The sequence below is a fragment of the Roseovarius sp. genome (assembly GCF_040223625.1).
Taxonomy (GTDB): Bacteria; Pseudomonadota; Alphaproteobacteria; order Rhodobacterales; family Rhodobacteraceae; genus Roseovarius.
In genome coordinates this window covers 1-57551 of sequence record NZ_JAVKFX010000065.1, presented here as the reverse complement: position 1 = coordinate 57551, position 57551 = coordinate 1, and the positions used below count along the sequence as shown (strand labels likewise).

Below are 57551 nucleotides of genomic sequence, written 5' to 3'. Positions count from 1 at the left end.
CCTCGTCACCGGGGCAGGGCTGGTGACCATGGTGATCGGCGCCATCGTGGCGCTCTTCAAGAACGACCTGAAGGCGCTGCTAGCCTTCTCGACCGTCTCCCATCTCGGGCTCATCACCATGCTGCTGGGCACCGGCACGCCCTTCGGCGCGATGGCGGCGGTGTTCCACATCCTCAACCACGCCACCTTCAAGGCGGCGCTCTTCATGTCCGCCGGCATCATCGACCACGAGGCCGGCACCCGCGACATCACCCTGCTGGGCGGCCTGCGCAAGCTGATGCCGGTCACCTTCGTGATCGCCACCATCGCCTCGCTCTCGATGGCGGGCATCCCCTTCCTCAACGGTTTCCTGTCCAAGGAAATGATGCTCGAGGAAACCACCCACACCACGCTCTTCGGCTATCCGATGCTGGTGCCCGTGCTGGCCACGATCGGCGCGCTCTTCTCGGCGGCCTATTCGTTCCGCTACATCGTGCACACCTTCCTCGGGCCGGAGCGCGACGACTACCCCGGCCACCCGCACGACCCCGGCGTCGGCATGTGGGGGCCGCCCGCGCTGCTGGTGATCCTCGTCATCGCCATCGGCGTCGCGCCCTTCCTCGCCGAACCGCTGGTCAAGACCGTCACCGCCGCCGTCCTCGGCGGCACGGCCGAACTGCCCGATGCCCACCTGAAAATCTGGCACGGGGTCACCCCGGCGCTTTGGATGTCGGTCATCGCGGTCGCGGGGGGCATCATCCTCCTGCTGATGTTCAAGCCGCTCGCCCGCGCATGGGCCGCCGCCGGGCCGCCCTTCGCCAAGGCGATCTTCGACGCGTTCATCGCCATGCTGGTCGCCATCGCACAGGCCGTCACCGGCCGCCTGCACGACGGCTCGCTCACCCGCTACGCGGCGATCTTCGCCGTCACCGTGGTCGCCGTCACCGCCCACGCGTTCTTCTCCGGCGGGGTCGCCCTGCCCAGCCGCGAGGCGCTGCCGATAGAACCGGTGCCGATGACCGCGTGGATCCTGCTGGTCACCGCCATCGCCGTGCTGCTGCGCTACCACCGCAACCGCTTCCTGGCGCTGGTCCTGATGGGCGTGGTGGGCCTCGTAGTCTCGATGGCCTTCGCCTATCTCAGCGCGCCCGACCTCGCCCTCACCCAGCTTTCGGTCGAGGTGGTCACCATCATCCTGCTGCTGCTCGCGCTCAACTTCCTGCCCCGTTACACGCCGGTCGAAAGCTCCGCCGGGCGGCGCCTGCGCGACGGGGTGATCTCGGTCGGGGCGGGCGTCGGCGCGGCGGCGCTGATCTATACCATGATGCTGCGCGACTTCGTCGAGCCGTCGATCTCCGCCTACCACCTCGAGAATTCCTACAAGGGCGGCGGCGGCACCAACGTGGTCAACGTGATCCTCGTCGACTTCCGCGGCTTCGACACGTTCGGCGAGATCATCGTGCTCGGCATCGCCGCGCTGATTATCTACGCCATCACCGAGTCGTTGCTGTCCGGGCCGGTGCGCGCCCGCCTGCTCAACCGACCGACCGAGGACGTGGCCGGCGACGCGCACCCGATGATGATGGTCGTCGTCACCCGCGTGATGATGCCCGTGGTGCTGATGGTCGGCGTCTACATCTTCCTGCGCGGCCACAACGAACCGGGTGGCGGCTTCATCGCCGGGCTGGTCGTGGCCATCGCCGTGGTGATGCAGTACATGGCCTCGGGCTATTCCTGGGCCTCCGCCCGCCAGCGCTACCCGTTCCACGGCATCATCGGCGCGGGCGTGCTGGTGGCGGGGCTGACCGGCATCGGCGCGTGGTTCTTCGGGGCCGAGTTCCTGACCTCCTCCTTCGGCTATTTCCGCATCCCGCCCTTCCAGGAATTCGAGCTAGCCACTGCCATGGGCTTCGACCTCGGCGTATTCCTCTGCGTGGTGGGCGCGGTGATGCTGTCGCTGGAAAGCTTCTCGCGCCTCGCCCGCCGCAGCGATACCGAGGTCAACGAACACGCCATGGATATCGACCCGTCGCGCGACGACGCCCCGCAAACCACCGGAAAGGAGGGCTGAGATGGAGCTTCTGCTTGCAAGCGCCGTCGGCGTTCTCACCGCAGCGGGGGTCTACCTCGTGCTGCGCCAGCGCACCTTCCCGGTGATCGTCGGCACCGCCATCCTGTCCTACGCGGTCAACGTCTTCCTCTTCGCCTCCGGGCGCCTGGCGGTCCACCAGCCGCCGGTGCTGAACGACGCGGCCACAGCCTATACCGACCCGCTGCCACAGGCGCTGGTGCTGACGGCGATCGTGATCTCCTTCGGGATGACGGCGGTCGTGGTGATGGTGGCGCTCGGCGCCTATCTCAGCTCCGAGGACGACCATATCGACGACCAGCCCGAAACCGGTGACGAGGGGGCGCAATCATGAGCCACTGGACCGTCCTTCCCGTCGTCCTGCCCGCCATGATGGCGGCCTTCATCGTGCTCGTCGTCCGCCATCACGTGACGTTGCAGCGGGTCTTCTCGCTGGCCGGCACCCTGGCGCTTCTGGGCATCGCAACCGGGCTCGTCATCGCCACATGGGACGGCTCGATCCTCCTCTACCAGCTCGGCAACTGGGCCGCGCCCTTCGGCATCGTGCTGGTGGCCGACCGGCTGTCGTCGCTGTTCGTCTTCCTCACCTCCCTGCTGGCGATCTTCGTCCAGCTCTACGCCATCGGCTCGAAATGGGACACGCGCGGCCGGCATTTCTACGCGCTCTTCCAGTTCCAGCTCATGGGAATCATCGGCGCCTTCCTGACCGGCGACGCCTTCAACCTCTTCGTCTTCTTCGAGGTGCTGCTCATCGCCTCCTACGGGCTGATGATCCACTCGGGCGGGCCCGAGCGCTTCCGCGTGGGCGTGCAATACGTGGTCTTCAACCTGCTGGGCTCGACCCTCTTCCTTTTCGCCCTCGGCACCATCTACGCCGAGACCGGCACGCTCAACATGGCCGACCTCGCCCAGCGCATCGCCGCCGCGCCGGCCGAGCACACCTCCGGCATCCGCGCGGCCTCGGTCATGCTGCTGATGGTCTTCGCAGTGAAGGCCGCGATCCTGCCGCTGCATTTCTGGCTGCCCTCGGCCTATGCCAGCGCGCCCGCGCCCGTGGCCGCGCTCTTCGCGATCATGACCAAGGTCGGCGCCTATGCCATCATCCGCTTTTACACGCTGATCTTCCCGCCCGACCTCGAAGCCACGCAGGGGCTCTTCGACACCTGGCTCCTGCCCGCCGCACTGCTGACCCTGATCCTGGGGATGCTGGGCGTGCTCGGCGCGCGCCGGCTCGACAGGCTGGTGGCCTTCGCGGTGATCGGTTCGATGGGGATGCTGATGGCGGCGGTCTCGGTCTTCACGCCGCTGGGCATCGCCGCGGCGCTCTTCTACGCCATCCACTCCACGCTGGCGACGGCGGCGCTCTTCCTGCTGGTCGATGTCGTCCGCGACCGGCGCGAGCGCAACCTGCTGACCTTCGACCTCGCCCCGCCCATCGCCGGCGGCGCGCTGGTGGCCGGCATGTTCTTCGCCGCGGCCATCGCCATGGCCGGCCTGCCGCCGCTCTCGGGCTTCATCGGCAAGCTGCTCATCCTCGACGCCGCGATGGCAGACGCGCGCATGGCATGGGTCTGGGCCGTGATCCTCGGCATGAGCCTCATCGCCGTCATCGGCTTCGCCCGCGCCGGCAGTACGATCTTCTGGCGCGCCCATGCCTCGGAAGCGGCCTATGATCAGGGAACTCCGCCCGAGGACGAGGCCGCGCTGGCACCGATGCCCGCCCTGCCGATGGTCGCCATCGGCGGCATTCTCGCCACGCTCGTCGCCGTCACCGTCTTCGCCGGCCCCCTGCAACGCCACCTCGCGGCCACCGCCGACCAGCTCTTCGAGCCCGAACCCTATATTTCGACTGTGCTGGAAACGCCCGGCAAGGAAATCACCTACAAGGGCCACGGCGACGACAGCCACGAGACCGAATCCGGCCTCGGCACCGGCACCGGCGACGGTGCCACGCCCGCAGAAGAGGAGGCGCACTGACATGGCACGCCGCCTGACCCGACGCATCTTCCCGCACCCGCTTCTGACCCTGCTGCTGACCCTCGTCTGGTGCTTGCTGATCAACACACCCAGCAGCGGCGCGGTCGCCTTCGGCCTGATCCTCGGCATCCTGATCCCGATCCTGACGGCGGCCTACTGGCCCCAGCGCCCGCTCATGCGGCGGCCGTACCGGATGGTCTCCTACATCCTCATAGTCGTCTGGGACATAGTCATCGCCAACGTGCAGGTCGCCCTGATCGTCCTGTTCAAGAGCAACGCCCGGATGAAGCCCAACTGGGTCTGCATCCCGCTCGACCTGCGCACGCCCGAGGCCATCGCCATCCTCGCCGGCACCATCACCCTGACCCCCGGTACCGTCTCCGCCGACCTCTCGGACGAAGGCCACTCCCTGCTGGTCCACGCGCTCGACGCGCCCGATCCGGATGCCGTGCGCGACGACATCAAGCACCGCTACGAACGCCGCCTGAAGGAGATTTTCGAATGATCACCTACGCTCTCTACTTCGCCTTCGCCGCGGTCGGCCTGTCGCAGGTCCTCGCCCTCTGGCGCCTGCTGATAGGCCCGGGCTCGGGCGACCGCGTACTGGCGCTCGACACCATCTCCGTCAACGCCGTGGCGCTCATCGTGCTCTACGGCATCCTCACCCGCACCCAGGTCTATTTCGAAGCCGCCCTGCTCATCGCCATGCTGGGCTTCGTGTCGACCGTGGCCTATGCGCGCTTCATCCTGCGCCGGGACGTGATCGAATGATGGACGCCGTCGAAATCCTCGTCAGCGCGCTGATCATGATCGGCGCCGTCTTCATCCTCGTGGGCTCCTACGGGCTGCTCAAGCTCGACACCCCCATGGCCCGCCTGCACGCCCCCACCAAGGCCGGCACGCTGGGCGTCGGCAGCACGCTCGCGGCCTCCATGGTCTATGCCTATATCTGGGGCCACGGCTCGCTGCACGAGCTGCTGATCATGGCCTTCCTCTTCGTGACCGCGCCGGTCTCGGCCATGTTCATCGCCAAGGTCGCCATCCACCGCCGCCGCGTCGCGGTCGAGCCGCCCTCGCCGCCGGAAGACAGCACATGGGCCACCAAAGCCACCCCCGTGGCCGAGGAAAAGGCCTGAACCCCCGGGCTCAGATGCTGGTCTGCATCCGGTAGCCGGGCCGGAAATACTGCCTGACGGAGGTGATCGAACGGTCGTTGTCCCACGTGATGCGGTCGATCACGAAGATCGCCGCGCCCATCTCGCAACCGAGGGTCTCCGCCACCTCGTCGCTCGCACTTGCGGCGAAAAAGGCGATGTCGCCCTCGGTAAAGGGCGCATGGGTCAGCAGCCATTCATTGGCGCTCGTATCCGCGAATCCCTCCTCCGCCGCGCCGGGCACGGTGGTCAGGTTGACCCAGCGGTCCTCGAACACGAACGGTGTGCCATCGGCCGTCTGCACCGATTTCACCCTGACGAAATGGTCGCTCTCCCGCGCCTTCAACTGCCGCAACAGCGCCTCGGGCGGCGTGCCGCGCCGGTAGAGAAGCCGTTCGTAGCCATAGCTCTGACCCCGGTCCTCGATCTCCTTCCGGATCATCGGGATGCTCAGCGTCGCCTTCCGCACCGGGTGCAGCGCCACCCGCGTCCCCGCCTTCCGCCGCCGCTCCAGCAGCCCGGCGTCCGACAGGTTGCGCAGCGCCCGGTTCACCGTCGCCCGGGCACAGCCGAACTCCTCCGCAAGGTCCTGCTCGTTCGGGATCATCTCGCCCGGCGCCCAGATCCGTGCGTGGATGCGGCGGCGCACTTCGTCCTGCACCGCCTGCCAGTTCTTGAATTCACCGACCGTCACAGCGCCGCGCTCAACGTCGCCATCGTCGCGGCATACCGGTCGCGGATCTCGGCGTGCTTCACATGCCGTCCGCCTTCGACCACGGGCCGCCCGGCCGCCCACACGCGCGACACCATCCGGTCATCGCCCGCGAAGATATAGGCGTCGAGCACCGCATCCCCCTCGCGCCGCTGCAGGTCGACCGCACGGCCATCCAGCGCCATCAGATCGCCCCAGCTTCCCTCGGCGATCCCGCCCGCGCCCCGGCCTGCCGCCTGCGCACCGCCGGCGACCATCGCCTCGAAAATCCGCCGGCCCGTCGACTGCGCGCCCGAGGCCAGCGCCGCCCGCGACCGGTCCCGCAGCCGCTGGGAATATTCCAGCGTCCGAAGCTCCTCGGTCAGCGAAATCCGCACGTTGCTGTCCGACCCGATGGCGATCTTCCCGCCCGCATCGAACCACCGCACCCCGTCGAAGATCCCGTCGCCAAGGCTGCTTTCGGTGATCGGGCACAGCCCCGCAACCGCACCCGTCGCAGCCAGTCCCTCGGTCTCGTGCGGCTGCATCTGCGTGCAGTGGATCATGCACCAACGCTCGTCCACCTGACCTGTCTCAAGCACCCACTCCACCGGCCGCTTGCCCCAGGCCGCCTCGACCTCCTCGACCTCGGCCACCTGCTCGGCAAGATGCATGTGCACCGGCCCATTGCCCGCCAAGGCCGCCGTCGCGGCAAGGTCGTCCTTGCCCACGGCCCGCAAACTATGCGGCGCCACGCCCAGCACGGTATCACCGGGCAACCCCTTCAACGCCTCCCCGGCCCCCTCGTGCAGCCGCGCAAACCGCTCCGGATCGTTCCCGAACCGGATCTGCCCCGGCCCCAGCTCCCGCTGGTCACAACCGCCATACTGGTAATGCACGGGCAACAGCGTCAGCCCGATCCCCGTCTCCGCTGCCGCCGCGGCAATCCTCGCGCTGGTCTCGGCGAGATTGTCGTAAGGCACTCCGCCCGGCTGGTGATGCAGGTAATGGAACTCCACGTTCGTGGCATAGCCGGCTTCCAGCATCTCCATCTGGACGAAGGCCGCGATCGCCTCGATATGCTCGGGCGTCAACTGGTCCAGGAACCGGAACATCAGCTGCCGCCACGTCCAGAAACTGTCGCTCCCGCTCGGCCCCCGCCGCTCGGTCAGCCCGGCCATCGCCCGCTGGAAGGCGTGGCTGTGCACGTTCACCGGCGCCGGGAGCAATATCTCCACCCGCTCTCCGCTCTCCGGCTGGCCTGCCCGGACACTGGCGATCCGCCCCGCGTCGTCAAGCTCCACCGCCACGTCCTGCTGCCAGCCCTCGGCCGTCAGCGCCTGTTTCGACCAGATTGTCGGCATGTCTCGCCCGTCCCGTTCCAGATAATATGTGCAGACATATTACCAGACAGGGCGCAGAAGACAAGGGCCCGCTCCAATCATCCCGCCGGGTCTTCCTTGACCCCCTCGCCCTGCTGCACGATGCGCATCTTCCCGGCCGGATAGGGCCGCATCAGCTCCGCCGCCGCCTCCGGCGTGCCGGTCAGCCAAGTCTCGTAATCCTCCGGCTCAAGGATCACCGGCATCCGGTCCGGATGCACCGGCTTCACAAGCTCGTTCGGCGTCGAGGTCACCATCGTATGCGTCTCGATCTCCACCAGCTCACCCCGGTACTCGCCCCGAAAGCCCCGCCACATCCCGGCAAAGGCGAAAGGCGGGCGCGCGTCCGGGTCCTCGCTCGCCATCCCGAACCAATAATACGTTGCCGGGTTCCGCCCCTTCGCCTCGCAAAACGACGTGGCCGGGATAAGACAGCGCCGCGCCTCGAAACTCGCCCGCCAGAAGCCGGAATGCCGCACCTTGTCATCCCGCGCGTTGTTCACCGCCTTGGGCATGATCGGCTTGCCCGTTTTCTTCGAGACCTGCGGCATCAGGAACCCCCAGTGCATCGACACAAGCTCCCGCTCGCCACCCGCCCCGATCCGCACGACGGGCGCGCTGTACCGCGGAAAGATCGCCGGCAGCGGCGCGAAGTTGCCCAGCCCGTCGAACCCGGCGGCGACATCGAACAACTGGCGCATCGCCTGTTGCGTGGTCATGTTGGAATGCAGGTTGCACATGGGCCGGATGCTAGCACCGGCACCCGCACGGGCAAGCCCCGATGACGCCAACCCGCGACAGGCCTGACCGGTAAGAATTTTTGAACTTACCGGCCACGACCGTTAATTATTACCGCGGCAAGAACAGCAAGGGCAGGCGCAATGACGAAAGACGGCTCACGGATCACGCTGCGCCAGCTCGAGATCTTCCTCGCCGCCGTGGAAAACCGCAGCTTCGCCGCCGCGGCCGAAACCCTGTCGCTCTCCGCCCCGGCGGTCTCGATGCAGATGAGCAAGCTGGGCGAGGAACTGGGCGCCGTCCTGTTCGAAAAGGACGGCCGCTCGATTCAACCGACCGAGATCGCCAATGCCCTCGTGCCCTACGCCCGCCAGATGACCACCACCCTGACCGACGCGGTCGAGATGGTGAAATCCATGCAGGGCGAGCTCGACAACCGGGTCCGCGTCGCCATGGTCTCGACCGCCCGCAACTTCGGCCCGCAGCTCTTCCAAGAGTTCCAGAAACACCACCCCCGGATAGACTTGCAGATCACCATCGCCAACCGCCGCGGCGTGATCGAGGCGCTGGAAACCGGCCAGATCGACCTTGCCCTGATGGGCCGTCCACCCCGCCGGATCGAGGTCACGGCGCACCAGTTCGCCCGCCACCCCTACGTGCTGATCAGTTACCCCGACCACCCGCTCGCCCGGTTCCGCCGCATCCGCCGCGCCGACCTCGCCGCGCACCGCTTCCTCGTGCGTGAGCCCGGCTCCGGCACCCGCATGGTCCACGAGCACTACTTCCAGAGCGACGGCCTCTCCCTCCCGCAATCACAGGAGATGGACAGCAACGCCAACATCAAGCAGGCCGTGATGGCCAACATGGGCCTCGCCTTCATCTCGGCCCACACCATCGCACTGGAATACGAGGCCGGCAAGCTGACCATCCTCGACGCCGAGGGCATGCCCGAGCTGCGCGACTGGTTCGTGCTCTACCCGAAAGAGGCCGTGCTCGGCGCCGCCGCCCGACAGTTCCGCGATTTCATCAAGGCGACGGGCCCACGCTTCATGCGCGACTTTTTCGGCCCCACGCTCGCACCGGGCTAATCGTAGGCCGCCACCGCCGGCGCCACGCCGAAAGCGCCCGCCCCGTACAGGTGTGCACCGGGCCGGCGCATGTCGATATCGTCGCGCAGCTTCGCCGCGATGCGGGTGATGTTCGCACGCGCCGGAAACACCCGGTCGAACCCCTTGGCAAGAAACAGCGCCTCGGTCTCGTCCCAGCTTCCCTTGGCGGCAAGAAACCGGCCGCCTAGGTACAGCAGCACGTCGCTCACCCCGCTTTCCGCGCAGGTCTCGCGCAGCGACTTGCACTCCGATTCGGCCAGCCCGTCGGCACAGGAGACAAGGATGGCATCCGCCCCCGTCTCGACCGCCGCCCGGACCAGCTCGGCCCGGCTGCCACAGCAGCCGACATTCTCAACTTCGAACCCGTGATCGGTCAAAACCTGCGCCATCACGCAATTGCCGACCGTCTGCTGCTCTGCCCCGATGACCCCGAGGACGATTTTGTAAGTCGATGGCATTCTTTGCCTGTCCATGTTGCCTGCAACCTGGTCCGACCCGTAGAAAACTCCCCCGTTATGGTCAACATGGCTTATTTCACTTTTTGATTACTTCAGGAATTCTTATCATTCATTGGGCAATATCCGGCTCATTTTTGCCCTGTCCGAAGGCCACCGCCACCCGCCGGGCCGCCATCGCGGTGTTGTTCTCCTGCATGTTGGCCACCGCTTTCATGTCGCCCTGCTCCAGCCAGAATACCATCTCGCGAATCTCCCGCAAAAGCAGCGTGAACTCCCGTTCCGGCGCCTCGGCGTAAAGCGCGAACCAGAATGGCGCGACCTTGAAATAGTATAGGTCGTGCAGCCCCCTGAGCTCGCGATTCGCGATCAGCGCATTGACGATCTCGTGCCGGTCCTCGTTGACCTGCCAGAACGCCCGCGCCCCCGGCGGGTTCGGCAGCGCCTCGGCCCGCGCCTGCACCGCCCGCATCGCGTCGGCCGATTCGCTCGGGCAGGGCCCCGTCGCCAGCTCGCCGATCAGCCCGGCCAGCCGGATCCGCAACTCGTAGATATCGGCCAGCGTCTCCGGGTCGCCCGCCGTCACCAGCGTGCCCACCCCGTTGCGCGTCTCCACCAGCCCGAACGCCGCAAGCTGGTGCAGCGCCTGCCGCACCGGTGTCCGGCTCACCCCGAACTCCCGCGCCAGCTCCACCTCGCGCAGCACCGCCCCGAACGGCAGCTCCAGCGTACAGATCCGCTCGCACACCGCCCGGAAGATCGCGGCGGCGCCGGTGGTCTCGGCCCCGTCGCTCAATGCTCGCGCAGCAACCGGCCCAGCCCCTCCAGCCGGTCCGGCACCCCGGCCAGCCGAAGCACGTCCCACAACATCGCCTGGTTGGAACAGATCGCCGTCTTGCCCAGCGCCTGCTCGATCCGGTCGATGACCTCCATGCTCCGCAGCGCGCCACAGCTCAGCAGCACCGTATCCGCCTCCGGATGGTCGATCGCACGGGCGTAATCCATCAGGTACTCGGGCGAGACCCGGATCATCTCGGTGTCGTAACTCAGCCCCATGCCATGCGCGCGCAGCACCTCGAAACCGGCCTCCTCGAGGTAGCGCACCATCCGGTCATTCAGCTCCGGCACGTAAGGCGAGCCCAGCACGATCTTCGCCGCGCCCACCGCCGCCAGCGCTTTGCGCACCGCTCCCGCCAGGGTCGAGGCCACGGCCCCCTTGGCCCCCTTCTCCAACTCGGCACAGGCCGCAGCCTCGCCCACCGCCACGGTTCCCGAGGTACAGCCCAGCGTCACCACGTCCAGCCCGTCATCCGGCAATATCCGCCCCGCCGCGGCGGCCAGAGACTGCTTCAACTGCGCAAGGCTCTCCGAGGTGATATCCCGCGGCATCGGCGCCCGGCTGAAATACGCGCCCACCCCCGGCGGCATGTAGCGCAGCATCTCCTCCTCGATCGTCTGCTCGTTGGGGATCAGCACGAAGCCGATCTTCGCCCGCGCATTCCGCCCCTCGTCGAAACCCACCGCGTTCAGGATCGCCGCCCGCGCGGCCTCGGTCATCGGATCATTGGCGTTCATCTGGGCAACTCCCTCCCGGATCGGTCGCATATGAATACACCAGCCGTCGATTCCGCACAAACGCGTTGCCGCAATCGCCGATACCCTCCAACCTGTATACAGCTCAACCCGATTCCCATCAGGACCCCGCCATGCACTCCAACCCCTTCACCGATGCCGAACTCGTCCGCCGCCTCGCCGCCACCCGCACAGAGATGGCCAAACGCGGCCTCGACATGGCCCTTTTCAGCTCGCCCGAGAACATCTTCTACCTCATCGGGCTCGATCACTGGGGCTACTTCGCCCCCCACCTCCTCCTCGTCCCGGCCGAGGGCGACCTCACCCTCATCACCCGCCAGATGGAACAGGTCGTCATCCGCAACCAGGTCCGCAACGCCACCTTCATCGGCCACACCGATTCCGAAACCGCCGCCGACGTCGCGGTGAAGCACCTGAACGGCCAATGTGCCCGCAAAACCCTCGGCCTCGAAAAATGGTCCTCCGGCCTCGCCCACGGCATGGGCCACCAACTCACCACCCAGATCGACGCCGGGGAATGGCAAGACATCACCGGCATGCTCGACCTCATGCGCCTCATCAAATCGCCCGAGGAAGTCACCTTCATGCGCGCCGCCGCCCGCGCCGCCGACGCCGGCACCCAGGCTGCCATCGACGCCATCCACGACGGCGCCCGCGAAACCGATGTCGCCGCCGACTGCCTCGCCGCCATGACACGCGCGGGCGGCACGCCCCCGGGCTTCGGCCCCTTCATCCGCCCCGCCGCCCGCATGGCCGAGGAACACACGAGCTGGGGCGACGGCACCCATCACCAGACCGTCTTCCTCGAGGTCGCGGGCTGCGTCGCCCGCTACAACGCCCCGATGGGCCGCCTCGTCCATATCGGCTACATCTCCGAGGAAGACGCCGCGATGGCCGAGCTCAGCACCCGCGCCTTCCACGCCACGCTCGACGCCCTCAAGCCCGGCGTGACCGCCCGCGATGTCTACAACGGCTGGCAATCCGTGGTCGACGCCGCGGGCCTCCCCGCCTATCGCCGCCACCATTGCGGCTACCTCGTCGGCATCGGCTTCCCGCCGTCATGGACAGGCGGCCCCCGCGTCACCGGCCTGCGCCACGATTCCGACCTCGAGATGAAGGTCGGCATGACCTTCCACCTCATGTCGTGGTTCACCGAAACCGGCCGCGGCAACTATTTCGTGTCGAACACCGTCCTGCTCGGCCCGAACGGCGCCGAAGTGCTCAACAGCACCCCGTTCGGCCCGCATGTGAAATGACCGCTGCCTTGACCTCCCCGCCGGGCCCGCCTTAACTGGCGCCCCGCCAGTCAGCCCGAGGAAGACACCCTGCCGCTCGCCCCGATCCTCTTCGACTCCGCTGACGACGGCCTCGCCGCCGAGATGGCCATGCTCTCCGCCGTGGCCTCCAGCGACGCGCCGCGCGCTGCCTTCCTCTGGTGCGTCGCCTCCCCCTGCCTCGTCCTGCCCCGGCGCTACACCCTCACCGACACCTACCCGCAGGTCGCCCGCGCCTCCGCCGCCGCGGGCTGGCCCGTCACCTCCCGCCAGACCGGCGGCGGCATCACCCCGCAAGGCCCCGGCGTGCTCAACGTCGCCCTGGCCTTCACCGTCGCCCCGCCCCATGGCCGCGACATCCGCGGCAGCTATGCCGAGATCACCGGCCCGCTCACCGACGCCTTCCAAACCCTCGGCATCGCCTCCACCACCCAGCCCGTCGAAGGAAGCTTCTGCGACGGCGACTACAACCTCGCCGTCGCGGGCCGCAAGATCGTCGGCACGGCCCAGCGCTGGCGCGGCAACACCTGCCTCGCCCACGCGCTCATCCTCACCGATATCGACCTCTCCCCGGCCGTGACGGCCGTCCAGCGGCTCGCCACCGCCCTCGGCCACGACACCCGCTTCGCCCTCGACGTCCACAGCCGCCTCGCCGACCTCGCCGCTCGGCCGCAAACCCTCACCGACGACCTGCACGCCGCCCTGCACAAGGCCCTGACCAATCGCGGCTACGCCGACTGGACCCCCGCCAACGCCTGACGCATCGCCAGGATCATCGCATCCCGCCGTGCGCTCAGCTCCTCCACTGACTGTCCCGCATTGGCCTCCTCGAGCCCCTCGACCAGCAATCTTGTCGTCTCGGCATCCAGCTTCGGCTGCCCCAGATCATCCCACCACCCGTTGAACGTCTCGGCGAAATGGTCGCAAAACGCCTGCAACCCGCCCGGGCCCGCACCCAGCCCGAACAACGTCGTCGGCCCCATCGCCGCCCAGCGCAGCCCCGGCCCCGCGCTCATCGCCTTGTCCACATCGCCCACGCTCGCCACGCCGCTCTGCACAAGGTGAATGGCCTCCCGCCACACCGCCGCCTGCAGCCGGTTCGCCACATGCCCCGGCACCTCCCGCTTCACCCGGATCGTCACCTTGCCCACATCGGCATAGAACGCCTCCGACGCCTCCAGCACGCCATCCTCCGTCCGCTCATTCGCCATCAGCTCCACCAGCGGGATAAGATGCGGCGGGTTAAACGGATGTCCGAGGATGAACCGCCCCGGCGCCCGCCACCCTTCCTGCATCTGCCCCAGTGTCAGCCCAGAGGCCGAGCTCGCCACCACCGCCCCCGGCGCCAGCACCGGCTCGATCTCGGCAAACGTCGCGTGCTTCACCGCCACCCGCTCCGGCACGTTCTCCTGCACGAACCCGGCGCCCTCGACGGCCTCCGCCGCCGAGCCATGGAACGTCACCCGACCCGGATCACCCCGCTCCGTCAGCCCAAGCGCCGCCATCGTCGGCCACGCCCGCTCGACATAAGCCCGCACCGCCGCCTCGGCGCCCTCCACCGGGTCATAGACCGCCACCGACCGCCCCGACGCCAGGAACAACGCCGTCCAGCTCGCCCCGATCACCCCCGCGCCCAGCACGGCGCACTGCGTCACATCCCTCATTCAGAACATCCCCGGATTGAGGGGCGAGGCCGCGGTCATCCCCCCGTCGATGGTAAACAATTGCCCGCTGGCAAACCCCGCCTCGTCCGAGGCGAGCCATACCGCCATCGCGGCAATATCGCCGGGCTCCCCGAACCGCCGCACCGGATGCCGCGCAATCGCGTCACGCCGCGCCGCCGCCGGATCACCGGCCAGCTCGAACCCCGCCTCCAGCATTCCCGTGTTGATCCACCCCGGACAGATCGCGTTGCACCGGATCTTCGGCCCGTGATCCACCGCGATCGATCGCGTCAGCCCGTGCACGAATGCCTTCGACGCGTTGTAAAGCGCCATCGACGGATCGGCCTGAGCACCTGAAATCGATCCGATATTCACGATCGCCCCGCCCTCGCGCATCACCGGTATCGCCGCGCGGCACATGTTGAACACCCCCCGGCAATTTGCCCCGATCACCAGCTCCCAATCGTCATCCGAACTCTCGACAACCGTCTTCTCCACCTGCACGCCCGCATTGTTCACCAGCACGTCCAACGCCCCGCAGGCCTCCACCAGCGCCGCCGCCTGTGCAGGGTCCGACACATCCGCCCTCACCCAGTCACAGCCCTCCGGCAGATCCCCCGGGTCGCCCCCGCGCCCACTGGTCACCACCTCGGCGCCTTCGCGCAAAAATGCCCCGACGATCGCACGCCCGATTCCCTGCCGCCCGCCGGTCACCAGCGCCCGCTTTCCCTCAAGCCGCATCCCGTACTCCCGTCCGAACCTTCACTGTTTCCGAAAATACTCAAATCCTCATCTGCTGCACCTGCGCCGACAGCCCGCCATCCAGCACCCACAACTGCCCGCTCGCATACCTTGCCTCGTCACTCGCCAGCCAGGTCACCAGGTTGGCGATATCCTCCGGCGTGCCATAGGTCCGCAGCGGGTGCACATCCCGCACCGCCTGTTGCAGCGCGCCCAGGCTTCGCCCCCCGGCGCCGGACCCCTCGCCGGTAAAGAAACTCTGCAGCATCGGCGTGTCAATGTAACCGGGGCAGATCGCGTTCACCCGGATCCCCTCCGGCCCGTGATCGCAGGCCATCGCCCGAGTCAGCGCATGCACCGCCCCCTTGGTGGCGCAATACGCCGCCAGCCCCGGATCGGCGATGAACCCGTCATAAGAACCGAAATTGATGATCCCCGAACTAACGCCATCCGCCGCCGCCTTCCTCAACAACGGCAGCGCATGTTTCGAGGTCAGGAACGTGCCCGTCACGTTCACAGCAAACGACCGGTTCCACTCCTCTAGGCTCGTCTCCTCGATCGTCTTCTCGATCTCGATCCCGGCAGCATTGACCAGCACGTCCAGCCGCCCCTGCTCCTCGGACACCCTGGCCATCGCGGCCGTCACACTATCCTCATCCGACACATCCACCCGAACAAAGCGAGACGCGCCGTCAGGCGCGGCGAGCGACCCCGCCTCTGACAGATCGGCCGCGTAGACCACCGCCCCCTCCGCCTCGAACCGCGCACAGATCGCCCGCCCGATTCCGCCGCGCCCGCCGGTCACAAGCGCCACCTTCCCTTCAAGCCGTCCTGTCATGACCCCTCCCCGTCCCGGCCCCCGAGCCGGGACCTCTGACCACGCTCACCCGATCGCCTTCTCATACGCCTCCAGCATCAGCCCGTGGAAATGATGCACCGCGTGCTCCGACTTCCCCGACCCGCTCGGATCGTTCACGATCCGCCCTTGCGTGAAGGCCGGCGAGCTCATCCCCCGCTGCACGCTCTCCACCAGCCCGATATCCTCGACCTGCAGCACCTCGTCGAGATACCGGATCGCATCCAGCTCCATAGCGTCCGGCTCCGGCGTCTCGAGGAAGAAATCATAGGTCTCCAGCGTCCGGTCCGGCCCCGCCGGGATGATGTTGAGAACGATCATGCTCGACCGCCCCGGATAGCGCATCAGGCAAGTGGTCGGCCAAAGCCACCACACCGCGTGCGTCCGCACCGTGGCGTTCGACACGTCATAGGCGCTGTTCGCCCCCTGCCCCGCATCCGCCATGTGGCTCGAATAGATCCCGTAGGTCGTCACCTTGTAGGTATCCATATCCACAAGATCACAGAAATCCTTGTGCGCGGTCGGGCAGTGGTAGCACTCGAGGAAATTATCGACCACGTTCTTCCAGTTCGACCGGATGTCATAGGTCAGCCGATGACCGAAGGTCAGATCCTCGATATCCGGCGCCCAGTGCCGGATCTCGGTGCCAAGGCTCCCCGACTGCTCGTGCAGCGGCGCCGCCCCCGGGTCCAGATTGACGAAAACGAAGCCGCAGAATTCTTCCACCTGCACGGCGTCGAGACAAATCTCCCCCGTCTCGAAATCCTCGAGGTGCTCCGTCTCCGGCGCCCGCACCAACTGCCCGTCCAGCTTGTAGACCCAAGCATGATAAGGGCACATGATCCGGCTGGTCTGCCCCTCGCCGAGCAGCAATTCATGCGCCCGATGCTTGCACACGTTGTAGAAGGCGCGCAGCACCCCCTCCCGGTCGCGCACCACGACAATCGGCCGCTCGGCAATGCTCACGGTGACATAAGACCCCGGCTCCCGCAGCTTCTCCACGTGACAAACCCACTGCCACGTCTTCGCGATCACCCCCTGCAAATCGGCCCTGTACCACCCGTCCTCCGTATAGGCATCGGCGTGCAGCGACAGCGACCTGCCGGAATCCTCGGAATAGCCCTGCCGCAGTCTCTCGAAATCGGCGCGTTTCGGCATGTCGGTCATGGCTCGGCCCTCCTGCTGGCTGACAGGCCACCCGCGACTCGGGGGCCCGCCTACCTCCACAGCATCACCCCCAATCCCCCGGCGCATTTATACCAAACCCGCCGCCAACTTGACCAAACCGGACATCACACCGTCTTGCGATGCATTGGCCACGCCCGGAACTCGAACGGCACCCGCCCCTCGATCCGGTCCTGCCTCGGCGGCAACCCGAACCTTGCCCGATAGGCCCGCGAAAAATGCACCTGGCTCGCGAAGCCCGAGGCCAGCGCCACCTGGCTCAGCGCCATCTCCGTCTGCGTCACCAGCCCGCGTGCCCGGTCCAGCCGGATATCCCGGTAATAGGCCGCCGGCGCTTTCTTCACGTACCGGCGGAACAACCGGTCCAACTGCCGGTGCGAAATCTCCATCCGCTCGCAGATTTCGGCAATCGACAGCGGGTCTTCGAGGTGCTTCTCCATCAGCGCGATCGCCCGCCGCACGTTCCTCGGCGCGGTGTTCCCCAAGGGCTCCAGCGGGTCCGCGTTCTGCTGGCTCCCCGCCGGCCGCACGCTCTGGTGAAACAGGTACCGCGCCGCCCGGTTCGCCAGCGCATCGCCATGCGTCCCCCGCAGGATATTCAGCGCGAAATCCGTCGCCGCACTGCCGCCGCTGCAACTGATCCGGTTGCCATCATAGACGAACAGGTCCTCCGTCACCTCCGTGTCGGGGTACATCTCGCCGAACGCGTCGATATGCTCGTAATGCACCGTCGCCCGCCGCCCCTTCAGCAACCCCGCCTCGGCCAGGATGAACGCGCCCGTATCCAGCGCCGCCATCGTCGCCCCGGCCCTGGCCCAGCGCCACAAGGCCGCCTGCAACTGCGCCGAGCGATGTGCCTCCGGCGTCCAGCTCGACGACACCGCCACGATATCCCGCCTTTGCCCCGCGATCTCCGACAGCGCCCGCGTCCCGATCACCATGCCGTTGCTGGCCGCACAGTCGCCGCCCGCCTCCGACACCACGTCCCAGCGGAACAGGATCTTCCCGTTCAGGTAATTGGCCACGCGGAACGGGTCGATGAACCCCACCGTCGCGGCAAGGTTGAAATGCGGCGTCACCAGAATGGCAAGCTGCACCGGGGTGCGGGGCGCGGGCATGGGTCCACTTTCGGCCAGAACACGTCCAGCCATGTTAAGTCGGCCTCACCGACTAAAGCAATTCCCCGATCCGCCGGATCGCCTCGCGGATATTCTCCGTGCTGTTGGCATAGGAGAACCGCAAATACCCCTCGCCGTACTTGCCGAACGACGTGCCCGCAATCGCCGCCACACCAGCCTCCTCGAGGATCCGGTCCTGCGCCTCCCGGCTGGTCATCCCCGTCCCCTCGATATTCGGAAACGCATAGAACGCGCCCGCCGCATCGGCACAGCGCACCCCCGGCAACCCGTTCAGCGCCTCGACGATCACCTGCCGCCGCGCGTCGAACTCCGCCACCATCTCCCGCACCGCATCCTGCGGCCCGTTCAGCGCGGCGATCCCCGCATGCTGCGTCGCCGCGTTCACACAGGAATGGTCGTTGATGCACAGCCGCGTCACGTGATCCACCGCCGCCTCCGGCCACACGGCATAACCCAGCCGCCAGCCGGTCATCGCGTAGGTCTTCGACCACCCGTCCAGCATGATCAGCCGGTCGCGGATCTCCGGATACTGCAACAGGCTCACATGCTCCCGCCCGCCATACAGCATGTTGGAATAGATCTCGTCCGACATCACCGCGACCTGCGGATGCTCGGCCAACCCCGCCACCAGCTTGTCGATCTCCTCCTTCGGCGTCACGCCCCCGGTGGGGTTCGCCGGGCTATTGATGATGATCAGCCGCGTCTTCGGCGTGATCTGCCCCAGCACCGCCTCGGCGGAAAAGGCGAACCCGTTCTCCTCCTTCAGCTCGATCGGCACCGGCGTCGCCCCGCTATACCGGATCACGCTCTCGTAGATCGGAAAGCCCGGGTTCGGATACATGATCTCCGCCCCCGGCTCGCCGAACATCAGCACGGCAAAGAACATCGTCGGCTTGCCACCGGGCACGGCGACCACGTGATCGGGGTTCACCTCCACCCCGTGCCGCCGGTGCAGGTCCGCCGCCACCGCCTCGCGCAGCTCCGGCAACCCGTTCGCGGGCGTATACCCGTGATGCCCGTCGCGCAGCGCCTTGATCCCCGCCTCGACGATATGCTCGGGCGTCCGGAAATCCGGCTGCCCGATCCCGAGGTTGATGATGTCGCGCCCCTCGGCCGCCATCTTCCCGGCCTTGGCCAGCACCGTGAAGGCCGATTCCGTGCCGAGGCGCGAAAGGTTCCCGGCGAACTGCAACTCTGTCATGGCCATTTCCCTGTTTTGAAACTCCTCCGCGTGTTAGCGCAATACGCCCCCGATGAGAACGCCCGCCACGCCACGCCGCGATTGCCCGGAAATCGGGCACACCGCCCATCATTTGCGCAACCGGCTCGACCCCGCCTAGCGCGCGCCCCCCGAATCTTGCCGCCCCTTCGCCCCCGTGATCCCATCCATTGAAGCACCACGCCATTCTCGGGGGGAGAACCGCCATCACGCTGCATCCAGCTCATGTTCTGCCGCCCGTCCTCCCGCGGGCAAGGGGCGAGATCGCCCTCTCGACCAAGCCGGTCGCCGGGCGCAGCGTGCTCGACACCCTCCGCCAGTCCGGCGCCTTCAAGGCCCTCTTCCCCCGGCCCGAACACGGGCTCCAGGCCATCCTCATCAACACCGCCGGCGGCGTCACCGGCGGCGACCGCTTCCACGTCACCGCCCATATCGGCACCGACACCCATACCACGCTCACGACGCAGGCCGCCGAACGCGCCTACCGCGCGAGCCCTGGCGAAACCGGCCATATGCGCTCGCGCCTCACGTTGGCCGACAACGCCACCCTGCACTGGCTCCCGCAGGAACTCATCCTCTACAACGGCTGCGCCCTCGACCGCCGGCTCGAGATCGACCTCGCCCCCACCGCCCGCCTGCTGATGGCCGAACCCGTCCTCTTCGGCCGCACGGCCATGGGCGAAACCCTGACCGATGCCAGCTTCCGCGACCGCATCCGCATCACCCGCGCCGGCCAGCCCCTATACTTCGACGGTGTCTCCCTCACCGGCGATCTCGCCGCCCGCCTTGCCCGCGCCTCCTCGGGCAACGGCGCGGCGGCGATGGTATCCCTCCTCTACGTCGCCCCCGACGCCGAGGCCCACCTGCACCCGCTCCGCCAACTCCTGCCCTCAACCGGCGGCGCCTCCCTCCTCGCCCCCGACATGCTCGCCCTGCGCCTCGTGGCCCCCGACGGCCACGCGCTCCGAACCCACTTCCTGCCCGCGCTCGACCGGCTCAGCGGCGGCGCCCTCCCCACGTCATGGAGACTGTGACCCGATGAACCTGACCCCCCGGGAAAAAGACAAGCTGCTGGTCGCCATGGCCGCCGAGATCGCCCGCAAACGGCTGGCGCGCGGCGTCCGCCTCAACCACCCCGAGGCCATCGCGCTCATCACCGACACCGTGGTCGAAGGCGCCCGCGACGGCCGCTCCGTCGCCGACATGATGGAAGCGGGCGCACAGGTCATCACCCGCGAGCAATGCATGGAAGGCATCCCCGAGATGATCCACGAGGTCCAGGTCGAGGCCACCTTCCCAGACGGCACCAAGCTCGTCACCGTCCACAACCCGATCCGCTGAAAGGCGCCGCCATGATCCCCGGAGAGCTCTTTCCCGCCGAAGGCACGCTGACGCTCAACGCCGACGCCAAACCGATCACCCTGATGGTCGCCAACACCGGCGACCGCCCCGTGCAGGTCGGCAGCCACTACCACTTCGCCGAGGCCAATTCCGCCCTCGATTTCGACCGCGACGCCGCCCGCGGCCTTCGCCTCGATATCGCCGCCGGCACCGCCGTCCGGTTCGAGCCCGGCCAGCGCCGCGAGGTCAGCCTGATCCCCGTCTCCGGCGCCCGCCGCATCTTCGGCTTCAACCAGTGGGTAATGGGCGACCTATGAAACACGGCATGATCCCCAACCCCTTCGCCCTGCTGCAACTCCAGACCCAGGCCACCCTGATGGCGATGGAGGCCGGCGGCGTCATCTGGATGCGGATGATGGGCATGGCCGGCCTCTGGTCGGTCCTCCCGTCCGAGAATGCCCGCATGGTCACCGAGAATCAGAAAGCCTTCGCTGAGGCCGGCACCCGCCTGATGCTGGGCACCATGAAAGGGCAGGACAGCCAGAAAACCCTGGGCCACGCGCTCAAGCCGATCCGCCGCACCACGAAATCCAATGTCTCCCGCCTGACACGGCGCGGCCCGAAAAGGAAATAGCGCCCCATGCCCGCCACCATTACCCGCGCCTCCTACGCCGCCATGTTCGGCCCCACCGTGGGCGACAGGCTGCGGCTGGCCGACACCGACCTCATCATCGAGGTCGAGCGTGACCTCATCGCCGAACGCGCCGGCGCGGCCGCCACCGGCGGCGCCGGCAACAATACGCTGACGTATGGTGAAGAGGTCAAGTTCGGCGGCGGCAAGGTCATCCGCGACGGCATGGGCCAGTCCCAGGCGACCCGCGCCGAGGGCGCCGTCGACACCGTCATCACCAACGCGCTCATCGTCGACCACACCGGCATCATCAAGGCCGACGTGGGCCTCAAGGATGGCCGCATCGCCGCCATCGGCAAGGCCGGCAACCCCGACACCCAGCCCGGCGTCGACATCATCGTCGGCCCCGGCACCGAGGCCATTGCCGGCGAGGGGCGCATCCTCACCGCCGGCGGTTTCGACAGCCATATCCACTTCATCTGCCCCCAGCAGATCGAGGATGCCCTGCACTCGGGCCTGACCACCATGCTCGGCGGCGTCACCGGCCCCGCCCACGGTACGCTCGCCACCACCTGCACGCCCGGCCCCTGGCATATCGGCCGCATGCTGCAGGCCGCCGACGCTTTCCCGATGAACCTCGCCTTCGCCGGCAAGGGCAACGCCTCCCTCCCCGCCGCGCTGGAAGAACAGGTCAACGCCGGCGCCTGCGCCCTCAAGCTGCACGAGGACTGGGGCACCACCCCCGGCGCCATCGATTGCTGCCTCTCCGTCGCCGACGCGCTCGACGTGCAGGTCATGATCCACACCGACACGCTCAACGAAAGCGGCTTCGTCGAGAACACCGTCAAGGCCATGAAGGGCCGCACCATCCACGCCTTCCACACCGAGGGCGCGGGCGGCGGCCACGCCCCCGACATCATCCGCATCTGCGGGGAGGAGCACGTGCTGCCCTCCTCCACCAACCCCACGCGCCCCTTCACCGTCAACACGCTGGAAGAGCATCTCGACATGCTCATGGTCTGCCACCACCTCGACAAGTCCATCCCCGAGGACGTGGCCTTCGCCGAAAGCCGCATCCGCCGCGAGACCATCGCGGCCGAGGACATCCTCCACGACATGGGCGCCTTCTCGATCATCGCCTCCGACAGCCAGGCCATGGGCCGCGTGGGCGAGGTGATCATCCGCACCTGGCAGACCGCCGACAAGATGAAGAAGCAACGCGGCCGCCTGTCCGACGAGACCGGCGACAACGACAATTACCGCGTCCGCCGCTACGTCGCCAAGTACACCATCAACCCCGCCATCGCCCACGGCCTCTCGCATGAGATCGGCAGCATCGAGCCCGGCAAACGCGCCGACCTCGTCCTCTGGAACCCCGCCTTCTTCGGCGTGAAACCCGAGATGGTCCTGATCGGCGGCACCATTGCCTGCGCCCAGATGGGTGACCCCAACGCCTCGATCCCCACGCCCCAGCCGGTCTATTCCCGGCCGATGTTCGGCGCCTATGGCCGCTCTGTCGAACGCTCCGCCGTCACCTTCGTCTCCGAAGCCGCGCAATCCGGGGGCATCGGCAAGGCGCTCGGCCTCGCCAAGGACACGCTCGCCGTCCGCAACACCCGCAGCATCGGCAAGAAAGACCTCCTCCTCAACAATGCCACCCCGCAGATCGAGGTGAACCCCGAAACCTACGAAGACCGCGCCGACGGCGAGCTCCTCACCTGCGAGCCCGCCAAGACCCTGCCCATGGCCCAGCGCTACTTCCTGTTCTGAAGGAACACGACATGACCGACCTGCCCCTCGCCCAGACCGTCCACCGCGCCGGCGAATGGCGCGGCGTGGCCGAGATCGTCACGCTAGATTACGACACCCGCTTCCTGCGCCGCAAACGCCTTGCCACCGACACCGGCCGCCCCTTCGTGATCGACCTCGATAAGACTACTTCCCTCGAGGACGGCGACGCGCTGGACCTCGATGACGGCTCCCGCGTGGTCATCCGCGCCGCCGTGGAAGACGTGCTCGTCGTCACCGGCAAGAGCCTGCCCCGCCTCGCCTGGCATATCGGCAACCGCCACACCCCCTGCCAGGTCGACCCCGACCGCCTGCTCATCCAGCGCGACCCGGTGATCCGCCGCATGCTCGACCTGCTCGGCGCCACGGTCGAGGAAGCCCGCCACCCCTTCACCCCCGAGGGCGGCGCCTATGGCCACGGCCGCACCCATTCCCACGATCACGGCCACAGCCACAGCGCCGACCGCCACCACGAACACGATCCCGAACACGACCCCGACGAGACCGTCGATGCAGGCTGACCCCCGCCTTCTCACCCTCATGCAATGGCTTTCGCCCGCCTACCCGCTGGGCAGCTTCGCCTTCTCCCACGGGCTCGAAAGCGCCATCCGCGCGGGCTGGGTCCATGACGCCGACACGCTGGAAGACTGGCTCGCCGACCTGCTGACGGACGGCTCCGGCCGCAACGACGCCATCCTCCTCCGCCTCGCCCACGCCGCCCCCTCTCCGCAGGCCCTCGACGACGTCGACGCCACCGCCCGCGCTCTCTCCCCCTCCGCCGAACGCCTGCGCGAGGCCGAGCGCCAGGGCGCCGCCTTCGCCCGCGTCACCGGCCCGGTCTGGTCCATCGACCTGCCCGACCTGCTCCTCCCCGTCGCCGTCGGCCGCGCCGCGGGCCTCCTCTCGCTCGACCCCGACATCACCGCCATGCTCTACCTGCAGGGCTTCGCCTCCAACCTCACCTCCGCCGCCCAGCGCCTCATGCCATTGGGCCAGACGCAATCCCAGCGCACCCTCTCCCGCCTCGCCCCCCTCTGCCAGCGCCTCGTCTCGGAGACCGCCAATGCCACCGCGGCCGACCTCCACAGCAACACCTTCCTCTCCGACATCGCCGCGATGACCCACGAAACCCTGCAACCAAGGCTCTTCCAGTCATGACACGCATGAACGGCCCCCTCCGCATCGGCATCGGCGGCCCCGTCGGCGCGGGCAAGACCACACTGACCGCCCGCCTCGCCGAACTGATGAAAGACCACTACTCCATCGGCGTCATCACCAACGACATCTACACGCAGGAAGATGCCGAGGCGCTGATGCGCATGCAGATCCTGCCCTCCGACCGCGTGCTCGGCGTCGAAACCGGCGGCTGCCCCCACACCGCCATCCGCGAAGACGCCTCGATCAACCTCGCCGCCGTGGCCGAGATGCAGGAACGCCACCCCGACCTCGAAATCGTCCTCATCGAATCCGGCGGCGACAACCTGTCGGCCACCTTCAGCCCGGAACTCGCCGATCTCACCATCTACGTCATCGACGTCGCCGCGGGCGAGGAGATCCCCCGCAAGGGCGGCCCCGCCATCACCCGCTCCGACCTGCTGGTGATCAACAAGACCGACCTCGCCCCCCATGTCGGCGCCTCGCTCGAGATCATGGCCCGGGACGCAGCGAAAATGCGCGGCCCCCGCCCCGTCCTCTTCACCGCGCTGCGCCACCGCGAAGGCCAGCAGGCGGTGCTCGACGCCATCCGCGACTTGTCCGGCCTCTCCCCCGCCCCATCTCTGTCGCAAGGTCAGACTTTCAACTGAACCGTGCCTGACGTACAAACCGACTCGGGACAGGCAGGGCCACGCGCCGTGCCGGGCGTAGACGCGAACGAAGAACCACCGGCTTTCGGGGGACACCCATGCGAACAATCCTGACCGCGATCCTTCTGGCCGCAACCCTGCCGGGCCTCGCCTCCGCCCAGCAGGCAGAGCGCCTGCCGCTCGCCAAGCTGATCCCGGTCGAGGCCGGCGATGCCGCCGTCACCCGCAAGTTCTTCGGCCATGTCGCCGCCAAGGAAACCGTCGATCTCGCCTTCCAGGTCGGCGGTCAGGTGGTCAGGCTGCCGGTGGTCGAGGGCAACCCGATCACCGAGGGCGACCTGATCGCCCAGCTCGACCTCGAGCCGTTCGAGCTCTCCCTCGAACAGGCCCGCGTGGAAAAGCAACAAGCCGACCGCACCCTCGAACGCCTCCGCAAGCTGGAAGGCAACGCCGTCAGCCAGGTCTCCGTCGAGGATGCCGAGACCCAGGCCAATCTCGCCGGCATCGCCGTACGCAACGCCGAACGCTCGCTCGAGGAAGCCACGCTCGAAGCCCCCTTCGACGGGCTCGTGGCGCGCCGCATGGTGGCCAACTTCACCTCCGTCGCGGCCGGCACGGCCATCGTCCGCCTGCACGACATGTCCGAGCTTCGGGTCGAGATCGACGTGCCCGAGGTGCTCTTCCAGCAAGCCGGCCGCAACCCGGAGATCGAGCTCTTCGCCAGCTTCCCCGCCTCCGACGAACGCTTCCCCCTCACCGTGCGCGAGTTCAACGCCGAAACCTCCGATATCGGCCAGACCTTCCGCATCACCCTGGCCATGCCGCCGCCCGACGACCTGATCGTGCTGCCCGGCTCCTCGGTCGAGGTCACCGCCACCCTGCGCAAGCCCGGCGCCGCCATCACCATCCCCAAGACCGCCGTGGTCACCGGCAACGACGGCACCCCTTACGTCATGCTCTTCACCCCCGACGACGACAGCGCCGCCGCCGGCACCGTCGCCCGCACCCCCGTCACCGTCGAGCCCACCAATACCGGCCGCGTCCGCGTGACCGAGGGGATCGAGGAAGGGCAGGAAATCGTCGCCTCCGGCGCCGCCGGCCTGAAAGACGGCGACCGCGTCGCCCGTTTCGACGCCTTCCCGGAATGAGCCGGCGAACATGAACATCGCCACCTTCTCCATCGCTCGGCCGATCTACGTCTGGATCCTCGTTCTGGTCTGCCTCCTGGGCGGCATCTGGGGCTTCGCCACCGTCGGCCGCCTCGAAGATCCCTCCTTCACCATCAAGAGCGCGGTGATCATCACCCGCTACCCCGGCGCCAGCGCCCTCCAGGTCGCGCGCGAGGTCTCCGAACCGCTGGAATCCGAGATCCAGAAGATGAGCGAGGTCGACGAGATCCGCTCGGTCAACCAACCCGGCCTGTCGCGCATCACGGTGGACATGAAAGACACCTATGCCGGCGACGAACTGCCCGAGATATGGACCAAGCTGCGCACCCGCGTCAGCGACGCCCAGCTTCCCGACGGCAGCAGCCGGCCCTTCGTCAACGACAGCTACGGCGACGTCTTCGGCATCTACTACGCCATCACCGCCCCGGGCTATTCCGACCGCGAACTCTACGAGCTCTCCCGCTTCCTCCGACGCGAACTGCTCACCGTCGAGGGCGTCGCCGATGTCGACATCTCCGGCGTCCCGCAGGAGGTCGTCTATGTCGAACCCGACCTTGTCCAGACCACCAACCAGAACGTGCCCCCCGGCGCCATCCAGCAGGCCATCGCCAACGCCGACAGCGTCACCGAGGGCGGCACGCTGGAAACCGAGACCGGCCGCACCCTGATCCAGGGCCCGGAAGGCAGCGACACCGTCTCGGAAATCGCCGGCCTCACCGTGGGCATCGGCGGCGAGGTGCTGAACCTCTTCGACTTCTCCAACGTCTACCGCGACCGCGAGGAAGACCCCGACCTCCTGATCCGCCACAACGGGCAGGAGGCCTTCACCCTCGGCATCGCCGGCATCAGCTCCGAGAACATCGTCGACGTGGGCAAGCGCGCCGACGCCAAGCTCGACGAACTCGGGCCCCGCCTGCCCCTCGGCATCGCCATCCACCCGATCTACCAGCAGCACGAAGTGGTCGAGGAAGCCTCCAACGACTTCCTCACCAACCTCGCCATGTCGGTCTCCATCGTGGTGATCGTGCTGGCGCTCTTCATGGGCTGGCGCGCCGCGGTCGTGGTGGGCGCGACGCTCCTGCTCACCGTCGTCGGCACGCTCTTCTTCATGGGGCTCTTCTCGATCGAGATGGAGCGCATCTCGCTCGGCGCGCTGATCATCGCCATGGGCATGCTGGTCGACAACGCCATCGTGGTGGCGGAAGGCATGCAGATGACCATGCTGCGCGGCAAATCCTCCCACGATGCCGCGGAAGAGGCCGCGGGCCAGACCCAGATCCCCCTCCTCGGCGCCACCGTGATCGGCATCACGGCCTTCGCCGGCATCGGCCTTAGCCCCGACGCGACGGGCGAATTCCTGTTCTCCCTCTTCGCGGTGATCGGCATCTCGCTGCTGCTCTCCTGGCTGCTGGCCCTGACCGTCACGCCACTTCTCGGGCACTACCTCTTCAAGCGCGGCTCCGGCGAAGCGGGCGGCAGCTACGACGGCGTGATCTTCCGCGCCTATGCCGGCCTCCTGCGCGCCTGCCTGCGGCTCTGGTGGCTGGTCATCCCCGGCCTCGTCGCCGTCACCGTGGTCTGCTTCATGCTCTTCGGCCAGATCAAGCAACAGTTCTTCCCCGACAGCAACACGCCGCTCTTCTTCGTCCACTACAAGCTCGAACAGGGCGCCTCCGTTCACCAGACCTCCGAAGACCTGCGCGTGATGGAAGACTGGCTGATGCAGCAGGACGAGGTCGTCTCCACCACCTCCTATGCCGGGCAGGGCGCGGTCCGCTTCATGCTCACCTACCAGGCGGAAGACCCCAACCCCTCCTACGGGCATATCATCGTCCGGACCGAGACGATCGACACCATCTCCTTCGTCATCGACCGGATGGAGGAATTCACCGCCAGAACCCTCCCCGAGGGCGAATTCCGCGCCAAGCGACTCGCCTTCGGCCCCGGCGGCGGCAACCCGATCGAGGCGCGCTTCTCCGGGTCCGACCCGGCGGTCCTGCGCGACCTCGCCGACCGGGCCGCCGAACGGCTTCAGGCCGCCTCCGACAACATCGTCGCCCCCCGCATCGACTGGCGCGAGCAGGAGCTGGTCTTGCGGCCCATCTACGCCAACGACCGCGCCCAGGAGGCCGGCGTCAATCGCGACGACATCACCAACACCCTGCGCTTCGCCACCGACGGCATCCAGGCCGGCGTGTACCGCGAGGGCGAGCGCCAGATCCCCATCATCCTGCGCGCCGACCCCGAGGCCGATCTCGCCCTGACCGATTTCGTCATCTACTCCGAAAGCGCCCAGGCCTTCGTGCCCTTCGAACAGATGACCGACGGCCTGCGCTTCGACCCGCAGAACACCCTCCTCAAACGCCGCGACCGGGTGCTCACCATCACCGTCGGCGCCGACATCGCCCCGGGCCTGACCGCCGCCCAGGTGCAGTCCGAAGTCACCCAGACCATCGAGGAGATGGACCTCCCGGCGGGCTACGACATGGAATGGGGCGGCGAACTGGAAAGCTCCACCCAGGCCCAGCAAAGCCTCGGCCAGCAGCTTCCGCTCAGCCTGATCGTCATGGTCACCATCTCGGTGCTGCTCTTCAACGCCATCCGCCAGCCGCTGATCATCTGGCTGCTGGTGCCGATGTCCGTCAACGGCGTCAGCCTCGCGCTTCTGGGCACCGGCATGCCGTTCACCTTCACCGCGCTCCTCGGCCTCCTGTCGCTCTCGGGGATGCTGATCAAGAACGGCATCGTCCTCGTCGACCAGATCGACATCGAACGCCGCGACAAGCCGGCGCAACCGCTGAAGGATTCGATCGTCGCCGCCTCGGTGTCACGCCTTCGCCCGGTGGTCCTGGCGGCCGCCACGACCATCCTCGGCATGATCCCGCTGATATGGGATGCGTTCTTCCAGTCGATGGCGGTCACCATCATGGGCGGGCTCGCCTTCGCCTCGATCCTGACGCTGATCGCGGCCCCGGTGTTTTATTACCTGTTCTTCATCCGCGCCGACCGCAAAGCGCCTGCCGTACAAAGCGAAACCGCTTCCCCCGCGTAATCCGCACGCCCCGGCGATACCGACACCGGATTTGTGGGCGTCAACCCCATTGTGTGGTCGATCCCGCCGGAACTTGCGATATATTGAGGACGACAGTGGAGTTTCACCCTTGCGTTCGACCCGACAGATTGCACGCTGCTTTCTTTTTCTGACGTTTCTCGGCGTGGCCCGCATCGCCGCGGCGGCCGAGGTCTACATCCAGCTTCCCGCCGACGCGCAGGGTCTCAACGACGATCTGCGCGACGCCTCCCTCAGCGTCCAGACCGCCGCGGAAGAGAACGTAACGGCCCAGGATCTCATGGCCGCCGCCCGCGCCGATTACGCCCGCATGGTGGGCGCCCTCTACGAGGTCGGGCGCTACGGCGGGGTGGTCAGCGTCAAGGTCGACGGGCGCGAGGTGGCCGATATCTCGCCCCTCTCCACGCCCCGCCAGGTCCGGCAGATCGTCATCCAGGTCCAGCCCGGCCCGCTCTTCCATTTCTCCACCACCCGCATCGCCCCGCTCGCCCCGGAAACCGACCTGCCCGAAGGCTTCCGCCCCGGCGCCCCGGCCTATTCCGACATCATCGGCAAATCGGTCAAGGCGGCGGGCGATGCGTGGCGCAACCGCGGCCATGCCAAGGTCGCGATCGCCGATCAGCGCATGACGGCCAACCACGCCGGCGCCCGCCTCTCGATCGACGTGACCCTCGCCCCGGGGCCGCGCCTCACCTTCGGCAACCTCGTCATCCAGCGCCCGGGCGCCGTCCGCCCCGAGCGTGTGCGCGCCATCGCCGGCCTGCCCACGGGCAAGGTCTATTCGCCCGAAGAGGTCCGCCAGGCCAGCCGGCGCCTCCGTCGCACCGGCGCCTTCTCGTCCGTCGTGCTGGAAGAAGCCGAAACCATCGGCCCCGGCAACACGCTCGACATCCAGGCCACCCTGACCGACGCCAAGCCGCGCCGCTTCGGCTTCGGCGCCGAGATTTCCTCGCTGGAAGGGCTGACCGTTTCCAGCTTCTGGCTGCACCGCAACCTGTTCGGCGGCGCCGAACGCCTCCGGATCGAGGGCGAGGTCAGCGGCATCGGCGGCGATTCCGGCGGAATGGATTACGTCTTCTCCACCCGGTTCGAGCGCCCCGCCACCTTCAACCCGGATACCGACCTCTACCTCAGCGCCCGCGCCCAGGAGCTCGACGAACCCGACTTCCGCGAGCGCAGCGTCCGCGTCGGCGGCGGCTTCCTCCACCGCTTCTCCGACGAGCTCACCGGCGAGATCGGCGTCGCCTACCAGTACTCCGACATCAACGACGATCTCGGCTCGCGCACGCTCGAGCACTTCCTCCTCCCCGCCAGCCTCGAATACGACACCCGCGACGAAGAGCTGAACGCCAAGAAGGGCGTCTACGCCAACCTCGAACTGACCCCGTTCCTCGGCCTCGACAATGACAGCCTCGGCGCGCGCCTGTATTTCGACGCCCGCCAGTACATGACCTTCGGCAAGACCGACGGCCTTACCTTCGCCACCCGCGCCCAGTTCGGCTCGGTCAGCGGCGCCGGCATCGGCGAGGTGCCGCCCGACATGCTGTTCTACTCCGGCGGAGCGGGCACCGTGCGCGGCCAGTCCTACAAGTCGCTCGCCGTCGACCTCGGGCCCGGCCTGCGCATTGGCGGCCGCTCCTTCGCGGCGCTCTCCGCCGAACTGCGCGCCCGCGTCAAGGACAAGTGGTCCGTCGTGGGCTTCGCCGACGCGGGCTTCGTCGGCGCCGACAGCTGGTGGGACGAAGGCGAGGCCCATTACGGCGCCGGCTTCGGCGTGCGCTACGACACCGGCCTCGGCCCGATCCGCGTCGACATCGCCACCCCGCTCGGCAGCGACGCGGGCGAAGACATCGAACTCTATATCGGGATAGGACAGGCATTCTGATGCGTCTCCTCCGCCTCATCGCGCTCGTCACCCTCACCGCCCTGCCCGCCGCCGCGCAGGAGGAAAACGAGGCCGACAAGACCTATCTCGAAGGCTGGATCGAAGACGCCCTCTCCGGCGCCGGCCGCTCGGTCACCATCACCGGCTTCCGCGGCGCGCTCTCGTCGAACGCCACGCTGGAAAAGATGACCATCTCCGACGATGACGGCATCTGGCTGACCATGGAAGACGCCACGCTCGTCTGGTCCCGCTCCGCCCTCCTGCGGGGCGAGGTCGACGTGACCGAGCTTTCCGCCGCCGTGATCGACATCGCCCGCCTTCCCGAGGCCGGCGAACAGGTCACCCCCGACGATGCCGAGGCCACGGCCTTCGCCCTGCCCGAACTGCCCGTCTCCGTCTCGATCGACGAGCTTCGCGCCGACGAGGTCCGCCTCGGCGCGCCGATCCTCGGCGAACCCGCCACCATGACGGTCGAGGCCACCGTGCAGCTTGCCGACGGCGCGGGCGAGGCACAGCTCGCCATCGAACGCACCGACCGGCCCGACCAGATCACCCTCGACGCCGCCTTCGACAACGAATCCCGCGTTCTCGCCATCGACCTCGACTTCGACGAGGCCGAGGGCGGCATGGTCTCAAAGGCGCTCAACATCCCCGGCGAACCCGCCATGCGCCTCCAGGTGCAGGGCGAGGCGCCGCTGTCGGACTTCCAGGCGCAGGTGGCGCTCTCCTCCGACGGCACCCGCCGCTTCGGCGGCGCCATCAGCATCGCCGCCCTCGACGCCGAGAACGAGGAGGCCGGCTACGCCTTCTCCACCGACCTCTCCGGCGACCTCCGACAGCTCTTCACCCCCGACCTGCACCCGTTCTTCGGCGAAAACGCCGCGCTCCGCGTCTCCGGCCAGACCTATGCCGACGGCCGACTCACCCTCGACACGCTCGCCCTCGACGCGGGCGGGATCGAGCTTTCCGGTGATCTGGCCCTCGACGCCGATGGCTGGCCGCGCGAGTTCAACCTCGACGGCCGCGTCGGCGGCGAGGGCCGCCTGCGCCTGCCCATCTCCGAGCCGATCACGACCATCGAATCCGGCCGCCTCACCGCCAGCTACAACGCCGCCGAAGGCGACGCCTGGACCGCCGATATCACGGTCGACGGGCTCACCCGCGACGGGCTCGAGATCGACGGCGCGCGCGTGGAGGGCATCGGCACCATCACCCGCGGCGACAACGAAAGCTTCCTCGCCGACCTCACCTTCAGCACCCAGGGCGTCACCCACCGCGACGAGGCGCTGGCCCGCGCCATAGGCGGCGCCCCGAACGGCAAGCTCCGCCTCACCTACCAGCCCGAGCGTCCCACCCAGATAGAAACTCTCGAAGTGGCCAGCGGCGATGCCACCCTCACCGCGCAGGGCACCCTCGACGGGCTGGCCGAGGGCTTCCCCGTCTCCGGCCGCGCCACCCTGCAGGCCGACGACCTGCGCCGCTTCGCCGGCGTCGCCCGGCGCGACCTTGCCGGCTCCGCCAACCTCACCGTACTGGGCGAGGGCAACCTCCTCGGCGGCGCCTTCGACGTCGAGATCGAGGCCGCCACCCAGGACCTCGAAACCGGAACCGACCGGCTCGATCCCCTGCTCACCGGCCGCAGCACGCTGGAAATCGACGCCCGCCGTACCGAGGAAGGCACCTTCATCGACCGGCTCGTCATCGACAACGCCTCCGTCGACGCCACGGCCGAGGCCCGGCTCAACGCCGAAAGCGGCGCGCTCACCCTCCAGGGCCGGCTTCAGGACCTTACGCTCGTCGAGCCCCGCCTCGCCGGCCCGGCCACCATCGACACCAACCTCGGCTGGCAGGCCGACGGGCAGGTCACCGTCAACCGCCTCCTCTTCGAAGCGGTCGACACCACTCTCACCGCCGAAGGCACGCTCAACGCCCAGGCCAGAACCCTGCCCTTCAACGGCCGCCTCAACCTCCAGGCCGCCGACCTCTCACGCCTCGCCGCCCTCGCCAACCGCCCGCTCGACGGTGCCATCGACCTCGACATCACCGGCACCGGCACGATCCGCAAATCCGAAGAAACGGACGAACCCGAAACCCTGCCCGACGGCATCGACTCCATCATCGTGCAGATCGAGAACCTCCTCGGCGACAGCTTCGAGATCGACCTCGCCGCCACCTCTCAGAACCTGCAAACCGGCATCGAACGGCTCGACCCGATCCTCCGCGGCAACGCCCGCGTCGAGATCGAGACCTCCCGCACCGAGGAAGGCACCGCCATCGACCGGCTGATGATCGACAGCGACGCCCTTACCGCCGAGGCCGAAGCGCAACTGACCTCCGAGACCGCCACCCTCGCCCTCGAGGCCCGGCTCGACGACCTCGGCCGTGTCGAACCCACGCTCTCCGGCCCGGCCGATATCGACACCGCCCTCACATGGCGGGCCGATGACGGGCAGGTCACCATCTCCCGCCTCTCCCTCGATGCGCTCGACGCCAGCCTGAAGACCGAGGGCACCATCGGCACCGGCGATCCCGACCTCCCGGTCAGCGGCCAGCTCTCGCTCGACGCCGCCGACCTCTCCCGCCTCGCCGGCCTCGCCGGGCGGCCGCTCGCCGGCACCATCGACCTCGACGTCGCCGGCACCGGCAAGATCAACGGCCGCAGCGCCGACGCCGAGATTTCGCTCGACGCCACCGGCTTCCGTTCCGGCATCGCCCAAATCGACCGCATCCTCGGCTCCGACATCACCCTCGACACCAAGCTCGCCTATGGCGACAGCACCCCCTTCGTCGAAACCCTCGAACTCACCGCCGCCCGCCTCTCCGCCTCGGCCTCCAGCGCCGCCCCGGGCGAGCCCATCACCATCACCGCCAACCTCGCCGATCTCGGCCTGCTCGCCCCCGGCATCAACGGGCTCGCCACGCTGAACGGGCGCGTCACCATCCTCGACAGCCGCGGCGAAGACCTCGACGTGAACCTCGACTTCGACGGCCCCGGCGGCGTCGGCGCCCGCATCACCGGGCGCATCAACGACCTCGGCCAGACCGTCTCGCTCGCCATCAACGGCACCGCGCCACTGGCACTGGCCAACAGCTTCATCCAGCCCCGCTCGATCCAGGGCCCCGCCCGCTTCGACCTCCGGATCGACGGCAAGCCCGGCCTCTCCGCCCTCTCCGGGCAGGCTTCGATCAGCAACGCCCGCCTCGCGATCCCCGGCGTCGCCACCGCCATCGAGGGGCTCACCGGCACCGTCAACCTCTCCGGCGGGCAGGCCAATGCCGACATCACCGGCAACACCGGAACGGGGGGCAATTTCCGCATCACCGGTCCGATCACCCTCTCCGCGCCCTCCAACGCCTCGCTCGAGGCCCGGATCAACCGCCTCCGCGTGATCGACCCCTCGCTGTTCGAGACGATCGTCGACGGCCGGGTCACCATCACCGGCCCGCTCACCGGCGGCGCCCGCATCGGCGGCGCGATCAATCTGGGCCGCACCGAGGTCCAGGTGCCCTCCGGCGGAAGCTCCGCCCCCGGCACCATCCCCGACCTGCGCCACGTCAACGAACCCGCCGCGGTCCGCCGCACCCGCCAGCGCGCCGGCCTGATCGAGACCGGCAAGTCCGGCGGCCCCGCCGCGGCCTTTCCCATCGACCTCGTGATCAACGCCCCCAACCAGATCTTCGTGCGCGGCCGCGGCCTCGACGCCGAACTGGGCGGGTCGATCCGCCTCGGCGGCACCACCGCCGACGTCAATGCCAGCGGCACGTTCGAGCTGATCCGCGGCCGGATGGACATCCTGACCAAACGCCTCGACCTGACCGAGGGGCTCATCGACCTGCGCGGCGCGCTCGACCCCTACCTGCGCTTCGTCGCCCGCACCGAAACCGACGAGCTGACCATCGACATCATCCTCGAAGGCCTCGCCAGCGACCCCAACATCACCTTCACCTCCTCCCCCGACCTGCCGCAGGAGGAGATCCTCGCCCAACTCCTCTTCGGGCGCAGCTTCACCTCCATGTCGGCCTTCCAGGCGGCGCAGCTCGTCAGCGCCGTCGCCACCCTTTCGGGGCGCGGCTCGGGCGGGCTGACGGGGCGCCTCCGCGGCGCGCTGGGGCTCAGCGATTTCGACGTCACCACCTCCGAAACCGGCGCCACCCAGTTCAGCGCGGGCGCCTACCTGTCCGAGAACATCTATTCCGAGTTCACCGCCGACAGCGAAGGCAACAACGAGATCAACCTGAACCTCGATCTCAGTTCCTCGGTCACGGTAAAAGGCAGCGCCAGCAGCGACGGCGACACCGGCCTCGGGATCTTCTACGAGAAGGATTACTGAGGCGCGTCGCCACCAGTCCGGCAGGTCGGCCTAAACCACCCCGACCCGCTTCCTCTGCATGGTGTCATAATCGCGCAAAAGCCGCGCCTCGTAGCGCTTCAGGCAATGCCGCGCCGTATCGCCCATGTGCCGCGGCGCACTCCGGAGCTCCGGGAACAGCCCGAACAGCTCCTCCCTTGCCTCCTCGCAGATCGCGCTCAGCCCGACATCGCCGGCATGGAAGCTCTCGGTCGCGATCCCCTCGGCATAGATCACCTCGTGATGGTCGAACATCACGTGGATATAGGTTACCTCCGGCATCTCCCTGACCTTCACGTCGGCACCGTCGACAAGATGCTTCGCCGCCACCAGAACCTCGTCCTGCCCGAACAGCAACTCCGCCTGGTAACCCGCGAACAGGATCCGGTGCTGCGGCGACACCAGCAGCCCGGTGCGCGAGCCGTCCATCACGTTCGGCGCAACCCAGACCGGCGCGAACCGGCCCCGCCCCGGCACCGTCCGCTTGCCGATCCACCGGATCGGCCGCAAGCCGCTGTCCCGCGTCACCACACGGTCGCCGATCTTCAGGCTCTCGATCGGCCGCTCGCCGACCTCGGTCAGGATCATCGTGCCGGGCGTGAAACAGATGATGTTCTCAATCTCCGAGAACTCCACGAACGTCCCGTCGGCCATCGTGAAGTTGCCCGACAGCCCGCCCGCCTCGTCATCGGTATTGGTGAAGGTGATGTCGCCATAGGTGACATCCGGCGTCAGGACCAGCGTGTCGCCATCCGTCTCGTCCCCCTCGCCGCCGATGATCGAAATCGAATCGTTTCCCGTCCCGGTCGTGTCGGCATCGGCCAGCTCGAACCGGTCGTCCCCGTCGCCCCCCTCCACCGTGTCGCCCTGGTCGACTGTGATCGTGTCGTTCCCGGCCCCGCCAAACACGAGGTCCGCCCCGTCGCCGCCATCGAGGATATCGCCGCTCGTATCAGCATCACTGCCCCCCGCGATCCCCGTCACCGTCCCGGTGACGTTATCGACCAGAAGGTCCGTCCCCCCGGTATTGACGATCTCGATGGTGATCGGCTCGCCGTTCAGGCTCGGGTCGGAAAACCCCTCGCTGCTGACCGACACGGTCTCCAGCCCGTCGATATCCCCGGTCGTCCCGCTCTGCGTCCTGATCAGCGTGTCGCCGGCATAGATGTTGACGGTGTAACTCACCGACCCGGCATAGGTCGCATCGCCCAGGTCGACGTCGAACTCGTAGGTCTCCCCGTCGGTATATTCCTGCAACAGCGTCTGGCTCAGCGTGTCGCCATTGGCATAGAGGAAGGCGACGTTGCTGCCGTCGATATCCCCCTCGTCGATCTGGCCCGAGGTCGGGTTGAAATCCCCCACCTCCGTGCCGCTCGTCTCCCAGCCCGGCGTGCCCTCGGACCAGCCGCCGTCGCCGTGGCTCGTCTGCTCGAAACTGCCGTTGACGATCTCGATCGGCGCCGACCCGGTGGTCAGCGTATCGTCACCGCCAAGGATCGTGTCGTTCCCCGCCCCGCCGCTGATCTCGTCCGAGCCGATGTTGCCGACAAGGTAGTCGTCCCCCGCGCCGCCCTCGATCGTGTCGTCGCCATCGCTCCGGCCCTGCGCGGTGAAATGCACGTCGGTGACCCAGATCACCTGCCCGCTGCCGCCAAGCTGGTCGTAATCCACCTCGACGTAACTGACCGGCCCCTCGATCTCGACCAGCATCGAACCGTTGGCCCCGGTCGAGCTCTGCGATCCCTCGCCATCGACAAGAACATCCGGCCCCGTCTCGCTCACCCCCTGGTAGGTGACCGTCACGTCAAGCTGGTTGCCCTCCTCGTCATAGGCCCGAACGGTCATCCCGTCCTCCCAGCCGGTGCTGCTGCCCGACTGGTCGACATCGTTGATCCGGAAACTGACGTCCGAAACCTCGTCCTCGAAGCCCGACCCCTCGACCGCCGAGAAATCCATCCGCAGCGTCGCGGTATCCCCCGTGGCGCCACCCCCGCGCAGCTCGACCGAGGAATTGCCGTCGAACGGCTCGCCCGTGCCCACGTACTGGCCGGTCGTCGTCTCGACATTGGCGCTCTGACCGTTGCCCTCGTCGGAATAGGTGACGGTCACGTCGATGCCGCCGGTATCCTGCGTGAAGCCGGTGCCGATGCTCTGGCCGTCACTGCCCGCCGCGCTCCAGTCGAGGAACAGCTCGGTATCCTCGGCGCTGACCCCGCCGGTGATCGTGTCGTCGCCCTCGCCGCCGATCAGGCTGTCGCCGCCCCCGCCGCCATCCAGCGAATCGTTCCCCGCGCCGCCGTCGATCGTGTCGGCGCCGTCCTCGCCATCCATCACGTCCGCGCCGCCCGTGCCGTCCAGCACGTCGCCGCCGCCCCCGCCATAGGCGACCATGAAATAATCGAGCTGCGTGCCGCCACCGAGATTGGCGTCCGTCCCGGTCACCCCGGCCTCGCCCACGGTGAAGCTGTCCGAGCCGTCGCTGATGGTGATCACACCGGTCGCGGCGTCGACATCCACCGAATAGCCCGACGGCAGCGCCGAAAAGTCCAGTGCATGCCCGGCCGCGCCTTCGCTGATCCCTGACCAGAAAGCGGCGCTGTCCCAATTCTCTGTCGTGACCACATAGACGGTCATGGCGGTCCTCGAATACGTCTGTGCCACCCCCGACACCGGTGTCCCGGCATCAGGCCGACGGGCAAAACCCGCTTGTTTGAAAGGCTTGGCGCTGCTCGCTCCCGCCTCGCTCCGGCGGCTTCCGATGGCAAAGGGGCATGGCCCCGGTGCCGCGGTCCGGCCGGTTCTCTCCATCCTGCGAATTAGAGACGAATTAGGGGTAGATTATGGATCAATCGGGGAGAAACTATGATCCATTGCCGCCTGTGCCTTTTTCTGCTCCTCCCCGGCCCGGCCCACCACCTCGGCGATCCGCTGCAACTGCGGCGCCAGCGGGCTCGACCGCCGCCAGATCATTCCCACCGTCCGCGACGGCTCGGGCTTGCCGAACCGCGCCACCGAAACATCGGCCGAACGTGTCTCGACCGGCACCGCCATCTCGGGGATCAGCGTCACCCCGATGCCCGAGCCCACCATCTGCACCAGCGTCGACAGCGACGACCCGTCCAGCCCGTCCCCCGGCACCGCCGGCCGGATATTGCAGAACGACAGCGCCTGGTCGCGGAAACAATGCCCCTCCTCCAGCAGCAACAGCCGCATCCGCGCCAGGTCCTCCGCCCTCGGCACCGGCTGTCCCGCCTCGGCACCGGGCCGCACCAGCATGAACGCCTCGTCGAACAACGCCACCTCCGCCAGCCCCGGCTCGGAAATCGGCAGCGCCACGATTGCCGTGTCCAGCCGCCCGTCCAGCAACTCCCGGATCAGCCGGTCGGTCAGCGTCTCGCGCACATGGATGTCGATGCCCCGATGCGTCTCCGACAACGCCCGGATCACCCGTGGCAGCAAATACGGCGCGATCGTGGGAATCACCCCGATCCGCAGCCGCCCGATCAGCCGCTCCTCGCTCGCCCGCGCCAGGTCCTCCAGCTCGTCCACCGACCGCAAAATCTCCTGCACCCGGTCCGCGAACCGCGCGCCCAGCGCGGTCAGCCGCACCTGCCGCGCGCCCCGCTCGAAAAGCTGCGCGCCGATATCCTCCTCGAGATCGCGAATCTGCACCGACAACGCCGGCTGCGACACCGCACAGGCCTCCGCCGCCCGCCCGAAATGCCCGTGCCGGGCCAGCGCCTCGAAATATTTCAACTGTCTCAGGGTGATGTTCGCCATAATTAAAAATTATCGCCACAATCCGAAAATTCAACTTAAATCAATCAATCCGATTTGTTAGAACCGTTCCAGAATCTGGAGGGGAGGACCGATAACAGAGCCCCGGCAAAACCCTGCCGGCTGTCAGTATTCTGACATGTTCCTCCTGTTATCACCCGATCCCGACAGGCCAGATATTCCCGGCCGCAGGTGCCTGCGCCCCGGCCTTTCAAGACAAAGCCACCAATGGAGAGAGCTATGGATGGAAATGACATGAAATCGACCGGCAAGTGCCCGGTCATGCACGGCGGGATGACCCATACGGGCGTCAGCGTCACGGATTGGTGGCCCAGTTCCCTCAACTTCGACATCCTGCACCAGCACGATGCCAAGACCAACCCGATGGGCCCCGATTTCAACTACCGCGACGAGCTCAAGAAGCTCGACGTCGAAGCCCTCCGCAAGGACGTGGCCGACCTGATGACCGACAGCCAGGAATGGTGGCCGGCGGACTACGGCCATTACGGCGGGCTGATGATCCGCATGGCATGGCACTCGGCCGGCTCCTACCGCCTCGCCGACGGCCGTGGCGGCGGCGGCGCCGGCAACCTGCGCTTCGCCCCCCTGAACTCCTGGCCCGACAACGGCAACCTCGACAAGGCCCGCCGCCTGCTGTGGCCGGTCAAGAAGAAATACGGCAACAAGGTCTCCTGGGCCGACCTGATCATCCTCGCCGGCACCATGGCCTATGAAACCATGGGCCTGAAGACCTTCGGCTTCGCCTTCGGCCGCGAAGACATCTGGCACCCCGAGAAAGACACCTACTGGGGCGCCGAGAAAGAATGGCTCGCCCCGTCGGACGAGCGTTACGACGATGTCGGCCAGCCCGATTCGATGCAGAACCCCCTCGCCGCCGTGCAGATGGGCCTGATCTACGTGAACCCCGAAGGCGTCAACGGCCAGCCCGACCCGCTCAAGACGGCGGCACAGGTCCGCGAAACCTTCGCCCGGATGGCCATGGATGACGAGGAAACCGCCGCGCTCACCGTCGGCGGCCACACCGTCGGCAAATGTCACGGCGCGGGCGACGCGGCCACGCTGGGCGCCGAACCCGAAGGCGCCGATGTCGAGGCGCAGGGCTTCGGCTGGCTCAACCCCGCCCTCGGCGGCTCGGCCAACAAGGCCATCACCTCGGGCATCGAGGGCGCCTGGACGACCAACCCGACCGTGTTCGACGACGGCTACCTCAAGATGCTCTTCAACCACGAGTGGGAGCTCAAGAAGTCGCCCGCCGGCGCCAACCAGTGGGAACCGGTCGAGATCGCCGAAGAGGACAAGCCGGTCGATCCGACCGACCCCTCGGTCCGCCGCAACCCGATCATGACCGATGCCGACATGGCCATGAAGATGGACCCGACCTATCGCGCCATCTGCGAAAAGTTCATGGCCGATCCGGAATATTTCCGCGACACTTTCGCCCGAGCATGGTTCAAGCTGACCCACCGCGACATGGGCCCCAAGGCCTGCTACATCGGCCCCGACGTGCCGCAGGAAGACCTGATCTGGCAGGATCCGATCCCGGCCGGCCCGGTCAACTACGACATCGGCCGCGTCAAGGCAAAGATCGCTGAAAGCGGCCTGTCGCTCTCGGAAATGGTCTCGACGGCATGGGACAGCGCCCGCACCTATCGCGGCTCCGACAAGCGCGGCGGCGCCAACGGCGCGCGCATCCGGCTCGCCCCCCAGAAGGACTGGGAAGGCAACGAGCCCCAGCGCCTGCAACGTGTCCTCTCGACCCTGCAGCCGATCGCCGACGAATACGGCGCCTCGCTCGCCGACGTGATCGTGCTGGCCGGTAACGTGGGCGTCGAACAGGCGGCCAAGGCGGCGGGCTACACCGTCTCCGTGCCCTTCTCACCGGGCCGCGGCGACGCCACCGCCGAGATGACCGACGCCGACAGCTTCGACGCGCTCGAACCGCTGGCGGACGGCTATCGCAACTGGCTGAAGGACGACTATTCCGTCAGCCCCGAGGAACTGCTGCTCGACCGCTCGCAGCTCCTCGGCCTCACCGCGCCGGAAATGACCGTCCTGCTCGGCGGCATGCGGGTCATGGGCACCAACCATGGCGGCACCAAGCACGGCGTCTTCACCCACCGCGAAGGCGCGCTGACCACGGATTTCTTCGTCAACCTCACCGACATGGGCAACAAGTGGGTTGTCGTCGAGGGCGGACCGTACGAAATCCGCAACCGCCACACCGACGAGCTGCTCTGGACGGCGACCCGCGTCGACCTCGTCTTCGGCTCCAACTCGATCCTGCGCGCCTACGCAGAGGTCTACGCCCAGGACGACAATGACGAGAAGTTCGTGCGCGACTTCATCGCCGTCTGGACCAAGGTGATGAACGCCGACCGCTTCGACATCGCCTGATCCAACGGCGAATGGTCAGACAAAAAAGGCGCGGCCGGGGAAACCCGGCCGCGCTTTTCCGTTTCAACCGGTTTGTGGCACTCGACCTGCCACCCGGACCAGGTCTGGACCCGCACGCGCTCCCGGCCGGATGCAGCCTCAGTTCATCAGCCCCGCGTGCCGCATCCCGTCCTCGACCAGCGCCTTGGTCTCGTCGCTCAGCCCGGTCAGCGGCGAACGCACCTCGTCGCTGCACAGCCCCAGAAGCGACATCGCGTATTTCACGCCCACCAGCCCCGGCTCGGTAAAGATCGCCTTGTGCAGCGGCATCAGCCGGTCCTGCGTTTCCAGCGCTTTCTGGTAATCCCCGGCAAGACACGCCTCCTGCACATCCGCCACCATCCGCGGCGCCACGTTCGCGGTGACCGAGATCACCCCCACGCCGCCCTGCGCGTTGAACCCGTGCGCCGTGGCGTCCTCGCCGGAAATCTGCACGAACTCCTTGCCGCAGGTGATCCGCTGGTCGCTGACCCTCGCCAGGTCGCCGGTGGCGTCCTTCACCCCGATGATCCGCGGCAGCTTGGCCAGCTCGCCCATCGTCTCGGGCGACATGTCGATCACCGACCGCCCCGGAATGTTATAGATGATGATCGGCAGCTCGCAGCAATCGTGCAGCGCGGTGAAATGCGCGATCAGCCCGCGCTGCGTGGGCTTGTTGTAATAGGGCGTCACCACCAGCGCGGCATCGGCGCCCACCTTCTCGGCATGCCGCATGAAGCGGATCGCCTCGACCGTGTTGTTCGACCCGGCCCCGGCGATCACCGGAATCCGCCCCGCCGCGGCGCGCACCACCTCCTCGACCACCGTCTCGTGCTCGGTATGGGTCAGCGTCGGGCTCTCGCCGGTCGTCCCCACGGGCACAAGGCCGTGGCTGCCCTCGGCAATATGCCATTCAACAAGTTTCTTGAGCGTCTCAAGATCCAGCTCGCCGTTCTTGAACGGCGTGACCAGGGCAGGAAAAGATCCTTTGAACATGACACGCTCCATTGTTTTGCGTTACTGTAGGGCCAAAAGGCCCGGTGAAACGCGCGCGACACTAGCGGCAAGGTGCCCATCTGCCAAGGTTGTGAATGGACTTGTCCCGCGCCGCGCGCTTAGGCTGGGCGTGTCTATCCTTTGCATGGGCCCGAAATGCAAGCCATGTTGCGCTGCCTTGTTGTCCTGTTGGCGTTTTTCACTCTGTCCGCTGCCTCGGCGGCACAGGAGGACGAGACGCGAATCGCCCCCCGCCCGCTGCAGCTGGCCTTCGGCGCCATCGCCAACGGCCGCTGGCAGAACGCCGTCCGCATCGCCGAGCGCGACGGGCCCGCCGCCGTGGCTCTGGTCGAGTGGATCCGCCTGCGCGAGGGCCGCGGCACGCCCGAGGAGGTGCTGGCCTTCCTCGACGCCCATCCCGACTGGCCCGGGCTCGACTACCTGCGCAAGCGCAGCGAAGAGGTGGTGGCCCACGCCGATTTCGACACGGTGCTGGATTTCTACGAGGATTACCGCCCGCAAACCGGCGACGGCGTGCTGAACTACGCCCGCGCCCTCACCGCCCGCGGTCACCAGGGCGAGGCCGAGGCGACCGTGGTCATGGCCTGGCACACGATGGACCTCTCCACCGCCGAGCATGACGCCTTCCTCGAGGCCTATGACGAACTGCTGAAACCGCATCACGAGGCCCGGCTCGAAATGGCCCTCTGGCGCGGCCTGCGCGACGTCCAGCAGATGCTGCCGCTGGTCGACAAGAAGACCCGCGCCCTCGCCGAGGCCCGCCAGAAGATCGAGCGCGGCGCCTCCCTGAAGAACAGCGACCTGCCCGAGGGCGGGGCGAAGGATGCCGGCATCGCCTACGAACGCTTCAACCAGCACATCAAGGCGGGCCGCAGCGACGACGCCATCAAGCTGATGCTGGAACAGAGCCGCATGGAAAACGGCCTGGGCGAGCCCGACCGCTGGGCCGGCTGGCGCCGCTACCTCGCCCGCGACAGGATGCGCGAGGGCGACATCGCCACCGCCTACCAGCTCGCCGCCATCCACCAGCTTGTCGACGGCTCGAACTACGCCGATCTCGAATGGCTGTCGGGCTATCTGGCACTCACCTATCTCGACGCGCCCGACCTCGCGCTCGACCATTTCCAGCGCTTCCGCGCGGCGGTGGAAACACCCATCTCGCTCGGCCGTGCCGGCTACTGGATCGGCCGCGCGCAGGACGCGTTGGGCGACCCCGAGGCGGCGCAGCTCGCCTACGCCTTCGGCGGCGAATACCAGACCAGCTTTTACGGCCTGCTCGCCGCCGAGAAGGCCGGCGTCCCGCCCGACCCCGCGCTCGCGGGCGTGCCCTCCGACCCAAACTGGCGCAATGCCGATTTCGCCCAGTCCACCCTTTTCAAGGCCGGCATCCTGCTGCTCAGGACCGACCGGCTGTCGCTGGCCGAACAATTCTTCGTCGCCCTCGCCGACACGCTCGACGTGGACGAGATCAACCGCCTCGGCCACGCGCTCGACACCCTGGGCGAGCCGCATCTGGAGGTGATGGTCGGCAAGGCCGCGGCCGAGCGCGGCCTCGTCGTCCCCGGCCCCTACTATGCCCTCCACCCGATGCGGAAGATGGACCTGCCGGTCCCGGCCGAGCTGGCCCTCGCCATCGCCCGCCGGGAAAGCGAATTCGACCACCGCGTCAAGAGCGGCGCCGGCGCGCAGGGGCTGATGCAGCTCATGCCCGGCACCGCCTCCGACATGGCCCGCGCGCTCGGCATGGCCCATTCCGGCGCCCGGGTGATCTCCGATTGGGAATACAACGCCACCCTCGGCTCGGCCTACCTGGCCGAGCTGGTCAACCGCTTCGACGGCAACGTGGTGATGGTCGCGGCCGGCTACAACGCCGGGCCGGGCCGCCCGCTGCGCTGGATGAAGGAATACGGCGACCCGCGGCTGGGCGAGGTGGATATCATCGACTGGATCGAGCATATCCCCTTCCGCGAAACCCAGAACTACGTCATGCGCGTCGCCGAAAGCCTGCCGATCTACCGCGCCCGGCTCGGGAAAGACCCGCTGCCGGTACCCTTCTCGGAAGAGCTTTCGGGCCAGACCCTGCGCAAGCTGGCGCTCGATTAACCCCGCCGCGCCCCGTAAAGCGTCAGCACCGCCGGAACCCGCACACCATCCCGCGTGGCATAGGGCTGGAAATCCTCCGCCAGCGCGTCGATGATCGCCGCCTTGTCCTCGGCCGTGCCGCCCTTCTCCATCAGCACCCGCGCCGCCGGGCCGAGATGGGCGGCAAACTTCGCCACATGCAGGACCGTCCCCATCGGCGTCAGGTCGACCGTCACCTCCTCGGCCGTCACCTCGCGCAGCCCGGCACGATCGAGAATGCCGCGCACATACTCCAGCTCGGCAAAGGCCGTCGGCCCCGGCGCGCGCGGATCCTCCGCCGCCACCTCGCCCAGCCGGTCGACCGCCGCCTGCCGCGGCAGGGAAAACCACGGGTTCCGCTCCATCCCGCTCCATCCGACGACATGCACCCGCCCGCCGGGCCGCAGCGCCTTGGCCATGTTGGCAAAGGCCGCCACCGGGTCGTCGAAGAACATCACCCCGAAGCGCGAGATGATCGCGTCATAGGCCCCCGGCTCGAACCCGTGAACCTGCGCATCCGCCACCACGAAATCGGCGTTTTTGCACCCGGCCCCGACCGCCCGCTTCCGCGCCGCCTCCAGCATCACCGGCGAGATATCGGCGCCCGTCACCCGGCCCTCCGGCCCGACCCGCTCCGCCGCCGCCAGCGTGCTCGCCCCGGTGCCGCAGCCGATATCGAGCACCCGCTCTCCCGCCTGCAGCGCCGCGGCGTCCAGCACACAGTCCAGCGCCGGCGCCATCATCGCGTCGAGCACGCGCGCATTCAGCACCCACTTTTCGCCCGATACGGACGCCCAGAACTCCGCCTGATCCCGGTTCGGCCCTTCACCCATGCGTCGCTCCCATCCGCCCGGCCATCACGCAGAGCAGCTCGAACATGATCGACACGCCAAGAAACGCCGTGCCCCCCGACGCATCGAAGGGCGGCGACACCTCCACCATGTCCGCGCCCACGATGTTCAGCCCCTCCAGCTCGCGCACTACCTGCAACGCCTGGAAGGAATTCGGCCCGCCCACCTCCGGCGTGCCGGTGCCGGGCGCGAAGGTGGGGTCGACGAAATCGATGTCATAGCTCACATAGGTCGGCCCGCTCCCGGCGATCTCGCGCGCCTCTTCCATCACGTCGGCGACGCCGCGGGCGTGAAACTCCTCGATCAGGATCAGGCGGATGCCGTTGGCCTTGGCGAAATCCCGGTCCTCGGTGTCGTACATCGTGCCGCGCAGGCCGATCTGCACCACCTTCTTCGGGTCCAGCAAACCCTCTTCCACCGCCCGGCGGAAGGGGGTGCCGTGGGTGTACATCGTACCGCCGAAATAGGAATGGAACAGGTCGGTATGGCTGTCGAAATGCACCATCCCCACCGGCCCGTCCTTGGCCACCGACCGCAACACGGGCAGCGAGGTCAGGTGATCGCCCCCGGCCGTCAGCGGCACGATCCCGGCCGCCATGACTTGGTCGTAGAACGCGGTGATCCGCTCCATGCTGTCGGGAATGTCCGCCGGGTTCGGCCCCACATCGCCCAGATCGGCACAGTTCACCGTCTCGAACGGGCGCATCCCGCTGGTCGCGTGCTGGGCGCGGATCATGGTCGAGGCATCGCGCAACTGCCGCGGCCCGTGGCGCGGGCCGGGGCGGTTGGTGGTGCCGCTGTCCCACGGCACCCCGATCAGGCCCACCTGCACCTCGCCGAACCTTTCATGCCCCGGCGGCACGTGGGGCAGCCGCATGAAGGTCGGCACCCCGGCAAAGCGCGGCAGGTCGAACCCCGACACGGGGTGAAAGAACGGATCGCTCGTCATCTGCCCCCCAGCCGCTTGCGCGAGGTCACCGGGCCATCGCCCTGCGCCTCGATCCGCTGCACCGCCGCCTCCAGCGGCTCGTAACTCACGGCCATGGCGAAGGCGTTGGCATGCAACAGCGTATCCCGGTCGACCACCCAGGCCACGTGGGTCTTCCAGAATAGCAGGTCGCCCCGCTCCAGCGGCGCATCCTCGGGCAGGGCATGGCCCAGCTCGGCCTCCTGCATGTCGCTGTCGCCGGGACAGTCGATGCCACAGGCAAGGCACGCCATCTGCACCAGCCCCGAACAGTCGATGCCGAAGCTCGTGTTCCCGCCCCACAGGTAGGGCGCGCCAAGGAACAGCCCGGCCACCCGCACCGGGTCGTCGGCCACCTCCTCCAGCGGCGACAGGTGCACCGCCGGCACGTATCCCAGCGGCGTCACGGCAAACCGCCCCTCCTGCCCGGTCACCGTCAGCATCGCCCCGTGGCTCAGCGCCGCCAGCTCCCGCGTCTTGAAATCCGCCACGCGGTAGATATGCGTGGCCCGCGCCGTCACCCGGTGCGTCGGCGCCTGCACGCCCGAAAGCTCGGCCGCGGGCAGGTAGCCGGTATAGCCGTCGCGCGCCGCCTCGACAAAGGACCAGCCGTCGCGCTCCTCGTAGACCGTCACCGCCTCGCCCAGCAGGAACTGCCGGTCCCGCGCCCCGCCCGGCGACCGCAGCAGATCGGCGACCGGCACCACCACCCGGGCCGGAACGCCGTCGGTGAAACCCTGCGCCTCGACCTCGCCACGCAGGCGGAGGGCGGCGACACGGCCATTGGCGGGATGTCTGCGCGGATCGGTCATGGCAGATCAGGGGCGCTGCCCCTCTTGGCCCCGGACGGTGTCCGGGACCAATTCACCCCAGGGATATTTTTGGCCAGAAGAAGCCATGTCCCCCTCATACCTTCAGAAGTCTCGGCAACGCCTCGAGCAGGGCCCGCGCGCCCATGCCGACCCCGCCCTTGGGCCGCGCCGGGCCGTTGCCGGTGCTCCAGCCGTAGATGTCGAAATGCGCGTAACGCGTGCCCCCGGCGAAGCGGCGCAGGAACAGCGCGGCGGTGATCGCCCCGCCGAAGCCCCCCTTGGGCGCGTTGTCCAGATCGGCGATGCCCGGCTCGATCAGCGCCTCGTAGGGCGCATGGAAAGGCAGCCGCCAGACCGGGTCGGCCACCACCGCGCCGGCGGCGTCGATCGCCGCGGCGAAATCGCCGTCATCGGTGAAATAGGGCGCAAGATCGGGCCCCACCGCCACCCGCGCCGCCCCGGTCAGCGTCGCCATCGAGATCATCAGGTCGGGGTCGTCCTCCGCCCCGAAGCTCAGCGCATCGGCCAGCACCAGCCGCCCCTCGGCATCCGTGTTGTTGATCTCCACCGTCAGCCCATTGCGCGCGGTCAGTATGTCGCCAGGCCGGAAGGCATTGGCCGAGACCGAATTCTCCACCGCCGGCACCAGCACCCGCAGCTTCACTGGCAGCTCCAGCGCCATGATCATGCGGGCCAGCCCCAGCACCGTCGCCGCGCCGCCCATGTCCTTCTTCATCAGCCCCATGCTGGCGCCGGGCTTGAGGTTCAGCCCGCCGGTGTCGAAACACACTCCCTTGCCCACCAGCGTCAGCGCCGGGCCCTCGCCGCCCCAGCGCATGTCGATCAGCCGCGGCGCCTGTCCCGCCGCCCGGCCCACCGCGTGGATCATCGGGAAGTTCCGCTCCAGCAGCGCCTCGCCCCGCACCACCTCGATTTCCGCGCCGAAATCCTTTGCCAGCCCGGCACAGGCGGCCTCCAGCTCCTCCGGCCCCATATCCGCGGCCGGCGTGTTGATCAGGTCGCGGGTGAGCGCCTCGCCCTCGGCAATCGCCACCAGCCGCGCCGCATCGACCCCCTCGGGCGCCACCAGCCGGGCCTTCGACGGCGACTGGTCGCGATACCGGTCGAAGGCGTAGGCCGTCAGCAGCCAGCCCAGCGCCTCTTCCACCGCGCGGCCCTCCGGCAAGCCCTCCAGCCGGTACGCCCCCTCGGGCAGCGCCGCCGCCGTCCCGGCCAAGTGAAACCGCCCGCGCGCCCGCGCCTGCTCGGTGCCGTACCCGGCGAGCGCCATCGCGATCTGCCCGTCCTCGCCCGGCACCAGCAGCGTCGCGCCCGGCGCCCCGGTGAACCCGGCCGCCCGCACCCAGCCGGCCACGCGCCCGGGCTGACCGTCACACCAGCTCTCCACCTCCTCCTGCCCGATCACGTGCAGCGGAATGGCGGGCGCGTCGGCCGGGGCAAACTCGAAGGACATGGGCAAATCTTTCCGGTCAGGTCTGGGCGTCGGCCACAGCCTAGCCGCCCGCGCCGCGCCTGCAAGCCCTTCCGTCGGCAAACCGCCCGGCCCGGCCGATGTGCGTCACCGCACCGGAATGGCTTTGACGTCAGGGCAACCCGTGCTAACCTCGCCTATCAGACCGATTTGCCCGGCTGATCGGGCCCCCGTCCGAACGACGCACAGACCAAAACAGAATTCTACAAGGACGTTTTCCCATGACCCGCCGTAGCCTCCTGCTCGCCACCACCGTCTCGACATTCTGCGCCATGCAGGCCCATGCCGCCGGCCCGAACTTTTCCAGCGACGTCTATGTCGACGGCAGCCTCTGCGTCGGGTCCGACTGCGTCTTCGGGCAAGGCTTCGGGTTCGACACGGTCATCCTCAAGGAAAACAACCTCCGCGTCTTTTTCGACGACACGTCGGCCTCTGGCTCTTTCCCCGCAAACGACTGGGGGCTCCACGCCAACGACACGAGCAACGGCGGCGACAACTACTTCGCCGTCGTCGACCGCACCGCCAACCGGCAGGTGTTCCGCGTCGATGCCGGCGCCCGGGCCAACGCGCTCTACGTCGACAGCCAGGGTGACCTCGGCCTCGGCACCTCGATCCCGGCTGTCGACATCGACGTCAAGACAGGCAACACCCCGACCCTCCGCCTGCAGCAGGACACCTCTTCGGGCTTCGCCGCCCAGACATGGGACCTTGCCGGCAACGAAACCAGCTTCTTCATCCGCGACGCGACCAGCGGCTCGACCCTGCCCTTCCGGATCATTGCCGGCGGCGCGCCCTCCAACGCACTGATCATCGACGCGACGGGCGATGTCGGCATTGGCGCCGGCACCGACCCGCAGGCCCCGCTCGAGATCGAACGAAGCGACAGCTACGTCTTCATGCGCATGACCGCCACAACGGCCAGCCCCAACCAGTCGGTCGACGTCACCTATACCGACGGCGGCGATTCGGGCGAGCTGCGCTACAACATCGTCGATGGCGACGGGCCCGAGATGTCGCTCGACCACAACGGCGCGCTCGAACTGACATCCTCGGAAAGCTTCAACAACCTCAGGCTCACGGCCACCGGCGCCTCGCCCAACTCCAGCGCCGACGTGACCTTCACCGATGCCGGCGCCGACGGCGAGCTGCGCTACAACATCGTCGACGGCGACGGCCCGGAAATGAGGCTCGACGCCGCCGGGAACCTGACGATCACCGGCTCGCTCAGCCAGGGCTCCAGCCGCGCCCGCAAGACGGCGATCACCCCGGTCGATCACGCCGATATCCTGCAGAAGGTCACCGCCCTTCCGGTCGCCAACTGGAGCTGGAAGGACGCCGAGGAGGTCCGCCATATCGGCCCCTTCGCCGAGGATTTCCACCGCATCTTCAGCACCGGCGACTCCGCGCACACCATCGCCACGCTCGACGCCAGCGGTGTCGCCCTGGCGGCGATCCAGGCGCTCGCCCACCGCACCGAGACGCTGCAGGACCGCACGACCCGGCTCGAGGCCGAGAATGCCGAACTGCGCAGCCGCCTCGAAGCGCTAGCTGACTGATCGGGCCCGACGGATCGGGCCCGACTGACCCACGAAAGGTAGCGCGCTCACACTCACCGCGTCGCCTGCAAGAGCCCGGCACATCGTGGCCGGGCTCTTCGCTTGCCGGCCCGCCTCAGTAGGCCGGCACCTCCCAGATCTCGGTCAGTGACGTCTCGCCCACCCGCAACAGCCGCGCCAGCACCGCCGCCAGCGCCACCGCGTCGCCGGCATCCGAACAGCCGCTCACGTCGCGCGCCACCCGGGCCAGCGCCTCCATGCCAAGCTGATCGGCAATCGCGCCAAGGCTGCGGGCGCATTTGCGCATCTCGCCCGTCTTGCCCTGCCGGTAGAACCGCTCGACATGGGTCAGCCTTGCCGCCAGCTCCTCCAGCGCCCGGCACACCACGTCCTCGGCCTGCTGGTGGCCAAGCTGCAGGTACAGCTCGTCCAGCCGGTCCGGATCAAGCCGCACCCTCTCACTCTGTTTCAACAGCGTCACATGCTCCACGGTCACACCCCATATTCCAAAGCCCCCCAAGGCCCAGGCGCCACCTTCCCCCATCGCGGTTCCCAAATGGTTGCCCGCGGGGTGATTTCTCGCTCGAATCTTAGGTGAATTCGGGCTATCACCACGCGTTGAGAACAGATGCGAATGAGGGACGTCATGGATAACGCGCGGCCGCTGCCCGGCTATCTCGTCGAACGCTACCACGGCTGGAAGGCCACCAAGTACAAGGACAACGCGGCCTGGTACCGCCACCTCGCGCAGGAGGGGCAACACCCCCGCGCAATGGTGATCAGCTGCTGCGACAGCCGCGTGCACGTCACCTCGATCTTCGGCGCCGACCAGGGCGAGTTCTTCCTGCACCGCAATATCGCCAACCTCGTGCCGCCCTACGTCACCGACGGGGCCCAGCACGGCACCTCGGCGGCGGTCGAATACGCGGTGACCGCGCTCAAGGTGGCGCATGTCATCGTGCTCGGCCATTCCAACTGCGGCGGCGTCAAGGGCTGCGAGGAGATGTGCTCGGGCAACGCCCCGGCGCTCGAGGAAAAGACCAGCTTCGTCGGCCGCTGGATGGACATCCTCCGCCCCGGCTACGACCGGGTGAAGAAGATCAAGGACCCCGCCGAACGCACAAGGGCGCTCGAGAAACAGGCCATCCTCGTGTCACTGGAAAACCTGATGACCTTCCCCTTCGTGAAAGAGGCGGTCGACAAGGGCAACCTCACCCTCCACGGCCTCTGGCACGATATCGGCGAAGGCGGGGTGGAACAGTACAACGCCGAGAAGAAGGTGTTCGAGGCGATTTGAAGGGGCGGGGGTGTGGGCACGTGAGGGCCAGCTGTGGGCTCGGATTGGCATGTCCGGTTCGAGCACACAGTTTTGAATCCTGCGCTGCAAACGATAGTCCGCGCTTCGCTTGTAAAAGTTAGTAACATTCAGATTGGTGCATGCCGACACTTTCTTATACTCGAACGAACCGACTACCCATCATTGATGTGACAGTTCGCTATCATCCGCTCCATGGTGTCGCGCATTCATCAGGAGGGATACCCGAGGCGAGGGTTCGTGCCTTGATTGACACCGGCGCAACCCACGTTGTCCTTCAGCCAGAGATTGTACAAGCCTTGGACCTCCCATTTGCAGCTAACATTAACAACACGGTCGTGGGGAGCGCGGTCCACAACGTGCCAGGCCATGCGGGAGATGTGGTTTTTGGAGACCATCCCACCTATACGGTAACTGATGTGATAATCTTGTCGCAGGCACTGAGTGGATACGATATGCTCATCGGATGGGACGTGCTCCGCTTCACGGATTGGTCGTTTCAACGCGATGAAAGCTTCAGCCAATCTTGGTAAGCTGACGACGTAGTGGAGACATCAGACGTCCGGTCGCGTGTCACCGGCCGTTCCCCACGGGACTCACCGCGTCCCTGCATCATTCAAAGCAAAAGACTGGCGCCCCCAGGGCCCGACAACCCTCTCTCAGATCACTGCAGTACCATCCCCTCCGGCCATTCCAGCGTATGCGTCAGGGTGATCTCCTTCTCCTCGCCCGCAGCGATCTCGAAATCCCACGCCAGCACGCCACGCTTGCCGTCCACGTCCATCTCCGAGGCATGCGGCGCGGCGTTCCACTCGATCTCGAGGTCTTCCTGCTCCGAATAGGGCACCCGGTCCAGCACCCGCATCGGCCAGGCTTCCCCGGTCAGGTTCTCGATCTCGATCCGCACCTCCTCGGTCAGCTCGGTCGAGCGCGAGATCATGCCGCGATCCCCCTCGTTCCGGCCCAGCACCGTCCGCTCCAGCCGCAGCCCCTCGATCGGCCCGAAGGACAGCTCCGCCTCGCCCCCCGCGGGGATCAGGTCCAGCGGCCGTGTCCCGATGAACCGCCCGTCGAGGTAGAAGCTCGCCTCGTGCGTCGGCAGGATCAGCTCCTCGGCCTCGTTGGTGAACTCCGCCATCAGGTAGGCGTTCGTATCGGTCAGCGGCACCGCCTGCGCCACCATCTCGGCCTCGGCCTGCAACGTGCCCAGCGTGATCCGCAGGTTGTCGGCGCCGGTGGCCACGTCGACCGTCTCGGGATAGCTGTAGGTCACCGACAGCCCGTCGAACTGCGCCGCCGCCTGCACCGGCGCCGGCGCCATCGCCGCCTCCTCCATCGCGCCGTCCGCGGCATAGCCCGCCTCCGGCTCGGCCCGCACCAGCGGCTTGGGCATCGGCACCGGCACCTCGGGGTCGAAGATCCGCCGCAGCCACGGCCAGACCTCGCCCGGCACCACCTGCTCGGTCGGCCGCGTGGTCGACAGCGTGAGCGCCACGTCGCTCCAGTTCTCGCCGGTCTGCTGATAGACCAGCGCGCCCCGCTCGATATCCAGCGCGCCCGTCTCCCGCTCAAGCCGCAGGTCATAGACCGGCTGCCAGCCCGCCTCGTAGATATTGTAGGTCACCGTCAGCGTGCCTTCCGCCGGCGCATCCGACCGCACCGCCACCGCCAGCATCGCGCGGTCCTCCCGCTCCGGCACCAGCGCCGCCAGCGCCTGCCGGGCCCGCTTCAGATCCTCCTGCAGATCCTCCAGCTCCCGTGCCGCCGCCTCGGCCCGGCGCCGGGCGCCCTGCGCGGCCTGCAATGCGGCCAGCGTCTCGCTGCCGATCATCTCCGACAGCGCCATCAGCTTCTCGACATCCAGCGCCGCCACGCCCTCGCCCTTGCCGAGCGACTCCAGGAACTCCACCCGCGCCTCGGCCGCCTTCGCCTCCAGCCGGATCGACTCGATCGCCGCCTGCCGGTTCCGCAACTCCTCTTCCAGAAGCTCGACCCGGTCCTCCGCGGCCTGGATGGCGGCATTGGTCTCCTCCGTCCGCGGCGGCACGAAATCGTTGCGGGTGCTGACACTGCCCATCTGCGCCCCCTCGACCGCCACCCGGACCGAGGCCAGCGGCGTGTTGCGCGGCAGGTCGGTCAGCACGAGCTGATGCGCCCCCGCCGGGGCGCTGAACGGCACCCGGCGCGTCACGGTCGCGCCGTTGGGGTAAAGCGTGACGCCGGTGACATCACTGGCCAGCGGGATATCCTCGGCCAGCACGGCCGTGGGCAGCAGGGCAAGGGCAAAAGCGAGACGTTGCATGGGGAAAGCTCCTGGGTGTTTCGTGTCGACTATCTCCATTAGACGCGGCCCAAGACAAGGTCCTTGGCGGGCCTGCGCAAATTTACGCATATTTCATCAAACCGGTGTCTGATCGGGGGATGAGCGAAACCCGGATCGAGATTCTCCTGCACGACGACTTGCACCGCGCGGCCAATGCGCTGGCCGCAAGGCGAGACATCTCCGTGGGTCAGCTCGTCCGCGACCTGCTGGCCAGGGAAATCACCTGCGCCCGCAACGCGAAGCCGCCCGTAAGGGCGGATGAGCGGCTCCTCGCGCCCTTGCGCGCGCGCCTCGCAGATGACCTCGCCCATGCGCGGGACTGGTCCGATCTCGAGCGCCGCCTGAACGCGAAGGGCTATGCCCTCCGCGCCGCCTCTGCAAGGCGTCCGAACTGGGCTTCAGCTATGCCCGCCTCATGCGCCGCTTCGGCGCGCCCTTCCCCGGCCACAGCCATACCTGGCTGGCCGAGCGCATGCTCTCCCCCGCCCCTCGGGACGAGGACTGCGAGGTGATCGAACCCTTCTGACCCACGCAAAAAGGGCGCCCCGAAGGCGCTCCTTTCGTACCTCTCATGACGCGCCCCTCAGGCCTTCTTCAGCACCCGGTTGCCCAGCGTCTCGGCGATCTGCACCGCGTTCAGCGCCGCGCCCTTGCGCAGGTTGTCACTGACGCACCACAGGTTCAGCCCGTTGTCGATCGTCGGATCCTGCCGGATGCGGCTGATGAAGGTGGCATAGTCGCCCACGCATTCGATCGGCGTGACATAGCCGCCATCCTCGCGCTTGTCGACGACCATGATGCCCGGGCTCTCCCGCAGGATATCGCGCGCCTCGTCCTCGTCAAGGAACTCCTCGGTCTCGATATTCACCGCCTCGGCATGGCCCACCAGCACCGGCACCCGCACGCAGGTCGCGGTCACCTTGATCGACGGGTCGATGATCTTCTTGGTCTCGACCACCATCTTCCACTCTTCCTTGGTGGAACCGTCTTCCATGAACACGTCGATATGCGTGATCACGTTGAACGCGATCTGCTTCTGGAACTTCTTAGGCGCGATCTCGCGGGTCGGGTTGTAGATGTCCTTGGTCTGGTCCCAAAGCTCGTCCATCCCTTCCTTCCCGGCACCGGAAACGGACTGGTAGGTGCTCACCACCACGCGCTTGATCTTGGCGCGGTCATGGATGGGCTTCAGCGCCACGACCATCTGCGCGGTCGAGCAGTTGGGGTTGGCGATGATATTCTTCTTGGCATAGCCCTCGACCGCCTCGGGGTTGCACTCCGGCACCACCAGCGGAACGTCCGGGTCGTAGCGGTAGAGCGACGAGTTGTCGATCACCACGCAGCCCGCCTTGGCGGCCTTAGGCGCATAGGTCTTGGTCGCGTCCGAACCAATGGCGAACAGCGCGATATCCCAGCCTGTGAAATCGAACGCGTCCAGGTCCTGGGTCTTGAGGGTCTTGTCGCCAAAGCTCACCTCGGTGCCCAGCGACCGGCGCGACGCAAGCGCGGCGATCTCGTCCACCGGGAACTGGCGCTCGGCCAGGATGTTCAGCATTTCACGGCCCACGTTCCCCGTGGCACCCGCGACGACGACCTTGTATCCCATAGTTCAGACTCCTGATCGGAATGGATCAACGGCGGCCTGCATACAGCCTCCGCCTCCCGAGTGAAAGCGGTTATCTCATTCCATCGTGTCGCGACTGAAAAGATAGATCACCAGCCCCAGCAGCAGCGCGCCCCCGAACACGGCGAACAGCGTGGCATAGGCCACCGACGCCCCGGCCTGTGCGGTCACCGCGGCATGAAGCGGGCCCGAGCCGAACTGGGCCACACCCGCGCCGCCGATCCCGAACATGTTCATCAGCGTCACGCCGCGCCCGGCAAGGTGGGGCGGAAAGAACCCCCGCGAATGGGCGATGATCATCGGGAAGGACGCGCCGAAGAAGCCGATGGCCGCGCACAGCACCACGACCGTCGCGATACCGCTCTCTGCCAGCACCGCCAGCAGCAACATGCAGACGGCCGCCAGAAGGTTGCCCGTGAACACCACCCACTTGCGGCTGCCGAACACCCGGTCCAGCGGGCCATAGGCCAGCGTGCCGGCGATCATCGCGATCCCCATCACCAGCGTCGCCTGCCCCACCTGCCCGGTATCGAGCCCGTGGATATCCGCCAGGTACGGCCCCATCCACAGCCCCCGGATGGCGGCCGAGGGGGCGTAGGCGATGAACATCAGCGGCATGATCGCCCACAGCACCGGCATCCGCAGCAGGTCGGCCAGCGACCCTTTCGCCTCGCCCTCGGGCGCCTCCGGGTCGCGCACCCACGCCCCGATCCCCACCGAGACCAAAAGCGAAATCCCCGCCAGACCCCACAGCGCCGCCCGCCATCCCATCGTCTCCGCCGCAAAGGCCATCGGGTAGGAAGCGACAAGATTGCCGACCGAGCCCACCCCCAGCATCAGCGCCGCCAGCGTGGCGAACCGCGCGGGCGGAAACTGCCGGGCGAAGATGTAATAGGACGCCATCAGCACCGGCGAACAGCCGATCCCGATCAGCACCATGGCCAGGTCGATATGCCAGCCCTGCGTCGCCACCGCGAACAGCGCCGCCCCCCCGCCGCCGCCGACGCCCAGCAGCACCGAGGCGCTCCGCCGCGGCCCGATCCGGTCCAGCGCCCAGCCCACCGGAAGCTGCATCAGCGCGAAGGTCACGAACCACAGGCCCGAGGCAAAGGACAAATCCTCCGCCGTCACGCCCAGATCACGTCCCAGCGGCTCGCTCAGAACGGCGAGGAAGGCCCGGAAGAACTGGCTCAGCACGTAGGCCAGACAAAGAACGGCAAGCCGCACGCGCATCGTCAACTCCATTTGTGGTCGCGATTACGTCGCACGGACACCCGCAAGGCGCAAGCCCACCCGGCGCGCCCCTTCCCCCACCGTCCCGGCTCCCGAGCCGACCTCGACCCACGCCCTCCCCGTCCCGGCCCCCGAGCCGGGACCTCGTCCCGTATGAGGCCCCGGCCCGGACCCGCGACAAAGCGAAACCACGCCAAACCCTCCGTCCCACATGAGGCCCCGGGTCGGGCCCGGGGCGGGCAGATCAAGAACCGCTGCCAACCGGCAACGACACCCCGAGTTTCGGTCCCGTCCCGCCATCGCCGCCACGCTTAAGCACGGCTCTGTTCCAAGCGCGTGCCAATCCGCACCGGGGGCAAATCCAACCCCCTTCGCCCCCTCGACAACCACTTTCCCCGACCCGCCCCCCGAACCGGGACCTCGACCCACACCCTACCCGTCCCGGCCCCCGAGCCGGGACCTCGCCCCGTATGAGGCCCCGGCTCGGACACGCGACAAAGCGAAACCACGCCAAACCCTTCCGGGCGGACCACTCCCGCCGCCCGGTCTCCCGCACCGACGCAATACCGACAAAATACCGACGTTATACCGACGTCGAAATCGCCCCGTAGCAACTGTCTTTCTCATCCCGCCACTGGCCGGTGCTCCCTCTGATCCCGCAGCATGGCATTGAGGATAGTGAGCAGCTTGCGGGCGCAGGCGATGATGGCGAGTTTGACGGGCTTTCCCGCCTCCTGCAGCTTGCGG

The 57551-nt window shown here is 67.8% G+C and carries 50 protein-coding genes and 1 pseudogene (1 of these 51 running past the window's edge); 26 read left to right on the top strand and 25 right to left on the bottom strand.

Annotated elements, in window-relative coordinates; translation table 11 throughout:
• The 6 genes in view from RLN94_RS18385 to RLN94_RS18360 are tightly spaced (at most 1 nt apart) and all read left to right on the top strand, a layout consistent with a single transcriptional unit that may run on beyond the window.
• Positions 1-2050, top strand: the 3' portion of a protein-coding gene (locus RLN94_RS18385) for a monovalent cation/H+ antiporter subunit A (RefSeq protein ID WP_350127241.1). 815 nt of this gene lie to the left of the window's left edge; the window shows 2050 of its 2865 coding nt (coding positions 816-2865); the start codon falls outside the window, past its left edge; it ends in the stop codon at positions 2048-2050.
• Position 2051: 1 nt separating this feature from the next.
• Positions 2052-2402: a Na+/H+ antiporter subunit C gene (locus RLN94_RS18380; protein ID WP_350127244.1), complete on the top strand. Its 351-nt coding sequence runs from the start codon at positions 2052-2054 to the stop codon at positions 2400-2402.
• Positions 2399-4045, top strand: coding sequence for a monovalent cation/H+ antiporter subunit D (locus RLN94_RS18375; RefSeq protein ID WP_350127247.1), 1647 nt, complete (start codon positions 2399-2401; stop codon positions 4043-4045). The genes RLN94_RS18380 and RLN94_RS18375 overlap by 4 nt, the downstream gene beginning before the upstream one ends.
• A 1-nt stretch (position 4046) precedes the next feature.
• Positions 4047-4550 (top strand): Na+/H+ antiporter subunit E, encoded by a 504-nt coding sequence (locus tag RLN94_RS18370; protein WP_350127250.1) that lies wholly within the window; start codon positions 4047-4049, stop codon positions 4548-4550.
• On the top strand, positions 4547-4816 hold the full coding sequence (locus RLN94_RS18365) for a K+/H+ antiporter subunit F (protein ID WP_350127253.1): 270 nt from the start codon (positions 4547-4549) through the stop codon (positions 4814-4816). Before RLN94_RS18370 ends, RLN94_RS18365 begins: the two co-directional genes overlap by 4 nt.
• Positions 4813-5181: a Na+/H+ antiporter subunit G gene (locus RLN94_RS18360; protein WP_502949437.1), complete on the top strand. Its 369-nt coding sequence runs from the start codon at positions 4813-4815 to the stop codon at positions 5179-5181. Before RLN94_RS18365 ends, RLN94_RS18360 begins: the two co-directional genes overlap by 4 nt.
• Positions 5182-5191: 10 nt before the next feature.
• Here the strand turns inward: RLN94_RS18360 and hutC are convergent, their stop codons facing one another.
• The 3 genes from hutC to RLN94_RS18345 all read right to left on the bottom strand — a co-directional run bounded on the left by hutC (position 5192) and on the right by RLN94_RS18345 (position 8012).
• Positions 5192-5893 carry a histidine utilization transcriptional repressor HutC gene (gene hutC / locus RLN94_RS18355; RefSeq protein ID WP_350127256.1) on the bottom strand — a complete coding sequence of 234 codons (702 nt, stop codon included), beginning with the start codon at positions 5891-5893 and terminating at the stop codon, positions 5192-5194.
• Positions 5890-7254 (bottom strand): formimidoylglutamate deiminase, encoded by a 1365-nt coding sequence (locus RLN94_RS18350; protein WP_350127259.1) that lies wholly within the window; start codon positions 7252-7254, stop codon positions 5890-5892. The genes hutC and RLN94_RS18350 overlap by 4 nt, the downstream gene beginning before the upstream one ends.
• Positions 7255-7331: 77 nt before the next feature.
• Positions 7332-8012, bottom strand: coding sequence for an SOS response-associated peptidase (locus tag RLN94_RS18345; RefSeq protein ID WP_350127262.1), 681 nt, complete (start codon positions 8010-8012; stop codon positions 7332-7334).
• Between the two features lie 141 nt (positions 8013-8153).
• Here RLN94_RS18345 and RLN94_RS18340 point away from each other — a divergent pair, with 141 nt between their 5' ends.
• A complete protein-coding gene (locus RLN94_RS18340) occupies positions 8154-9098 on the top strand; it encodes a LysR family transcriptional regulator (protein ID WP_350127266.1) in 945 nt (314 codons plus the stop codon).
• Here RLN94_RS18340 and glmS read toward each other — a convergent pair.
• The 3 genes from glmS to RLN94_RS18325 all read right to left on the bottom strand — a co-directional run bounded on the left by glmS (position 9095) and on the right by RLN94_RS18325 (position 11149).
• Positions 9095-9577: a methylaspartate mutase subunit S gene (gene glmS / locus RLN94_RS18335; RefSeq protein WP_350127269.1), complete on the bottom strand. Its 483-nt coding sequence runs from the start codon at positions 9575-9577 to the stop codon at positions 9095-9097. The genes RLN94_RS18340 and glmS overlap by 4 nt on opposite strands.
• A gap of 109 nt (positions 9578-9686) precedes the next feature.
• Positions 9687-10370, bottom strand: a complete 684-nt coding sequence (locus RLN94_RS18330; protein ID WP_350127272.1) for a GntR family transcriptional regulator — start codon at positions 10368-10370, stop codon at positions 9687-9689.
• Positions 10367-11149 (bottom strand): maleate cis-trans isomerase family protein, encoded by a 783-nt coding sequence (locus RLN94_RS18325; protein WP_350127275.1) that lies wholly within the window; start codon positions 11147-11149, stop codon positions 10367-10369. The genes RLN94_RS18330 and RLN94_RS18325 overlap by 4 nt, the downstream gene beginning before the upstream one ends.
• Before the next feature lie 131 nt (positions 11150-11280).
• Here RLN94_RS18325 and RLN94_RS18320 point away from each other — a divergent pair, with 131 nt between their 5' ends.
• Positions 11281-12423 carry a M24 family metallopeptidase gene (locus RLN94_RS18320; RefSeq protein WP_350127278.1) on the top strand — a complete coding sequence of 381 codons (1143 nt, stop codon included), beginning with the start codon at positions 11281-11283 and terminating at the stop codon, positions 12421-12423.
• 69 nt (positions 12424-12492) lie between these two features.
• Positions 12493-13200, top strand: coding sequence for a lipoyl protein ligase domain-containing protein (locus RLN94_RS18315; RefSeq protein WP_502949482.1), 708 nt, complete (start codon positions 12493-12495; stop codon positions 13198-13200).
• Here RLN94_RS18315 and RLN94_RS18310 read toward each other — a convergent pair.
• The 6 genes from RLN94_RS18310 to RLN94_RS18285 form a co-directional block, all read right to left on the bottom strand.
• Positions 13170-14105: a 3-hydroxyacyl-CoA dehydrogenase NAD-binding domain-containing protein gene (locus RLN94_RS18310; RefSeq protein ID WP_350127284.1), complete on the bottom strand. Its 936-nt coding sequence runs from the start codon at positions 14103-14105 to the stop codon at positions 13170-13172. The two genes, RLN94_RS18315 and RLN94_RS18310, sit on opposite strands and share 31 nt — an antisense overlap.
• Positions 14106-14846, bottom strand: coding sequence for an SDR family NAD(P)-dependent oxidoreductase (locus tag RLN94_RS18305; RefSeq protein ID WP_350127287.1), 741 nt, complete (start codon positions 14844-14846; stop codon positions 14106-14108).
• 40 nt (positions 14847-14886) lie between these two features.
• The gene (locus tag RLN94_RS18300) at positions 14887-15684 is read right to left on the bottom strand and encodes an SDR family NAD(P)-dependent oxidoreductase (RefSeq protein WP_350127290.1); all 798 of its coding nucleotides are present in this window, start codon (positions 15682-15684) and stop codon (positions 14887-14889) included.
• A gap of 45 nt (positions 15685-15729) precedes the next feature.
• The gene (locus RLN94_RS18295; protein WP_350127293.1) at positions 15730-16869 is read right to left on the bottom strand and encodes an aromatic ring-hydroxylating oxygenase subunit alpha; all 1140 of its coding nucleotides are present in this window, start codon (positions 16867-16869) and stop codon (positions 15730-15732) included.
• Between the two features lie 125 nt (positions 16870-16994).
• On the bottom strand, positions 16995-18038 hold the full coding sequence (locus tag RLN94_RS18290) for a GlxA family transcriptional regulator (protein WP_350158900.1): 1044 nt from the start codon (positions 18036-18038) through the stop codon (positions 16995-16997).
• A gap of 19 nt (positions 18039-18057) precedes the next feature.
• Positions 18058-19227, bottom strand: coding sequence for a pyridoxal phosphate-dependent aminotransferase (locus RLN94_RS18285; RefSeq protein WP_350127299.1), 1170 nt, complete (start codon positions 19225-19227; stop codon positions 18058-18060).
• A 188-nt stretch (positions 19228-19415) separates the two neighbouring features.
• On the opposite strand from RLN94_RS18285, the gene RLN94_RS18280 reads away from it, so the two are divergent.
• The 12 genes from RLN94_RS18280 to RLN94_RS18225 all read left to right on the top strand — a co-directional run bounded on the left by RLN94_RS18280 (position 19416) and on the right by RLN94_RS18225 (position 35265).
• A complete protein-coding gene (locus RLN94_RS18280; protein ID WP_350127302.1) occupies positions 19416-20279 on the top strand; it encodes an urease accessory protein UreD in 864 nt (287 codons plus the stop codon).
• Positions 20280-20283: 4 nt separating this feature from the next.
• Positions 20284-20586: an urease subunit gamma gene (locus RLN94_RS18275; RefSeq protein WP_350127305.1), complete on the top strand. Its 303-nt coding sequence runs from the start codon at positions 20284-20286 to the stop codon at positions 20584-20586.
• A gap of 11 nt (positions 20587-20597) precedes the next feature.
• On the top strand, positions 20598-20903 hold the full coding sequence (locus RLN94_RS18270; RefSeq protein WP_350060333.1) for an urease subunit beta: 306 nt from the start codon (positions 20598-20600) through the stop codon (positions 20901-20903).
• 8 nt (positions 20904-20911) lie between these two features.
• Positions 20912-21220 (top strand): antifreeze protein, encoded by a 309-nt coding sequence (locus RLN94_RS18265; protein ID WP_350127309.1) that lies wholly within the window; start codon positions 20912-20914, stop codon positions 21218-21220.
• Between the two features lie 6 nt (positions 21221-21226).
• Entirely contained in the window at positions 21227-22987 is a 1761-nt protein-coding gene (gene ureC, locus RLN94_RS18260) for an urease subunit alpha (protein WP_350169399.1), read from the top strand.
• 11 nt (positions 22988-22998) lie between these two features.
• Complete coding sequence (locus RLN94_RS18255) at positions 22999-23526, top strand: urease accessory protein UreE (protein ID WP_350169398.1); 528 nt, start codon at positions 22999-23001, stop codon at positions 23524-23526.
• Positions 23516-24163: an urease accessory protein UreF gene (locus RLN94_RS18250; RefSeq protein WP_350127318.1), complete on the top strand. Its 648-nt coding sequence runs from the start codon at positions 23516-23518 to the stop codon at positions 24161-24163. Before RLN94_RS18255 ends, RLN94_RS18250 begins: the two co-directional genes overlap by 11 nt.
• The gene (ureG, locus tag RLN94_RS18245) at positions 24160-24810 is read left to right on the top strand and encodes an urease accessory protein UreG (RefSeq protein ID WP_350127321.1); all 651 of its coding nucleotides are present in this window, start codon (positions 24160-24162) and stop codon (positions 24808-24810) included. The genes RLN94_RS18250 and ureG overlap by 4 nt, the downstream gene beginning before the upstream one ends.
• 98 nt (positions 24811-24908) lie before the next feature.
• Positions 24909-25958, top strand: a complete 1050-nt coding sequence (locus RLN94_RS18240; RefSeq protein ID WP_350127324.1) for an efflux RND transporter periplasmic adaptor subunit — start codon at positions 24909-24911, stop codon at positions 25956-25958.
• A 10-nt stretch (positions 25959-25968) separates the two neighbouring features.
• Complete coding sequence (locus RLN94_RS18235) at positions 25969-29031, top strand: efflux RND transporter permease subunit (RefSeq protein ID WP_350127327.1); 3063 nt, start codon at positions 25969-25971, stop codon at positions 29029-29031.
• 109 nt (positions 29032-29140) lie between these two features.
• Positions 29141-30934 carry an autotransporter assembly complex protein TamA gene (locus RLN94_RS18230; RefSeq protein ID WP_350158899.1) on the top strand — a complete coding sequence of 598 codons (1794 nt, stop codon included), beginning with the start codon at positions 29141-29143 and terminating at the stop codon, positions 30932-30934.
• Positions 30934-35265, top strand: coding sequence for a translocation/assembly module TamB domain-containing protein (locus tag RLN94_RS18225; RefSeq protein ID WP_350127332.1), 4332 nt, complete (start codon positions 30934-30936; stop codon positions 35263-35265). The genes RLN94_RS18230 and RLN94_RS18225 overlap by 1 nt, the downstream gene beginning before the upstream one ends.
• A 30-nt stretch (positions 35266-35295) precedes the next feature.
• Here RLN94_RS18225 and RLN94_RS18220 read toward each other — a convergent pair whose 3' ends face one another.
• Positions 35296-37917, bottom strand: a complete 2622-nt coding sequence (locus tag RLN94_RS18220; protein WP_350127335.1) for a Hint domain-containing protein — start codon at positions 37915-37917, stop codon at positions 35296-35298.
• 204 nt (positions 37918-38121) lie between these two features.
• Positions 38122-39063, bottom strand: coding sequence for a hydrogen peroxide-inducible genes activator (locus RLN94_RS18215; protein ID WP_350127338.1), 942 nt, complete (start codon positions 39061-39063; stop codon positions 38122-38124).
• A gap of 237 nt (positions 39064-39300) precedes the next feature.
• On the opposite strand from RLN94_RS18215, the gene katG reads away from it, so the two are divergent.
• Positions 39301-41475, top strand: coding sequence for a catalase/peroxidase HPI (gene katG / locus RLN94_RS18210; RefSeq protein ID WP_350127341.1), 2175 nt, complete (start codon positions 39301-39303; stop codon positions 41473-41475).
• Positions 41476-41613: 138 nt separating this feature from the next.
• Here the strand turns inward: katG and dapA are convergent, their stop codons facing one another.
• A complete protein-coding gene (gene dapA, locus RLN94_RS18205) occupies positions 41614-42489 on the bottom strand; it encodes a 4-hydroxy-tetrahydrodipicolinate synthase (RefSeq protein ID WP_350127344.1) in 876 nt (291 codons plus the stop codon).
• A 156-nt stretch (positions 42490-42645) separates the two neighbouring features.
• Here dapA and RLN94_RS18200 point away from each other — a divergent pair, with 156 nt between their 5' ends.
• Positions 42646-44613: a lytic transglycosylase domain-containing protein gene (locus RLN94_RS18200; protein WP_350169394.1), complete on the top strand. Its 1968-nt coding sequence runs from the start codon at positions 42646-42648 to the stop codon at positions 44611-44613.
• Here RLN94_RS18200 and RLN94_RS18195 read toward each other — a convergent pair.
• The 4 genes from RLN94_RS18195 to RLN94_RS18180 form a co-directional block, all read right to left on the bottom strand.
• On the bottom strand, positions 44610-45464 hold the full coding sequence (locus RLN94_RS18195; protein WP_350127350.1) for a class I SAM-dependent methyltransferase: 855 nt from the start codon (positions 45462-45464) through the stop codon (positions 44610-44612). The genes RLN94_RS18200 and RLN94_RS18195 overlap by 4 nt on opposite strands.
• On the bottom strand, positions 45457-46431 hold the full coding sequence (speB, locus tag RLN94_RS18190) for an agmatinase (protein ID WP_350127353.1): 975 nt from the start codon (positions 46429-46431) through the stop codon (positions 45457-45459). Before speB ends, RLN94_RS18195 begins: the two co-directional genes overlap by 8 nt.
• Positions 46428-47261, bottom strand: a complete 834-nt coding sequence (locus tag RLN94_RS18185; RefSeq protein ID WP_350127356.1) for a C40 family peptidase — start codon at positions 47259-47261, stop codon at positions 46428-46430. The genes speB and RLN94_RS18185 overlap by 4 nt, the downstream gene beginning before the upstream one ends.
• A 94-nt stretch (positions 47262-47355) precedes the next feature.
• Positions 47356-48735, bottom strand: a complete 1380-nt coding sequence (locus tag RLN94_RS18180; protein ID WP_350127359.1) for a leucyl aminopeptidase family protein — start codon at positions 48733-48735, stop codon at positions 47356-47358.
• A 239-nt stretch (positions 48736-48974) separates the two neighbouring features.
• On the opposite strand from RLN94_RS18180, the gene RLN94_RS18175 reads away from it, so the two are divergent.
• Positions 48975-50309, top strand: a complete 1335-nt coding sequence (locus RLN94_RS18175; protein ID WP_350127362.1) for a tail fiber domain-containing protein — start codon at positions 48975-48977, stop codon at positions 50307-50309.
• A gap of 115 nt (positions 50310-50424) precedes the next feature.
• On the opposite strand, the gene RLN94_RS18170 is transcribed toward RLN94_RS18175, so the two are convergent.
• Entirely contained in the window at positions 50425-50853 is a 429-nt protein-coding gene (locus tag RLN94_RS18170; RefSeq protein WP_350127365.1) for a hypothetical protein, read from the bottom strand.
• A 102-nt stretch (positions 50854-50955) separates the two neighbouring features.
• Between RLN94_RS18170 and RLN94_RS18165 the strand changes: the two genes are divergently transcribed.
• Both RLN94_RS18165 and RLN94_RS18160 read left to right on the top strand, forming a co-directional pair.
• Positions 50956-51606, top strand: a complete 651-nt coding sequence (locus RLN94_RS18165) for a carbonic anhydrase (RefSeq protein WP_350127368.1) — start codon at positions 50956-50958, stop codon at positions 51604-51606.
• A gap of 140 nt (positions 51607-51746) precedes the next feature.
• Positions 51747-52157, top strand: coding sequence for a retroviral-like aspartic protease family protein (locus RLN94_RS18160; RefSeq protein WP_350127371.1), 411 nt, complete (start codon positions 51747-51749; stop codon positions 52155-52157).
• A 131-nt stretch (positions 52158-52288) separates the two neighbouring features.
• Here RLN94_RS18160 and RLN94_RS18155 read toward each other — a convergent pair whose 3' ends face one another.
• From RLN94_RS18155 to RLN94_RS18135, 5 genes and pseudogenes are all read right to left on the bottom strand, one after another.
• Positions 52289-53926, bottom strand: a complete 1638-nt coding sequence (locus RLN94_RS18155) for a DUF4139 domain-containing protein (RefSeq protein ID WP_350127374.1) — start codon at positions 53924-53926, stop codon at positions 52289-52291.
• A gap of 38 nt (positions 53927-53964) precedes the next feature.
• Positions 53965-54258 (bottom strand): hypothetical protein, encoded by a 294-nt coding sequence (locus RLN94_RS18150; protein ID WP_350127377.1) that lies wholly within the window; start codon positions 54256-54258, stop codon positions 53965-53967.
• A 272-nt stretch (positions 54259-54530) separates the two neighbouring features.
• Positions 54531-55553 carry an aspartate-semialdehyde dehydrogenase gene (locus RLN94_RS18145; protein ID WP_350169389.1) on the bottom strand — a complete coding sequence of 341 codons (1023 nt, stop codon included), beginning with the start codon at positions 55551-55553 and terminating at the stop codon, positions 54531-54533.
• 75 nt (positions 55554-55628) lie between these two features.
• Complete coding sequence (locus tag RLN94_RS18140) at positions 55629-56804, bottom strand: MFS transporter (protein ID WP_350127389.1); 1176 nt, start codon at positions 56802-56804, stop codon at positions 55629-55631.
• Between the two features lie 623 nt (positions 56805-57427).
• Positions 57428-57551: pseudogene (locus RLN94_RS18135) on the bottom strand (IS110-like element ISRfsp2 family transposase); the annotation flags it as partial.

What these genes read in the sequence shown, in the direction of transcription:
- RLN94_RS18380 (WP_350127244.1), top strand. Translation starts at nt 2,052, where the DNA reads ATGGAGCTTCTGCTTGCAAGCGCCGTCGGCGTTCTCACCGCAGCGGGG.
- RLN94_RS18375 (WP_350127247.1), top strand. Translation starts at nt 2,399, where the DNA reads ATGAGCCACTGGACCGTCCTTCCCGTCGTCCTGCCCGCCATGATGGCG.
- RLN94_RS18370 (WP_350127250.1), top strand. Translation starts at nt 4,047, where the DNA reads ATGGCACGCCGCCTGACCCGACGCATCTTCCCGCACCCGCTTCTGACC.
- RLN94_RS18365 (WP_350127253.1), top strand. Translation starts at nt 4,547, where the DNA reads ATGATCACCTACGCTCTCTACTTCGCCTTCGCCGCGGTCGGCCTGTCG.
- RLN94_RS18360 (WP_502949437.1), top strand. Translation starts at nt 4,813, where the DNA reads ATGATGGACGCCGTCGAAATCCTCGTCAGCGCGCTGATCATGATCGGC.
- RLN94_RS18350 (WP_350127259.1), bottom strand. Translation starts at nt 7,254, where the DNA reads ATGCCGACAATCTGGTCGAAACAGGCGCTGACGGCCGAGGGCTGGCAG.
- RLN94_RS18345 (WP_350127262.1), bottom strand. Translation starts at nt 8,012, where the DNA reads ATGTGCAACCTGCATTCCAACATGACCACGCAACAGGCGATGCGCCAG.
- RLN94_RS18340 (WP_350127266.1), top strand. Translation starts at nt 8,154, where the DNA reads ATGACGAAAGACGGCTCACGGATCACGCTGCGCCAGCTCGAGATCTTC.
- glmS (WP_350127269.1), bottom strand. Translation starts at nt 9,577, where the DNA reads ATGCCATCGACTTACAAAATCGTCCTCGGGGTCATCGGGGCAGAGCAG.
- RLN94_RS18325 (WP_350127275.1), bottom strand. Translation starts at nt 11,149, where the DNA reads ATGAACGCCAATGATCCGATGACCGAGGCCGCGCGGGCGGCGATCCTG.
- RLN94_RS18320 (WP_350127278.1), top strand. Translation starts at nt 11,281, where the DNA reads ATGCACTCCAACCCCTTCACCGATGCCGAACTCGTCCGCCGCCTCGCC.
- RLN94_RS18310 (WP_350127284.1), bottom strand. Translation starts at nt 14,105, where the DNA reads ATGAGGGATGTGACGCAGTGCGCCGTGCTGGGCGCGGGGGTGATCGGG.
- RLN94_RS18305 (WP_350127287.1), bottom strand. Translation starts at nt 14,846, where the DNA reads ATGCGGCTTGAGGGAAAGCGGGCGCTGGTGACCGGCGGGCGGCAGGGA.
- RLN94_RS18300 (WP_350127290.1), bottom strand. Translation starts at nt 15,684, where the DNA reads ATGACAGGACGGCTTGAAGGGAAGGTGGCGCTTGTGACCGGCGGGCGC.
- RLN94_RS18295 (WP_350127293.1), bottom strand. Translation starts at nt 16,869, where the DNA reads ATGACCGACATGCCGAAACGCGCCGATTTCGAGAGACTGCGGCAGGGC.
- RLN94_RS18290 (WP_350158900.1), bottom strand. Translation starts at nt 18,038, where the DNA reads ATGGCTGGACGTGTTCTGGCCGAAAGTGGACCCATGCCCGCGCCCCGC.
- RLN94_RS18285 (WP_350127299.1), bottom strand. Translation starts at nt 19,227, where the DNA reads ATGACAGAGTTGCAGTTCGCCGGGAACCTTTCGCGCCTCGGCACGGAA.
- RLN94_RS18275 (WP_350127305.1), top strand. Translation starts at nt 20,284, where the DNA reads ATGAACCTGACCCCCCGGGAAAAAGACAAGCTGCTGGTCGCCATGGCC.
- RLN94_RS18270 (WP_350060333.1), top strand. Translation starts at nt 20,598, where the DNA reads ATGATCCCCGGAGAGCTCTTTCCCGCCGAAGGCACGCTGACGCTCAAC.
- RLN94_RS18265 (WP_350127309.1), top strand. Translation starts at nt 20,912, where the DNA reads ATGATCCCCAACCCCTTCGCCCTGCTGCAACTCCAGACCCAGGCCACC.
- ureC (WP_350169399.1), top strand. Translation starts at nt 21,227, where the DNA reads ATGCCCGCCACCATTACCCGCGCCTCCTACGCCGCCATGTTCGGCCCC.
- RLN94_RS18255 (WP_350169398.1), top strand. Translation starts at nt 22,999, where the DNA reads ATGACCGACCTGCCCCTCGCCCAGACCGTCCACCGCGCCGGCGAATGG.
- RLN94_RS18250 (WP_350127318.1), top strand. Translation starts at nt 23,516, where the DNA reads ATGCAGGCTGACCCCCGCCTTCTCACCCTCATGCAATGGCTTTCGCCC.
- ureG (WP_350127321.1), top strand. Translation starts at nt 24,160, where the DNA reads ATGACACGCATGAACGGCCCCCTCCGCATCGGCATCGGCGGCCCCGTC.
- RLN94_RS18240 (WP_350127324.1), top strand. Translation starts at nt 24,909, where the DNA reads ATGCGAACAATCCTGACCGCGATCCTTCTGGCCGCAACCCTGCCGGGC.
- RLN94_RS18235 (WP_350127327.1), top strand. Translation starts at nt 25,969, where the DNA reads ATGAACATCGCCACCTTCTCCATCGCTCGGCCGATCTACGTCTGGATC.
- RLN94_RS18225 (WP_350127332.1), top strand. Translation starts at nt 30,934, where the DNA reads ATGCGTCTCCTCCGCCTCATCGCGCTCGTCACCCTCACCGCCCTGCCC.
- RLN94_RS18220 (WP_350127335.1), bottom strand. Translation starts at nt 37,917, where the DNA reads ATGACCGTCTATGTGGTCACGACAGAGAATTGGGACAGCGCCGCTTTC.
- RLN94_RS18215 (WP_350127338.1), bottom strand. Translation starts at nt 39,063, where the DNA reads ATGGCGAACATCACCCTGAGACAGTTGAAATATTTCGAGGCGCTGGCC.
- katG (WP_350127341.1), top strand. Translation starts at nt 39,301, where the DNA reads ATGGATGGAAATGACATGAAATCGACCGGCAAGTGCCCGGTCATGCAC.
- dapA (WP_350127344.1), bottom strand. Translation starts at nt 42,489, where the DNA reads ATGTTCAAAGGATCTTTTCCTGCCCTGGTCACGCCGTTCAAGAACGGC.
- RLN94_RS18200 (WP_350169394.1), top strand. Translation starts at nt 42,646, where the DNA reads ATGCAAGCCATGTTGCGCTGCCTTGTTGTCCTGTTGGCGTTTTTCACT.
- RLN94_RS18195 (WP_350127350.1), bottom strand. Translation starts at nt 45,464, where the DNA reads ATGGGTGAAGGGCCGAACCGGGATCAGGCGGAGTTCTGGGCGTCCGTA.
- speB (WP_350127353.1), bottom strand. Translation starts at nt 46,431, where the DNA reads ATGACGAGCGATCCGTTCTTTCACCCCGTGTCGGGGTTCGACCTGCCG.
- RLN94_RS18185 (WP_350127356.1), bottom strand. Translation starts at nt 47,261, where the DNA reads ATGACCGATCCGCGCAGACATCCCGCCAATGGCCGTGTCGCCGCCCTC.
- RLN94_RS18180 (WP_350127359.1), bottom strand. Translation starts at nt 48,735, where the DNA reads ATGTCCTTCGAGTTTGCCCCGGCCGACGCGCCCGCCATTCCGCTGCAC.
- RLN94_RS18175 (WP_350127362.1), top strand. Translation starts at nt 48,975, where the DNA reads ATGACCCGCCGTAGCCTCCTGCTCGCCACCACCGTCTCGACATTCTGC.
- RLN94_RS18170 (WP_350127365.1), bottom strand. Translation starts at nt 50,853, where the DNA reads ATGGGGGAAGGTGGCGCCTGGGCCTTGGGGGGCTTTGGAATATGGGGT.
- RLN94_RS18165 (WP_350127368.1), top strand. Translation starts at nt 50,956, where the DNA reads ATGGATAACGCGCGGCCGCTGCCCGGCTATCTCGTCGAACGCTACCAC.
- RLN94_RS18160 (WP_350127371.1), top strand. Translation starts at nt 51,747, where the DNA reads ATGCCGACACTTTCTTATACTCGAACGAACCGACTACCCATCATTGAT.
- RLN94_RS18155 (WP_350127374.1), bottom strand. Translation starts at nt 53,926, where the DNA reads ATGCAACGTCTCGCTTTTGCCCTTGCCCTGCTGCCCACGGCCGTGCTG.
- RLN94_RS18150 (WP_350127377.1), bottom strand. Translation starts at nt 54,258, where the DNA reads ATGGGCGAGGTCATCTGCGAGGCGCGCGCGCAAGGGCGCGAGGAGCCG.
- RLN94_RS18145 (WP_350169389.1), bottom strand. Translation starts at nt 55,553, where the DNA reads ATGGGATACAAGGTCGTCGTCGCGGGTGCCACGGGGAACGTGGGCCGT.
- RLN94_RS18140 (WP_350127389.1), bottom strand. Translation starts at nt 56,804, where the DNA reads ATGCGCGTGCGGCTTGCCGTTCTTTGTCTGGCCTACGTGCTGAGCCAG.